This window comes from Geobacter sp. (genome assembly GCF_027327745.1).
In the GTDB taxonomy this organism is placed as follows: domain Bacteria; phylum Desulfobacterota; class Desulfuromonadia; order Geobacterales; family Geobacteraceae; genus Geobacter.
The window spans coordinates 1-57,671 of sequence record NZ_DAHVYG010000023.1 but is presented as its reverse complement, the minus strand read 5'-3'; the positions used below and the strand labels follow the sequence as shown (position 1 = coordinate 57,671).

Genomic DNA, 57,671 nt, shown 5'->3' with positions numbered 1-57,671 from the left:
CAGTTGGACCTGATGGCGTCGAGGCTGCCGCAGGCCGCGATCTCGCCGTTTCGCTCGGCGCGGAGGTGGAAGTCGGCTATGGTCCCGGCGATGGTGCGGACATCGTCCCGGCCGACCCTTCCTGCGGCCAGGAGTCGGTCGAGCATCCGCTCCGCCGGGAGTCGTTTCATCTTTACCGCGTAGTCGATGACCGGTCCTTCGCCGAAGAACGCAGCGCCGCCGGCTGCGGTTTCCCGCACCTCCATCACCCCCAGGTAGATCGAGGGACAGAGACGCCGGTTGAGGCGCACTTCCTCGTCGCAGTAAAAGCGGCGGCGGTCGAGGGTGGCGAAGTTGAGAAAGCCGAAGTCAACCGGCTTCTTCACCTTGTAGGCATGGTCGTCGGTGAGGAAAATGTAGGAAACGTGGGTCTGGATGAGCTCCACTGTGCTGGTGGACTCGGCATAGGCGGAAGGCTTCAGGAGTGAGCGTACGAATCGCTGTTCCATGACATGTCCACAGGTAAAAAGTCTTGTCAAACAGTATCACAAACGCCGCTTCCCGCAAGGGTTGCGGCGGAGATAATTGTTTGACGGCATATATGAGTTGTGCTAGCTTTCTTACATAGTTGAGGCACGTTTGCCCCCACTCCGAGCCTTTTGATCCTCATCGAACAATTCAGGTTTCGCCCGACCCGGACGGCGTACTTCCGAATGCCCGCTGCAGAGCATTCCGTTCCCTGCCGGCGTCCCAGACAGGAATACCAATGAAAACACGCATGGTCGCCGCGCTCCTCCTGACCCTCTCCGTCCTTCCGGGCTGCACCGCCAATGGTGCCGGGAGACAGAACCTTGCTCCCGAGCTTTCATCGAGGCCGGCGGTTACCATTGCGGAGTCACGGGCGCTCTACATTTATTCGCTCTCGCGGCTTCGGGTCCTGGAAGGGGACATGGATGGGGCGCTCACGCTCCTGAACGGCGCCATCGAGGCCGATCCCAATTCGGCGTTCCTTCATGTGGCGGTGGCAGAGATCTATCTGAAAACGAACCGGCTCGACGATGCGCTGAAGGCATGCGAGAACGCCATCCGCCTCGATCCGAACCAGCGCCAGGCCCATCTCATGGCCGGCATGATCCTGGCGAGCCTCAAACGCGACAAGGAGGCGGTCCCCCACCTCAAGAAAGCGGTCGAGCTCGATCCCGCCAAGGAGGATGCGTACCTGCACCTCGCCGTCTCCTACGTGAAGACCTTCGACTACGAGGAGGCGGTCAGCACCCTCAAGGCCCTCGTGAAGGTCAATCCCGAGTCGTATCTCGGCTACTACTACCTCGGCAAGACCTACGATCAGATGAAACTCGGCCGGGAGGCAATCGGCTATTACTCCAAGGCGGTGGAGCTCAAGCCCGATTTCGAGCAGGCGCTCATCGACCGGGGGATCGCCCAGGAGGGACTAGGTCTCTTCGACGATGCCGTCGCCACCTACAAGCAACTGCTGGAGTCCAACCCCTCGAACGTCACCGTGGTCCATCACCTCGTCCAGCTCTTCCTCCAGCAGCAGCGGTTCGAGGAGGCGCTTCCCTACCTGGAAAGTCTCAAGGCAAAGGGGGTCGGGGGGGTGGAGACCCTTCGCAAGATCGGTCTCATTCATCTGGAGCTTGAGCATTACGACGAGGCGATCGCCGAGTTCCAGGAGATTCTCGCCAAGGAGCCGGCGGCGCACCAGGTGCGTTTTTACCTGGCGAGCGCCTACGAGGACAAGGAAGAGTTCGACAAGGCGATCGAGGAATTCTCCAAGATCCCCCCGGGGACCGTCAACTACTTCGAATCGGTGGGGCACATCGCATTCCTGTACAAGGACAAGGGAATGCCCGACAAGGGGATCGCGGTCCTGCGCGATGCCATTGCCGCAAATCCGAAACAGCTCGATCTCTACCTCTACCTTGCGGGGCTGTACGAATCGATCGGGAAGTTCCCCGAGGGGGTCGAGCTGCTCAAAGGGGTCGAAGATCAGTTTGGTGCCGATCCGCATCTCCATTTTCGCCTCGGCACCATCTACGACAAGATGGGGGAGAAGGATCGCTCCATCGCCGAGATGAAGAAGGTGATCGCCCTTTCTCCCGATGATGCCCAGGCCCTCAACTACCTCGGTTACACCTATGCCGAACTCGGAACCAATCTCGACGAGGCGTTGCAGTACCTCAAGAAGGCGGTGCAGCTGCGCCCCAACGACGGCTTCATCCTCGACAGCCTCGGCTGGGTCTACTTCAAGATGAAGCGTTTCGACGAGGCGGTTCCGCTGCTGGAACGGGCGCTGAAGCTGGCCGATGGCGATATGACGGTCATGGAGCATCTGGCTGACGCCTATGCCGCGAGCCACGAGCACCGCAAGGCCCTGGAGCTCTACAAGAAGATCCTGGCGGCCGAACCGGGGCGCAAGGATATCCTCGAGAAGAAGAGAAAGGTGAAGGCGGAGAGCCTGGAAAAATGAGCTGGCGGCGGTTACTCTGCCTGGTTTCGCTCATGTTTCTCGTCTCCTGCAGCGACGGGAGCGCCCCCACCGCCCCCACCCGCCGCGCGGCGGGGCCACCCGCCTACGGTGACGCCCTGGTGGTCGGCTCCATCGGCGAGCCGTCCACCCTGATCCCGATTCTCGCCTCCGACTCCCCCTCCCACGAAGTGGCGGGCTGGGTCTACAACGGCCTGGTCGAGTACGACAAGGACCTGAAGCTGGTGGGGGACCTGGCCCGGTCGTGGGATGTCTCCCCCGACGGGCTCACGATCACCTTCCACCTCCGCAGGGGGGTGAAGTGGCACGACGGAGCCGACTTCACCTCCCGCGACGTCCTCTACACCTACCGGGTCACCATCGACCCCAGGACCCCCACCGCCTATGCCGAGGATTTCAAGCAGGTGAGGAAGGCCGAGGCACCCGATCCCTACACGTTCCGGGTCACTTACGGCAAGCCCTTTGCCCCGGCCCTCGCCTCGTGGGGGATGAACATCCTCCCGGCCCACCTCTTGGAGGGGAAGGACATCACCAGGAGCGAGCTTGCCCGGCGACCCGTCGGCACCGGCCCCTACCGCTTCAAGGAGTGGATTGCCGGCCAGAAGATCGTGCTGGAGTCGTTCCATGACTACTTCGAGGGTCGTCCGTACGTCGACCGGTACATCTACCGGATCATTCCCGACAGCGCCACCATGTACCTGGAGCTCAAGGCGGGGGGGATCGACATGATGGGGCTTTCGCCGGTCCAGTTCGCCCGGCAGACTGATACGCCGGATTTTCGCGCCCGCTTCGTCAAGTACCGCTACCCTTCCTTCTCGTACACCTATCTCGGGTATAATCTGAAAAACCCCCTCTTTACCGACCGGCGGGTGCGCCAGGCGATCACCTGCGCCATCAGCAAGGACGAAATCGTCCACGGCGTGCTCCTCGGACTGGGGCAGGCGGCCCACGGTCCCTACAAGCCGGGGACCTGGGCCTACAACCCGAACGTGAACGATTTCGGTTACGACCCGGCCCGCGCCCGGACGCTCCTGGCCGAGGCGGGGTGGCGCGAAACCGGATCCGACGGCATCCTGGAAAAGGACGGCCGGCGGTTCAGCTTCACCATTCTTACCAACCAGGGGAACGACCAGCGCATCAAGACCGCCCAGATCATCCAGCGCCGACTCCGCGCGGTGGGGATCGAGGTGAAGATCCGGGTGCTGGAGTGGGCGTCGTTTCTGACCAATTTCATCGACAAGAGGAATTTCGAAGCGGTGATCCTGGCCTGGACGATCCCGCAGGACCCGGACATCTTCGATATCTGGGATTCCGGCAAGACCGGGCCCAAGGAGCTAAACTTCATCGGCTACAGCAACCCCGAAGTCGACCGCCTTCTCGAAGAGGGGCGGCGGACCTTCGACCAGGAGAAGCGCCGGCGCTGCTACTGGCGGATCCAGGAGATCCTGGCCCGGGACCAGCCGTACACCTTCCTCTATGTTCCGGACTCCCTGCCGGCGGTGAGCTCCCGGTTCCGGGGGATCGAGCCGGCGCCGGCCGGGATCATGTACGATTTCATCCACTGGTACGTGCCGAAGGAGGAGCAGCTCCACCAATGACCGCCTATCTTCTGAAGCGTCTCCTTGCCATGATCCCGCTCATGCTCGGGATCACGCTCATAACCTTCGTGGTGATCCGCCTCGCCCCCGGCGAGCCGGTGGAGGCGATGACCGCCCTGAGCCCCAAGATCACCGCCGAGACCCGCCAGCGGCTCCGGGAGTTCTACGGCCTCGACAAGCCGCTCCACGTGCAGTACGTGACCTGGCTGAAGAAGGTCGCCACCTTCGACTTCGGCCGCTCCTTCGCCCCGGACCACCGGCCGGTGACCGACAAGATCCGGGAGAGGATCCCGGTCACCCTGTCGCTCAACATCATCGCCCTGATCCTCGAATTCGGGCTGGCGATCCCCATCGGCGTCTTTGCCGCCACCCACCGCGACACCCTCTACGACAAGGGGATCACGGTCTTCGTCTTCCTCGGCTTCGCGGTACCGACCTTCTGGCTGGCGCTCCTTCTCATGTACTTCTTCGGGGTGAAGCTCGGCTGGCTCCCCATCTCGGGGCTCCACTCCCTGGGAAGCGAGGGGCTTTCGCCGCTTTCGTGGTTCGGCGACCTGCTGAAGCACCTGATCCTCCCTGTTTCGGTGGCCACCTTCGGGAGCCTGGCGGGGCTCTCCCGCTACATGCGCTCCACCATGCTGGAGGTGATCCGGCAGGACTACATCACCAACGCCCGGGCCAAGGGGCTCGCGGAGCGGACGGTGATCTACCGCCATGCGCTGCGCAATGCCCTGCTGCCGGTGATCACGCTCCTCGGCTTCTCGCTCCCCGGGCTCATCGGGGGGAGTGTCATCTTCGAGACGATCTTTGCCATCCCCGGCATGGGGCAGCTCTTCTACCAGGGGGTCATGGCCCGGGACTACCCGCTCGTCATGGGGATCCTCGTCATCGGCGCGTTCCTGACCCTGGTCGGAAACCTCCTGGCCGACATCTGCTACGCCGTGGCCGATCCCCGGATCAGGCAGGGGAGGGGGTAGCACATGGCGCTGTGCGAGAGCTGGCTATACACCGTTTTCTGGCGACGTTTCCGGCATAACCGCCTTGCCATCGCGGGGGGGGGCGTGGTGCTGCTCCTCTTCCTCCTGTCGGTTCTCGCCCCGTATATCACCCCATGGGAGCCCGGCGCCATCGACGCCTACCACGTCCTGCTGCCGCCGTCGCCCGACCACTGGTTCGGCACCGACGAGCTGGGGCGCGACGTCTTCACCCGCGTGGTCTACGGGGCGCGGATCTCTCTCAAGGTCGGGTTCGTGTCGGTGGGGATCGCCGTGGCGATCGGGACGGTGCTCGGCCTGGTCTCCGGCTTTTACGGCGGGGTGGTCGACACAGTCATCATGCGGTTCGTCGACATTATGCTCTGCTTTCCGACCTTTTTCCTGATCCTGGCGGTGATCGCCTTCCTGGAGCCCGACATCTGGTATATCATGGCGATCATTGGCCTTACCGGCTGGATGGGGGTGGCGCGGCTCGTCCGGGCGGAGGTGCTGTCGCTGCGGGAGCGGGATTTCGTCCTGGCGGCCCGGGCGCTGGGGGCGTCCGATCTGCGGATCATCTTCCGGCATATCCTGCCGAACGCGGCGTCGCCGGTCCTCGTCTCGGCCACCCTCGGCGTGGCGGGGGCGATCCTGACCGAATCGGCCCTCTCGTTTCTCGGCATCGGCGTGCAGCCGCCGACACCGAGCTGGGGGAACATCCTCACCGCCGGCAAGGATTACGTCGAGTTCGCCTGGTGGCTCTCGCTCTTTCCCGGCCTCGCCATCCTGGTGACGGTCCTCGCCTACAATCTGCTGGGAGAAGGGATCCGCGACGCCCTCGACCCGCGGCTGAACCGATAAAACACCAACGAGGTACCCATGTCCGAAACCTATTCGCCCGCCATGGAGCTCGAAGGGGAACTCCGCATCAACAAGGACGATTTCGCCATCGCCAGCGTCGAGGACGAGATCAGGGCCGACGGGCTCTGCCGCAAGCTCCTCTCCCGCTTCTACTTTTCGCTCCTCGAAGCCGGGATGTCCCCCGAAGAGGCGACCGCCCTCGCCAATGGCGCCGACTATTACGTCCGCGACTTCGTGGTCGGCTACAAGCACCGCAACCTCTTCGACGAGCGGCCGGAGATCGTCCGGCAGTTCGCCGGCAACTGGTACATCGTGAACACCATCGAGCCGTCCATCGAGGAGCTGGCCGGCCATCTCGCCGGCGTGCGGGCGTTCTACCGTTTTCTCGCCGCCCGGGGGGATATTTCCGCCCCGTTTGGCGCCGCCGTGGAGCGGGAGTGCGACGAGCTCGCCTACTACGACGACCGCATCCGGAGCTTCTGGGAGATAGAGGGGGGAGGGTACGTCGAATGGGAACGGGAATGCACGCTGAAGGACCGCTGAACAAAGGGAGGCGCGCCATGGGTTTCGCAAAACTGCTGCTCCTGCCACTCATTGCCGTGGGGCTCCTTGCGGGGTGCGCCACCGGGATGACCGACATCCGCGGCTTCAACCTGATCTCCCTCGACCAGGAGCGGGAACTGGGGAACAGGTTCGCCGCCGAGATCGAGAAACAGCAGCAGGTGCTCAATGATCCGGAGGTCCAGCGCTACGTGGATCGGGTCGGACGCCGGCTCCTGACCGGGGCCCGGGAGGTACCGTTCGATTTCGTCTTCAAGGTGGTGAAGGACGACAGCGTCAACGCCTTCGCCATCCCCGGCGGGCGGGTCTACGTCCAGACCGGTCTGCTCAAGGCAGCGGAGAACGAAACGGAGTTGGCGGCGGTCATGGCCCACGAGATCAACCACGCAGTGGCCCGCCACGGCACCCGCCAGATGACCCAGCAGTACGGCTATTCGCTGGTACTCTCGCTGGTCCTGGGGGACAACCCGAACCTCCTCGCCCAGCTGGCGGCCCAACTCTTCGGCAAGGCGGGGATGATGTCGTACAGCCGGGAGTTCGAGAACCAGGCCGACTTTCTCGGGGTGGAGACCATGGCCAGGGCCGGCTACAACCCCCAGGGGATGGTGACCTTCTTCCGCAAGCTTGACAGCATGGGCCAGAGCAGCCCGGGCACCCTTGCCAGGTTCTTCTCCTCCCACCCCCTCACCTCGGAGCGGATTCAGCGGGTCCAGGCGGAGATCGCCGCCCTCCCCCAACAGGGTTATCCCCCCGTCGACAATGCCGAATTCCGGCGGATCAGGGGGCGGCTGTGATGGGTGACGAGCGCGGAGTGACGGCGGTTCGGTGGGACAGTATCGCCGAACGACTGGAACAGATTCTCGAACGGGTGGACCGGGTGCTCGACCGGACGGTTCCCCCTCCCGCGCCCGGCTGGGAGCTGTTCGACCGCCACATCGCCTTCCGCTGGCGCCGGATCGGCATGGGCGGCACATTTGAACCGGTGGAGCACCCCCATCTCCCCGATCTGGGGGACCTGGTCGGCATCGATTTCGCCCTGGAGGACCTGATACGTAACACCGAGCAGTTCGTCGCCGGCTTTTCGGCCAACAACGTGCTTCTCTGGGGAGAGCGGGGGACCGGCAAGTCGACCTGCATCAAGGGGGTCCTGCGCCGCTTTGCCGGGCGGGGGCTTCGCCTCGTGGAGGTGCAGCGGGACGAGCTCCTCACCCTGCCGGCGATCATCGGCACCCTGCGGACGGTTCCCCGGCGCTTCATCCTCTTCTGCGACGACCTCTCCTTCGGGGAAGGGGAGGGAGCCTACCGGGAGCTGAAGGTCCTCCTGGAGGGGGGGATCGAGGCTCGTCCCGAGAACATCCTCTTCTACGCCACCTCCAACCGCCGCCACCTGATGCCGGAGCGGATGGAGGAGAACCTGGGAGGGGAGATCCATCCGGAGGAGGCGGTCTCGGAAAAGCTCTCCCTTGCCGACCGCTTCGGCCTGAATCTGAGCTTCTATCCGTTCGATCAGGAGACCTATCTGGCGATCGTGGAGCGCTACGCCGAAAAATTCTCGTTGCCGGTGGAGCAGGAGCAACTGCGGAGGGAGGCCCTCCAGTGGGCACTCTACAAAGGGAACCGCTCGGGGCGCGCCGCACGGCAGTTCATCGACGATCTGGCAGGCCGGCTCCGGGTGGCGGTGACACGGGAGGCGTGAGCAAAGAGGCGTGCGGCGGTTGACTTGACGTGCGATTGGTGATAGTTAAGAAAAACTTTATTATTCAGGAGGAATGCGCATGAAAGTTACGGGAAGCAGAATCGCACGGCTCATTATCGGTGCGGCGGTTGCCGTTTCGGCGGCGGTTGCGTTCGCGTCGGGCGGCGGGGTGGGTGTCACCGCCGACGAGGCGCTCCAGCGGCTGATGGAGGGGAACAGGCACTATGTCGCGGGACAGCTCGGCACCTGCGGCGAGAGCACCGCGGCAAAGCGGGCGTCTCTCGCCAACGGGCAGAAGCCCTACGCGATCATCCTCTCCTGTTCCGATTCCCGGGTCCCCCCCGAGATCATCTTCGACAAGAGCATGGGGGAGATCTTCGTGATCCGCGTGGCCGGGAACATTCCCGATCCGATCGTGCTCGGGAGCATCGAGTACGCGGCAGAGCACATCGGCTCCCCCCTCATCATGGTCCTCGGCCACGAGCGGTGCGGCGCGGTGACTGCCGCCGTGGACGCCAAGGGAAAGCCCGAGGGTAACCTCGGCGCCATCGTCAGGACCATCGCGCCGGCGGTGAAGAAGGCGAAGGTAGCGGCGAAGGGAAAGAGCCACGACGAACTGGTGGAGACCGCGGTCGACATCAACGCGAAGCTTGTTGCCGCCAACCTGACGAAGAAATCCCCGGTCATCGCCTAGCTTGAGAAAGAGGGGAAGGTCAAGATCGTGACCGCCAAGTACGACCTGGATGACGGCACGGTTTCCCTTCTCGGCGGGCAGAAGTAAAGCGTCGACTTCATCTGCACGAAAGCCCGCCTCGGCGGGCTTTTTTTCTTTGTACCCGTGTGGTGACCGTATTCTTCAAGTTATTCCAAACACCGAGGTTTCCCCATGTCCGATGCCGAGCGCCGCTCGATCCTTTGTCCCAACTGCCGCAGGCTCATCAGCCGCGACGAGGCCGCCTGCCCTTACTGCGGGACGGCCCGTCCCGGCTCCTGGCTGAAAAACAATCCCTTCACCCGCAGCGTCGGGAGCGCCGAACAACTTGTGAAGATCATCATCACGGTCAACGTGGTGATGTTCGTGGTCTCGCTTCTCGTCAGCCGGCGTCCATCCGGCATGGGGGGGATCTTCACGGCGCTTTCTCCCGACTGGCGAAGCCTCCTCGCCCTGGGGGCCACCGGTGTCATTCCCATCGACCGTTACGGCCGCTTCTGGTCGCTGCTCTCCGCCAATTATCTCCACGGGGGGCTGCTCCACATCCTGTTCAACATGATGGCGCTGCGGCAGATAGCCCCGCTGGTGGTGCAGGAGTACGGGGCCTGGCGGATGATCTCGATCTACACCATCGGCGGCGTCTGCGGCTACCTCGTTTCCTACGTCGCGGGGGTCGGATACACCATCGGTGCCTCGGCAGCCGTCTGCGGGCTCATCGGCTCCCTCCTCTATTACGGGAAGAGCAGGGGGGGCGTTTACGGTCAGGCGGTCTTTCGCGAGGTGGGAGGATGGGTGGTGGGGCTCTTCCTGTTCGGCCTCTTGGTGCCGGGGATCAACAACTGGGGCCACGGCGGCGGCATCGTCGGGGGGATCATCCTGGGGTTCGTGCTGGGGTATCGGGAGCGGCGCGGGGAGAACCTGCTCGACAAGTTCCTCGCCGGCGTCTGCGTCCTCGCCACCGTCGTGGCGCTCTGCCTCGGGCTCGTCTCGGCCTGGGTCACCTTTGCCTGAGGGATTCGTCCGGAATGAGCGCGCACATCAGTGCCAGAGGCCGCTGAAGTGGCGCCGGGGTTTCCGCGTCACCTCTTTCAGGTGGGGTGTGAGCTCCTTTCCCTTCGTGTTTGAACCGATCAGGGTCTCGCGGCCTGGATACATCTCCCGTTCGATGGAGGCGAGCCGGCGGAGCCGCTCGTCGGTCACCGGGTGGGTCCGCAGGATCGACGGCTCGATGGTCGTGCGGCCGGGGATGATGGCGCGTTTCAGGAGCTGTTGCTGCTGTGCCTCCAGCTTGGCCAGCGCCGAGGCGAGGCCTGCGGGGTCGCCGCTCAGGCGGGCGCCGGAGAGGTCGGCCTCGTACTCGCGGGTGCGGGAGAGGGAGAGCTGGAGCAGGGCGCTGATGGTCGGCGCGAAGGTCATGAGGATGATCGGCACCCACGGCATTGCGTAATCGCCGAGGATGAAGAGGGGGAGGTTGATCAGGACCAGGATCTGGCCGAGGAGCGAGATTGCCCGCGTGAGGCGGCTCACCACGTCGGCGAAGCTCATGACCCAGGTGTCGCCGCAGCCGATGTGGCTCATCTCGTGCCCCAGGACCCCAACGAGCTCCCGGAGGGTGAGGAGTCGCAGAATCCCGTCGCTCACGGCGATCGCCGCGTTTTCTCCCCTGCCGATGGAGAAGACGAGGGGGGCGGTGCTCGGGATGTAGTGAAGCCGGGGGGCGGTGTCGAGGTCGGCGCGCCGGGCGAGCTCCCGGATGATGGCGTGGAGCTGGGGCGCCTCGGCGGCGGCGAGGGGGCGCGCCCGGTACATCTTCAGGACGAGGTCCGGGAAGACGCGGATGCTGACAACGAGGGGAATGATCCCGATGCAGACGGCCCAGACGATGCCGTAGATCCCGGCGAAGAACCAGCCGAGGGCGAGGAGCAGCCCCACCATCCCGAGTACGAGAACCGCCGACTGCACCAGGTTGCGCAGGCTCTGTCCCGCCATCTCAGCTCATCCCGGCGTTCCGGCAGCCGCCCGTAGCGAGGAACCGTTCCAGCTCCCGCTGCGCCGCGTCGAAATCCTCCAGCGCGATCGTCGCGTCCTCGGTCCATTCCCGGGTCTTGTAGTAGAGCTTGTCGTAGTACCCCCTGATCAACCCTTCCATGAACGGCCCCATCTCCCAGCGTTCGAGATGCCCGGCCAGCTCTTCGTAGCTGTCGCCGCCGAGCTTCTTTCTGATGCGCAGAAGCGCCGCCGTCATCCCGTCCCGGTACTCGGGGAGCCCGTACTCCTCGATGAGCCTCCCTACCCGCGTCTCCACCGAAGCGGTGCACCAGATCTTCACGCTCTCCCGCATCACCTCGTACAGGTTCCCCGGCAGGGTCATCCTGCCGATCCGTCTGCTTTCTCCCTCCACGATGATCGGCCGCTCCGGGGGAAGGCGGTGGAAGGTGTCCCAGAGGAGGGTCTCGAACCGCTTCTGGCTGAGGGTCTGGGAGAGCCCCAGCTCGCCGAAGGCCGAGCCGCGGTGGCTGGCGAGCCCCTCCAGGTCGACGGTCGAATGCCCCGCAGCCGCCAGCCTGAGAAGGAAGGTGGTCTTCCCGATGCCGGTCATGCCGTGGAGGACCACCAAGGGGGCGGGGGGGCGAAACGGCTCGAAATACTCTGTCACTACCTGACGGAAAGCCTTGTACCCCCCCGTGAGCTGGACGGCGTCGTGGCCGGTCAGGTCGAGGATCGACGCGACCGTTTTGCTCCGGAGCCCTCCGCGCCAGCAGTAGACGAGGATTGGCCGGCCGGCGGCGTGGGCGGCGATCTCCGCCACCATCGCCGGGAAGCGGTGGGCGGTGAGTTCAAGCCCGCGGCGCCGCGCTTCGCGGGGACCGACCTGTTTGTAGATGGTGCCGATCTCCACCCGTTCTTCGTTGGTGAGAAGCGGTACGTTGAGGGCGGCGGGGAGGCGGTCTTCCTCAAACTCCAGGGGGGTACGGACGTCGACCACCAGATGGGTGTCGAGGAGCGATTCGTGGAAAAGTGTTGTTCGGGGCACGGCGGTTCTCCTTGTAAACCGGGCCATTATACGGGGGGGCGTCGTCGATTGCAAGGGATGGCGGCGGCGGCGCCGCCCGGGCCGATTGTTACTTGATTTCCATGGGGTTACATGTTATGAAAGACGGAATTTTGTCCGGCTGAAATTATTCACTACTAATAAAGGAGGTTGCAATGACTGCACAGTACTCCGCTGATTTCGAGAAGGCCCTTCAGGTCGGCCGCCCCCCCAACATCAGGAAGCTCTTCCCCAACTCCAAGGCGCTCATCGTGAGCGGCAAGGTGGTCGACCGGGCCATGATCGCCAAGGGTAAGGCGATCACCATGGCTGCCAACGGCCGCAACTACTTCGTCATCCGTGGCGTCCTCATGGCCGCCCAGCGGGCCAACTGTCCGATCATCATCGAGATCGCCAAGTCCGAGGGGGGGCAGAAGGCCTACTGCGCCGTCAACTACTGGAACATGGCCCGCATCGTCGACGCCCTCTGCAACGAGCTCGGGATCACCGTGCCGGTGGCGATCCACGCCGATCACTACGGGATCAAGAGCGACAAGGACCTGAAGGCGGCCATGGTGGAGATCCCGACCATGTTCGAGGCGGGGATCACCTCCATCGCCATCGACGCTTCCCACCTCCCCGATGACCAGAACCTGCTGGCCAACCTCGCCATCAATCCGTCCATTCCCGCCTGGGCCGGCCTCGAAACCGAGGTGGGGGAGATCAAGGGGAACCAGGGACTCTCGACGGTGGAGGAGGCGCTCTTCCTGATCCGGGGGCTCAACGCCCGCGGCATCTTCCCCGACTGGATCGCCCTCAACAACGGCACCACCCACGGCATCGAGGCCTCCGACGCCGGCATCCAGGTGGGGCTCACCGCCGAGATCCACCAGGCCCTGGCCCCCTACAGGGTGAACGGCGCCCAGCACGGCACCTCCGGGAACAGCTCCGAGCGCCTGCGGGAGATCGCCAACCGGACCGTCACCACCAAGGCCAACGTCGCCACGGCACTCCAGATGATCTCCTGGGGGCTCGAAGTGAACGATTACGGCAACGCCCAACTGGACGCCAGCGGCAACTTCATCAAGGTGGCGGGTGAGGGGATGACCGAGGAGCTGTGGGCCGAGATGGTGGCCTACGCCGAGTCGAAGGGGTGGAAGAAGGGGGACTACAAGAACCTGAACCTGCCGTTCGAGAACAAGCTCCTGGCTCAGCCGGCCGACGTCCGCGAGCGGATGGCCAGGCGGGTGGAGGAGTTCGCCTGCAAGATGCTGACCGAGGTCTTCGACGCAAAGGACACCGCGCCCCTTGCGATCGAGGCGATCCTCAAGGCCGGCTCCCACGACCTGGGGCCCAAGGGGAGCCCCATCGAGAAGGCGGCCGACTGGACCGACGAGAAGATCGTCGAGCGGGCCAAGACCATCGTGAGCGACAAGGGGCCCGAAGGGAACTTCGAGGACTAGAGGACTAGCCCTGACGGGAGACAGGCGGGGGAGGGGGCGCAAGCCCCCTTTTCCATGTCGGCGCCTGCAGCTGCCTTGCAGGAGAAACCATGACCAACCTGACCGTATTCCTCGTTTCCGTAGTCCTGGTGACCGTTGCGCCGGGGCCGGACATCATCTATGTCCTTACCCGTGGCGTGAGCCAGGGGAAAAGGGCGGGGCTCGCCGCGGCGGCCGGATTCAGCACCGGCTGCATCTTCCACACGGCCCTGGCCGCTGTCGGCATCTCGGCCCTTATCCGCTCCTCCGAAACTGCCTTCACCGTCATCAGGCTGGCGGGGGGCGCCTATCTGATCTACCTCGGGATCGGGGCGCTGCGCAGCCGAGGCGTGAGCCTGGTTGGTGAATCCACCGAAGTGCCACCCCTCTGGTCGATCTACCGCCAGAGCATCGTCGCCAACATCCTCAACCCGAAAGTGACCCTCTTTTTCCTCGCCTTCCTCCCACAGTTCGTTGTCCCGTCTGCCGGGAGCATCGGGCTCCAGCTCATGGGGCTCGGCCTGATCTTCATGACGGTCACAATCCTGATCTTCGGCACTGTGGCCCTCTTCGCCGGCTTCATCGGCGACCGGCTGCTGCGCACCCCCGCCGTGGCCGGCAGAATCCGGGCCCTTGCCGGCCTGACCTTCATCGCCCTCGGCATCCGTGTCGCCCTGCCGGACCTCAGGTGACGAATCGCCATGGATGACGCCCGTCTGGCAAACCTACGGCAGTGGTTCTTCGACTACTGCCGAACCTTCTACACCGAAAACGAGGAGGAGAGCCGGAACATCCGCCTCAAGGAGGAGCATACCGCCCGGGTCTGCGCCGCCATGGAAATCCTTGCCGATTCGGTCGCCCTCTCTCCGGCAGACCGCCGCCTCGCCGCCGTGATTGCGCTGTTCCACGATGTGGGCCGGTTCGAACAGTACCGGCGTTACCGGACGTTCAAGGACAGCACCTCGGTCAATCACGCCGCCCTCGGGGCCCGGGTGCTGGCGGAGGAAGGGGTGCTGGCCGGACTTCCGGAGGAGGAGCGGCGACTTATCACAAGTTCCGTCGGGCTTCACAACGTCTTCCGGGTTCCGGCGGGGCTTGGCGAGCGGCACCGGCTGTTCCTGCGGCTGATCCGCGATGCCGACAAGCTCGACATCTGGCGGGTCTTCATCGAGTTCTACGGCCAGCCGGCAGGGGAGCGGGCGTCGGCGGTAAGCCTCGGCTTTCCCGACATCCCCGAGTGTACCCCGGCGGTGGTCGCCACGCTCCTGCGGGGGGAGATGGTCGATCTGGCCACGCTCAGGACCCTCAATGACTTCAAGCTCCTCCAGCTCTCCTGGGTCTTCGACCTCAATTTCCCCCGTTCCCGCCAGATGGTGCGGGAGCTGGGGTACGTGGAGCGTCTTGCCGACACGATTCCCCGCAGCCCGGATGTCGATCGGGCCATCGGGGTGGTCCGGGACGCTCTCTTCCGCGTCGACCCTGCCACCTTCTGACGCGGGGTCAGTGTCGGACCATGAGTCGTCCCATACCCGCCACCGCGCCGCTGGCGAAGGCGACGCACCAGAGGGTGTAGATGGTGAGGCTCACCCGGTGGAAGGTGCGGTTGACCCGTTCGGCCCGGCGGGCAACGGAGGCGGCCAGGGCGAGGAGAAAGTGGAACCCCATCCCCGCCAGGGAGAGGATGCCGGTCAGGTTGTGCCACTCGGGGGCCTTGCCGTAGAGCCTGGCGTAGACGCTCATCTCGCTGGTGCCGAGGTAGTCGAAGAGAAGCCCGACTCCGAAGACGATCAGGTGCTTCAGGTGGAGTCCCTCCCGCCGGCCGCTGAAGACGGCGTAGGTGTAGAAGAGAAGCGCCAGGTTCATGTAGATGATGCCGATCTTCAGCATCCTTCGAGCCTCCCGGTCTGGCGCAGCGCCTCGTAAAGGACGATCCCCGCCGAGGTGGAGAGGTTGAGGCTGCGGACCTTGCCGAAGATCGGGATCCTCACGGTGCTTTTCCGATTGGCCTCGATAAGCTCCTCCGGCAGTCCAACGGTCTCCTTCCCGAAGACAATGAAGTCCCCCTCCCGGAACCCCGCCTCCACGTGCGTCTTTTCTCCCTTTTTGCTGGTATAGATGAATCGGCCCTCCGGATAGGCGTGCTTGAGGTCGTCGAGGCTTGCCCAGTAATGGATCTCGACCTCGCTCCAGTAGTCGAGGCCGGCCCGCTTCAGTTGCCGGTCGTCGGTGGAAAAGCCGAGCTTCCCCACCAGGTGGAGGACGGTGCCGGTGGCGCCGCAGAGGCGGGCGATGTTGCCGGTGTTGGGGGGGATCTCCGGCTCGATGAGAACGATGTGGAATGGAGTGCTGCTCTGCATGGTCGGTCCGATTGATTGGGGTGGTCAGCGTATACCGCGCCGACTGTTTGCCGGTCTTGCTTTTTTCGGTCGGCGGGTCTATTATTAGCGCTTCTTCGCGTCCTCGCAAAGGACTTTCTTGCCCCAGGGCTTTCCAGCGTACATCGACAATCCACTTCACATAAGGGAGCTGCAATGAAGATCATCGTTACCGACGAGGTTTCCAAGGAAGGTTTGGCGCTTCTGACCCAGGATCCGCGGATCGAAATCGACGTGAAACTCGGCCTCAAGAAAGAAGAGCTGCACGCCATCATCGGCGAGTACGACGCGATCATCACCCGAAGTGGGACCACGGTGGACAAGGAACTCCTCGACGCCGGCAGGAAGCTCAAGATGGTGGCCCGGGCCGGGGTCGGCATCGACAACGTGGACGTCGACTACGCCTCCTCCCGCGGCGTGATCGTGGTGAACGCCCCCTTCGGCAACACCAACAGCGCGGCCGAGCACGCCATGGCGCTGCTCCTCTCTTTCTGCCGCAACGTGACCAAGGCGAACGCGAGCCTCAAGGGGGGCGAGTGGAAGCGCGCCCCCTTCACCGGCTACGAGCTCAAGGGGAAGACCGCCGGGGTCATCGGCCTCGGGAAGGTCGGCGGACGGGTCGCCACCCGGCTCAAGGCGTTCGAGTGCGAGGTCCTCGCCTGCGATCCGTACATCGCCGTCAAGCGCGCCCACGACCTCGGCGTGAAGCTCGTCTCCCACGATGAGATCTACAAGAACTGCGACATCATCACCGTTCATACCCCCCTCACCGACGAGACCCGCAACATGATCGGCGAGCGGGAGCTGGCCATGATGAAGGACGGCGTCATCATCATCAATGCCGCCCGCGGCGGAATCATCGAGGAGAAGGCACTCCTCAAATACCTCGACTCGGGGAAGATCACCGGCGCCGCCATCGACGTCTTCAGCGTGGAGCCTCCGAAGACCGACGAGCTGAAGGCCCTCATCGCCCACGAGCGGGTGATCGTGACGCCGCACCTGGGGGCCAATACCTTCGAGGCCCAGGTCAACGTGGCGGTGGATGTCTCCAAGGAGATCCTCAACTATCTCGACGACCAGCCGCTGGAAAACGCCGTGAACATCCCCCGCTTCGACGTCTCCCTCATGGATCAGATGCGCCCTTTCCTCAATCTGACGAATATCATGAGCGACTTCATCATCCAGCTTGTCGATACGAATATCGACAAGGTGACCTTTTCTTACGCCGGCAACATCGCCCACTACGACTGCACGCCGCTCACCGTCTGCGGTCTCGCCTCTCTCCTCAACCGGATGGTCGAGCAGGATGTGAACATGGTGAACGCGGCCCTCATCGCCGAGAACATGGGGATCACCGTCGAGGAGAGCAAGACGACCCAGTCCCCCTCCTTCTCCAACATGATCACCCTTACCATCGAATGTCCCGGCGAGAAACGGCTCATTTCGGGCACTCTCTTCGAGGGGACGCCACGGATAGTGAAAATGCGCGACTACCAGGTCGATTTCGCTCCCGAGGAGCATATGCTGCTTCTCACTTACGGCGACCGGCCGGGAATGATCGGCAAGATCGGCACCATCCTCGGCACCCACGACATCAACATCGCGTCCATGCACCTGGGACGCCGTGAGAAACAGGGGGAGGCGATGGTCATCCTCTCCCTCGATTCGGCGGTTCCGCCGTCCGTTGTCGAGGAGCTGCGCACGGCGACCGAAGCTGCCTTCATCAAACCGATCCACATGCCCGGCGCCCGCTGCAGCCGCGCTTGCGGCTGCGGCATCTGACGAAGGTATCATACGAATCATGACTCACAGGAAAGCCCCGGCCCGTGCCGGGGCTTTTTCGTTGCGCGGGACGAGAGAGATGCTAGGCTTATGGGAGTCGGCACATGCGGGGGAGGGGGGAGGCAGAGGTGAGAGACCGATCGCTGCTTACGGGTGAGAGCCGGATCGAGCGGGACAGCATGGGAGAAATCGGCGTGCCGGCCCGTGCATACTGGGGAGCGCAGACGCAGCGCTCGCTCATTCATTTTGCCATCGGTGCCGACCGGATGCCAATGGAGGTGATACGCGCCCTGGCAATGGTGAAGAAGGCGGCGGCTCTCGTTAACGGTGAGCAGGGGAGGCTCCCCCCGGAGAAGGTAGGTCTCATCGTGTCGGCTGCCGAAGAGGTGATCGACGGAAAGCTCGACGACCATTTCCCCTTGAGCGTCTGGCAGACCGGCAGCGGTACCCAGTCGAACATGAACGTGAACGAGGTGATCGCCAACCGCGCCATCGAGCTCGCCGGCGGGGTCCTGGGTTCCCGGAGCCCGATCCACCCCAACGACGACGTCAACATGTGCCAGTCATCCAACGACGTCTTCCCGACCGCCATGCACATTGCCGCCGCGCTCCGGATCCACGGGGATCTCATCCCCGCCGTGGCGAGGCAGCGGGATGCCCTGGACGCGAAGAGCAGGGATTTCGCCGACGTGGTGAAGATCGGCCGTACCCACCTGCAGGATGCCACCCCCCTTACGGTGGGGCAGGAGATCTCGGGATGGGCGAGCCTGCTGGAACGCGACATTACCCGGCTCGTGCAGTGCCTCGACGGCCTCTACGACCTGGCCGTCGGCGGCACGGCGGTCGGCACCGGTCTTACCGCCCACCCCGATTTCGGGCAACGTGCCGCGGAGCGGATCGCCGCCCTGACCGGGCTGCCGTTTCGCTCCCACCCAAACAAGTTTGCGGCCCTCTCGGCCCACGACGAACTCGTCTTCGTTCATGGGGCGCTCACCACTCTGGCCGGTTCCCTCATGAAGAGCGCTAACGACATCCGCCTCCTCGCTTCGGGACCCCGCTGTGGCATCGGAGAGCTCCGGATCCCCGAGAACGAACCGGGTTCTTCCATCATGCCGGGGAAAGTGAACCCGACCCAGTGCGAGGCGATGACCATGGTGGCGGCGGAGGTGATGGGAAACGGCACGGCGGTGGCTGTCGCCGGCTCCCAGGGGAACCTGGAGCTGAACGTCTTCAAACCTGTCATCATCCATAACGTTCTCCGTTCGGCGGCGCTCCTCGCCGACGCCTGCCGCTCCTTCACCGACCATCTCGTGGTGGGGATGACCCTCGACCGGGAGCGGATCGACCACCATCTCCGCAACTCCCTCATGCTCGTCACGGCCCTCTCGCCGCGGATAGGTTACGACCGGGCCGCCCGCATCGCCCATACCGCCTATGCGGAGGGGACGACGCTCAGGGAGGCGTGCCTGAAGCTCGGCTATCTCACGGCCGAGGAGTTCGATGCCCTGGTCCGGCCCGAGGAGATGACCCGGCCGGAAACGGCCTGACCGAGCTCGAAACGCGACAGCCCCGGCAGGTGATCCCGCCGGGGCTGTCGCGCTTCGGGAGAGGCGTGGGAGGAGTCAGCCGTGGAGAGGGCGGCCGCCGCAACTCTTCAGCCGGTCGTGGGCCCTGCGCAGCACCGCCTCCGTCGTCTTCCAGTCGATGCACTTGTCGGTGATGGAGACCCCGTACCGGAGCTGGGAGAGGTCCTTCGGGATCGACTGGTTCCCCTCCTCCAGGAAGCTCTCGATCATGACTCCGGAGATGGAGCGGTTGCCGGCGGCGATCTGGTCGATGACCGACTCCAGCACTTCCGGCTGCTTTTCGTGCCGCTTCTCCGAATTGCCATGGCTGCAGTCCACCATCAGGGTAGGGAAGAGTCCCGCCTTTTCGAGCATCTCCTCGGACTTCCTGATATCTTCGGGGGAATAGTTGGGCTTTTTCCCACCCCGCAGCACGATGTGGACATCGGGGTTGCCGGTGGTCTGGATGATGGAGGTTTTCCCCTCGCGGTTGATGCCGAGGAAGCTGTGGGAGTGGAGTGCGGCGATCATGGCGTCGATCGCCACCTGGAGGCTGCCGTCGGTGCCGTTCTTGAACCCCATCGGGAACGAGAGGCCGCTCGCCAGCTCGCGGTGGGTCTGGGATTCGGTGGTCCGGGCGCCGATGGCCCCCCAGGAGATGAAGTCGGCCAGATAGTCGGGGGTGATGGGGTCGAGCATCTCGCTGGCGATCGGCAGGAGCCGGTCGGTGATCTCGCAGAGGAGCCGCCGGGCGATGCCGAGCCCCTTGGATATCTGGTGGGTGCCGTTCATGTCCGGGTCGTTGATGATCCCCTTCCAGCCGACGGTGGTGCGGGGTTTTTCGAAGTAGACGCGCATCACGATGAAGAGCTGGTCCGAGAGCTCGGCGGCCAGTCTCGCGAGCCTTCCCGCGTAATCGAGGGCCGCCTTCGGGTCGTGGATGGAGCAGGGGCCGACCACCACCATGAGGCGACGATCCTTTCCCTTGAGGATGTTCTTGATGTGGGCCCTGCTGGCATTGACGAACTCGGCCGCCTCATCGGACTGCGGAAAGACCTGGCGCAGTTCCGCCGGTGCGATGATGGGGGTGATGCTCTTGATCTTGAGGTTGCTGGTTTTTATCATGGTTGGTGGTGCCCTTTCGAATGAAATGCAGACAAATCAGGTTGGCAACAGTTCCGCTATCGTGGCGAGGGTTGCATGCCGGGCGCCGGCCGACGTCATTTCCGCCACCGCCCTTGACGAGTCGTCCGGATTCAGATCCACCCCCCGGACCGCGTCTTCCAGCAGCGTCACCGACAGGCCGTGCCGCAGCCCCTCCAGCACCGACTCCTTGACGCAGTAGTCAGTGGCGAGCCCCCCCACGTAGAGCCTCGAAATTCCCATCTCCTTCAGGACGACGGAGAACGGGACCCCCCCTTCGGTCACCCCCTGGAAGGCCGAGTAGTCGTCCCGCGTCGGGTCCATCCCCTTGGATATGATGATGGCATCGTAGGGGAGCTTCAGAAGCGGGTGAAACCGCGCTCCGTCGGTTCCGCGGACACAGTGTACCGGCCAGATCCCGCCGTAGTCGCGAAAGTGGGTGGATGTGGGGGGGTGCCAGTCGCGGGAGGCAAAGACCGGCAGCCCCCTCCCCCTGAACAGGGTGAGATACTGGTTCAGCGCCGGGACGACCGCGTCTCCATCGGCAACCGGAAGCAGTCCCCCCGGGCAGAAGTCGTTCTGGACATCGACGATCAGCAGGGCAGAATCCTTGTTCATGGTTTCCTCCCGATCAACAGGAAATTGGACTGCCACGGTACGATGCTAGCTTCCGTACCCTCGCTGCACCTCTTCCATGAGTTCGAGGCGCAGTTGGTTCAGCCTTTGGCTGATAGATACCTTGTACCGGTGGGGATTGATAAAGCGAAGGCACCCCTGGGGGAGCCGTTCCAGCTGGTCCGCGGTGCGGTCGGCCAGTTCGTCGAGCGGTGCGCTCTGCATGGTTCGGACACCGTCGGCCATGACGGTGGAGCGGAGCTCCACCAGCCTGGCTTCCCGCGGGAGCGTGACGTGCTGAAGCGGGTTGGCCGGATCGTAGACCGTGTCCCCGGGCCGGACCTCCTCCCCGTCGAGGCAGATCAAATCCTGGATGAACGATCCGTCGGTCGCTACGGCGCGCAGCAGACGCTTGCGGTCGGGGAGGGTCGCCTTGGCGATGTCGCTTGTTACCTTGAGTCGCGGTCGGTCCCCGATCCGCACGAGCTTGTAGACCCCTCCCAGGGCGCCTCCCCCCTCGCCGGCGCAGGTGGCGAGCCTCGTGCCGACACCGTAGATGTCGACCTTCCCTCCTTCGCTTCGCATCGACTCGATCACGTATTCGTCGAGCTCGTTGGAAGCGACGATCTTGACGGCGGGAAAGCCGGCCTCGTCGAACAAGCGCCGCGTCTCGCGCGAGAGGTAGGCGAGGTCGCCCGAATCGATCCTGACCCCCACGAGCTCGTACCCCTGCTCGCGGAGCTCCCTCGCCACGATCAGGGCGTTGGGGATGCCGCTCTTGAGGGTGTCGTAGGTATCGACCAGGAGGATGCAGGTGTCGGGGAAGACTTCGGCGTACTTCCGGAAGGCGGTCAGTTCGTCGGGGAACGCCATGATCCAGCTGTGGGCATGGGTCCCTTTCACCGGGATGCCGAAGAGCTTCCCCGCCAGGACGTTGCTCGTGCTTCGCACCCCGCCCACATAGGCGGCACGGGCCTCGCTCACTCCGCCGTCGGGTCCCTGGGCCCGGCGCAGGCCGAACTCCAGCACCGTGCCACCGGCCGCGGCGTGGACGATCCGCGCCCCCTTGGTGGCCACGAGGGTCTGGAAGTTGATGATGTTCAGCAGCGCCGTTTCCACCAGTTGGGCCTGGGCGAGGGGGGCCTCCACCGTCAGGAGCGGCTCCTTGGCGAACACCACCGTCCCTTCCGGCATCGCCGTGACCTTCCCCCTGAAGCGGAAGGAGCGGAGGAAGTCGATGAACTCGGGACGAAACAGCCCGAGCCCCTGGAGGTATTCGAGCTCGTCCTCGGCGAAGCGGAGCCCTTCCAGGTACGATAGCGCCGTGTCGAGTCCGGCGAAGACTGCGTATCCGCCATGGAACGGGTTGTGGCGGAAAAAGAGGTCGAATACCGCGGGGGTGTCGACGATCCCTTCTTCAAGGTAGCCGGCAAGCATGGTGAGCTGGTAGAGGTCGGTTAGCAGCGGCGAGTAGCGCATGAATCCTCTCCGAGGACGAAATGTGCAAAAGTATAGCACACTCTCCGCCGAGTTAGAGCCTCCAAATCACGCCAGTTTGCCATGCCGTTTGTTTTGTTGCTGCAGTCAAACATTCGTACAGTGAAAACGGATAACAGCCGGTGGCCTGAAACGACGCGAGGCGGGATCGCTCCCGCCTCGCGTTCCGAAGATCATCAAGCGATGCGTTATTACTTGCGCAGGTTGTAGAAGACCTCTTTGCCGCGGAACACCGCGATGACATGGAGCTCGTCCTGGATGCGGAGCAGCTGGTTGTACTTGGCGACCCGGTCGGTGCGGCAGAGGGAGCCGGTCTTGATCTGGCCGGCGTTGACCGCCACGGAAAGATCGGCCAGGGTCGTGTCCTCGGTCTCCCCCGAACGGTGGGAGATGACGCAGGTGTAGCCGGCGCGCTTGGCCATCTCGATGGCGTCGAGGGTCTCGGTCAGGGTGCCGATCTGGTTCAGCTTGATCAGGATGGAGTTGGCGATCCCCTTCTGAATCCCCTCTTTCAGGATTTTCGGGTTGGTGACGAAGAGGTCGTCGCCTACGATCTGGACCTGTTTGCCGAGGCGCTCGGTGATCTTCTTCCAGCCGTCCCAGTCGTTTTCGGCCATGCCGTCCTCGATGGAGATGATCGGGTACTTGTTGACGAGTTTCTCGTAGAAGTCGATGAGCTCGTCGGCGGTCTTCTCGGGCTTTGCCTCGTTTTCCAGGATGTACTTGCCGTCCTTGTAGAGTTCCGAGGATGCGACGTCGAGGGCGAGGAGGACGTCGTCGCCCGGCTTGTAGCCGGCCTTGCCGATCGCCTCCATGATCACTTCCAGTGCTTCCTCGTTGGACTTGAGGTTCGGCGCGAAGCCCCCCTCGTCGCCTACGGCGGTGTTGTATCCCCTGGCCTTGAGGACTGCTTTCAGGGCGTGGAAGATCTCGGCCCCCATCCGGAGCGCCTCTGAGAAGCTGCGGGCACCGGCCGGCATGATCATGAACTCCTGGATGTCGACGTTGTTGTCGGCGTGGGCGCCGCCGTTCAGGATGTTCATCATCGGCAGCGGCAGTTCCTTGGCGTTGGAGCCGCCGATGTACTGGTAGAGGGGAAGCCCCACCTCCTCGGCTGCGGCCTTAGCCACCGCCAGCGAGACGCCGAGGATGGCGTTGGCGCCGAGGGTGCTCTTGAATTCCGTGCCGTCCAGCTCCAGCATCTTCTGGTCGATGCCGACCTGATCGGTGGCTTCCATGCCGATGATCTGCTCGGCGATGACGTTGTTCACGTTGTCGACCGCCTTGAGGACCCCTTTGCCGAGGTAGCGGGACTTATCTCCGTCACGGAGCTCCAGGGCCTCGCGCTCGCCGGTGGATGCCCCGGAGGGGACCGCGGCCCGCCCCATGACGCCGGACTCCAGGAAAACTTCCACTTCCAGGGTCGGGTTGCCGCGTGAATCAAGAATCTCCCTTGCGTAAACATCGGTAATTTCGCTCATTCATTGCCCCCTTGCAGAAAATGTGGACAGGTTGTGCTACCCTGCGCAAAAACAGCAAACTATATAGCAAAGGGCGCGGAAAATGGAAACAGATTTAATCAATGTTCATGGTGGTTGACATACACGCCGGGACAACGCTATAGTTTGACTTTAAGCTGCATATCGCACTGAACGTAGTTGTTTATCATCACACAGACCCGAGCAGCACCAGATCATATCATGCCCTCACAAAGCGGCACCACCGAGCGGGATATACAGGGTTCGCTGACGCGTCCCCTGAGACGCATCCTGGACAACCTCTCCGAACGTTTCTCCTCTCCGCGCCACGAGCAGAGGAACCGGCGCATCCTCCTTCTTCTGACCGCCCTCGTCCTGACCCTTCTCATCATTCCACGGCAGGAGTTCATGTCCGTGCGGTACAAGGCCGGCGACATCGCCACCGCCGATATCCGTGCCACGCGCGACTATCTCCTCGAAGACCGCGGACTGACGGAGAAGAAGAGAAACGAGGCCGAGGCGGCGGTCCCCTATATCTACAACTTCAACCAGGCGGGGGATGCGGAGCTTGTGGGACGTTTCGAGCAGTCGCTGCAACTGTTGCGCAGCGCTGCCGCCGGCGCCGACACCTCTTCGCTGAAGGATTCGCTTCAGAACGTGTTCGGAAGTGATGTTTCGCCGCCCGAGATGGCCGCACTCATGCACGTCGGTGCCGACCCGGCGGTGTTCGACCAGGTGCGGCAGGTTGCCGCCAGGCTCCATTCCCACAAGATCGTCGCGGATCGGCGGACGTTCGCGGCCGATAACGCCCGCGGGGTCGTCCTGGTGGACCAGATGAGCGGCGAACCCCTCGGCAAGATGGAGTATGCGGCAGCGCCCCTCGACGTGGGCGATGCGGCAAAGTCGCTGGAAGGGATGAAGTTTTCCGTTCCGGGGCTCTCTCTCAGGGAGGCCGGGGTTATCAAGGGGCTCATTGCCAAGGCGGTCCGCCCCAATCTCGTCTTCAACCGGGAAATGACGGAGAGCGCCCGCAAGAGGGCCCGGGAGGCGGTGAGCCCCGTCCTGCTCCAGGTCAAGCGCGGCGAAATGATCGTCCGGGTGGGGGAGCGGATCACCCCGGAACAGGCCCAGAAGCTTGAGATGCTCTCCTCCGCCCGCCAGGAAATCAACCGCTTCTTTGTCGGGTTCGGCCTCTTCGGCCTTGTGCTGGTGGTCTTCTACTTTCCGTACCGGTTCGCCCGCAAGAACATCCGCAAGTTCAGTCCGACCAGCAAGGACCTCTTCCTCATTTCCCTGGTCACGGTCGGCATCTTCTTCCTCCACAGGATCGCCTTCACCATCTCGGCCGCCATGGGAACCCCTTTCCCTGCCATCGACACCGCCGATTACTACTACCTCTTCCCCTTTGCCGTGGGACCGATGCTGATCAGGATTCTCCTGAACTCGGAGGTGGCGATGGTCTTCGCGGCCATCACGGCTCCGCTTCTCGGGGTGATGTTCAACAACAGCCTGTTTGTCGTGCTGTATGCCCTCCTGGGTGGGATCGTCGGCGCCCACGGCGTACGCCACTGCAAGGACCGGTCGCGCATCTACACGGCAGGGCTGAAGGTGAGCGTGGTGAACCTCGCCATGGCGCTCGCCTTCCAGACGATGAACGACAGTCTCCTCTCGATCCAGACCCTCTGGAGTGCAGGATTTGCCGTGGCCGGCGGACTGGTCTGCTCGGCCATCGTGACCGGAACTATTCCCCTCATCGAGACGCTGTTCCACTACACCACCGACATCAAGCTCCTGGAGCTCTCGAACCTTAATTCTCCGATCCTGCGGGAGCTCATGGTCCGGGCGCCCGGCACCTATCACCACAGCGTGCTCGTGGGAAACCTCGTCGAGGCGGCGGCCGAGGCGATCAACGCCAACCCGCTCCTGGCCCGGGTGGCGGCGTACTACCATGATATCGGCAAGGTGAGCAAGCCCCAGTACTTCATCGAGAATACGGGGGGGGGTGAGAACCGCCACGACCGCCTTGCCGCGAGCATGAGTGCCCTCATTCTCATCTCCCATGTCAAGGAAGGGGTCGAACTGGCCAAGGAGCACCGGCTGGGACGTCCGATCATCGACATTATCCGCCAGTCCCACGGCACTGCCCTCATGAGCTTCTTTCACCAGAAGGCGAAAACCCAGGCGGGAGAGGGACAGACGGTGGACGAGCGCGATTTCCGCTATCCCGGCCCCAAGCCCCAGTCGCGGGAGGCGGGCCTCGTGATGCTGGCCGATTGCGTGGAGGCCGCTTCCCGTACTCTCACGAACCCTACCCCCGACCGTATCCAGGGAATGGTGCAGAAGATCATCAACAACATCTTCATCGACGGCCAGCTCGACGAGTGCGAGCTGACCCTCAAGAACCTCCATGAAATCGCCAAGAGCTTCAACCGGATCCTCGCCGGCATCTATCATCACCGCATCGACTATCCGGAGCCGGCGTACAAGGAGAAGGATAAAACCACCGGAGGGAAGAAACCGGGTGAAAGTAGCGATCACGAACCGCCAAAGACGCCATCCGATCGGGACGAGACGTCTAAGAAAGGTGGCGGAGAGGATATTAGACGCCTTGGGATATCCCGATAGCGAGCTGTCGGTGGTCATCACCGGCGATCTCGGCATCAGGCACGTTAACCGCGACTATCTCGGCAAGGACCGCCCGACGAACGTCATCTCGTTTGCCATGGGGGAGGGGGAGTTCGGCGGCATCAACCCCGAGGTCCTCGGCGACGTGATCATCTCCGCCGACACGGCTGCCCGCGAAGCGGAGGAGGGGGAGGTTCCGTTCTGGTCGAGGCTCTGCTTCCTGCTGCTCCACGGCATCCTCCACATCACCGGCTACGACCACGAGCGGAGCGGCGAGGCGGAGGCCCGCCGGATGGAGGCCAGGGAGCGGGAGATCTTCGCGCTTATCGAGAGGGAAGGGCTTGTCTAGGGTCGACCCCCCCGAGCCGCTGGACCCGAACGGTGAGCCGGTGAAGCCGACCCGTTTCATCGATTCGGTCAACTGCGCCATCGAGGGGATCTTCTGGGCGACCCGGACGCAGAAGCACATGCGCCGGCATTTCATCTCGGCGCTGGTGCTCCTCTTCGTGGTCCTGTTTCTGAAGGTTTCCCCCCTTGAGTTCACGCTACTGGCGGTTTCGGTCTCCTTCGTCCTCTTCGCCGAGCTCCTGAACACGGCGGTGGAGGCGGTGGTGGACCTCGTCTCCCCTGGCTACCACCCCCTCGCCAGGACCGCCAAGGATGTGGCTGCCGGAGGGGTCCTCGTGGCCGCCATCGGCGCTACCGTGATGGGGTATCTGATCCTTTCGAAGTATATTTTCCCCATTTACAAGGAGATGCTCGGCATGATAGGTACCCCGACGGAGATGGGGACGGCGGTCGCCCTCCTTTCGGTTGTTATCGTGGTGGTGATTCTCAAGTCGATCTCCGGCCGGGGGACGCCGTTGGAGGGGGGGCTGCCGAGCGGCCATGCGGCCATCGCCTTTTCCATCGCCACGGTTGTCTCCCTGACGACCCAGGACCCGATCGCCTCGATCCTGACCATCTGTCTGGCGGTGATGGTGAGTCACTCGCGCCTGCTGCTCCGCATCCACTCCCTGCGTGAGGTGGTCCTCGGTGCCGTCACCGGCACGGCAATCACGGTGGCCGTAATGCTGCTGTTCCGTTTCGTCAGGTAAATCAGCTGGCTATCAAAGAATACTTGAAGAAGGAGATGAGGCCTTGGAAGAAGGCTCCGGCAGGAAAAGTCCCGGTCTGATCGACATGGTCGGCAGGTTTCTCTCGGGGAGGAAACGGATCACCGAGGAGGAAATCCAGGAGATCATGGACGCCAGCGAGGAAGAGGGGATCATCAACCAGGAAGAGAACGAGATGATCCGCTCCATCTTCGAGCTGGGCGATACGGTGGTGCGCGAGATCATGGTGCCCCGCACCGACATGGCCAGCGTTCCGGCCGACGCATCGGTGGGGCAGGTCCTGAACACCATCATCAGCTGCGGTCACTCCCGCATTCCGGTCTATGACGGCACCGTAGACAACATCATCGGCCTGATCTACGCCAAGGACCTCCTGAAATACTGGGGGATGGGCGACGCCGCCATCAACCTGAAGCGGATCATGCGCGCCCCGTACTTCATCCCCGAGACCAAGAACCTGGAAGAACTCCTCCAGGAATTCAAGCGCAAGCGGGTCCATATCGCCATTGTCATCGACGAGTACGGCGGCACCTCGGGGCTGGTCACCATCGAGGATCTCCTTGAGCAGATCGTCGGCGACATCCAGGATGAGTACGACCTGGAGGAGGAGTGGCTCGTGGAGGAGCCGGGGGGGACGGTCGTGGTCGATGCCCGTCTGCCGATCGAAGACCTTGAGGAGCACTTCGGGATCGAGATCGCCCGCGAGAAGTTCGACACCGTGGCAGGGCTAATCTTCCACCTGACGGGACGGATCCCGATGGTCGGTGAGGAGATCGAGAGCGACCTCCTTCGGATGACGGTCCTCGAAGCGGGCGAGCGCAATATCAAGAAGGTCCGGATCGTCCGCAGAGGCGACGAGGCCGGGGAGGCCGAGGCGTAGTGGATTATAGCAGGTTCCGCATGTCCGGTTACAAAGCCATTCCCCGGCGCGATTACCTGATGGCCCTTCTTTCGGGAGTGCTCCTTGCCCTCTCGTTTCCGACCCCGGGTCTCTCGATCCTCGCCTGGGTTGCCTTCGTGCCGCTTCTGCTCGCCTGCGGCCGAAAGGACCCCCGAAAGGCCTTCCGTCTCGGTCTCGTCACCGGTCTCTCCGCCTATGCCGGGATCCTCTACTGGATCAACATCGTCGTCACCACCTACGGCAAGCTTCCATGGGGGGTGAGCCTCTGCCTATTCTCGCTGCTGGTGGCCTACCTCGCCCTCTATCCGGCGGTCGTCGCCTGCCTGATGCGCCGTGGTGAAGAGCGGGGGATCTCGCTCCTCGTCTCGTTTCCACTGCTCTGGGTCGGTCTTGAGTACGTCCGCGCCTTCGTCCTCACCGGTTTTCCGTGGGCAAGCCTCGGCTACTCCCAGTACAAGGTCCTTCCCCTCATCCAGATCGCGGACGTGACCGGGGTCTACGGCCTGAGCTTCCTCATCGCCTTTGCCAACGCGGTTTTCTACCGGATCATCCGCGGTTTTGTCGGGAAGGAGCGTGCTCCCTATCCGCTGAAGAGCGTGGTGCTGCTGTTTGTGCTGATGGCCGCGACCCTGGGGTATGGATTCAATCGCCTCCACCGGCCGGAGAACGGAACGCCGTTCACCGTCGCCCTGCTGCAGGGGAACATCGACCAGAACATCAAGTGGGACCCTGCCTTCCAGGAGGCGACGGTCTCCATCTATGAGCGGCTCTCCCGCAAGGCGTGCGTCACCGGCCCGGTGGATCTCGTCGTCTGGCCGGAAAGCGCCGCGCCGTTCTACTTCCAGGACGAAGAGAGGTACGCCTCCCGGATCAGGAATCTGGCGAAGGAGCTGAAAAGCTGCGAGGTGGTCGGCAGCCCCGCCTACGTGAAGGATGACGCGGGGGTGAAGTACCTGAACAGTGCCTTCCTCCTCTCCCCGTGGGGCGAGGTGGTGGGGCGCAGCGACAAGATCCACCTGGTCCCCTTCGGCGAATACGTGCCGATGGCAAATCTCCTTCCGTTCGTGAACAAGCTTGTGGCCGGCATCGGCGATTTCTCGCCGGGGGCGCGGATCGCGTCGCTCAGCACGGGAAAGGGAAGGATCGGCATCCTCGTCTGTTTCGAGGGGATTTTCCCGGAGCTTTCGCGGGCCTATGTCAGGGCCGGGAGCCGTCTCCTCGTGAACATTACCAACGATGCCTGGTTCGGCCGCTCCTCCGCCCCCTATCAACACCTCTCCATGACCGTCTTCCGGGCGGTGGAGAACCGGGTGCCGCTGGTGCGGGCCGCCAATACCGGCATTACCTCCATCATCGATAGCAAGGGACATATCCGGGGGATGACGCCGCTCTTCACGGAGGCGGTTCTGAACGGCGAGGTAAAACTCGGCGGAGAAGAAACTCTCTATACACGCTTCGGCGATTTTTTTGCTATCATCTGTCTGGCGGCAGGGGGGGCGGTAACCCTGCTGGCCTTCGGAAAACGGAAGAGCCGGTAGGTAGCTCCGCGCACCGTTTGTCACCCCTTCTCCCTTCGAGGAAGGGGATACTTTTTTCATAAAGGAGCAGTTCCATGTTCAGAGAAGAAATAGCACGGGTCGAAAACCTCGCCGAGAGGATTGCCAAGCTTCGGGGGTCTCTTTGACATAGATGCCAAGCGTGAGGACATCCAGGAGAAGGAGGCCGAGATCGCGGCTCCCGGCTTCTGGGACGACAACGACAAGGCACAGCAGGTCCTGAAGGAGCGGACCCGCCTGGAGAAGACCGTCGAGCTCTGGGACCGGATCAACCGTCAGGCGGAGGATATCAGGGTCCTGATCGAGCTTGGCGAAGAGGCGGGGGACGAGGCGACCCTGGATGAGGTGCGCGGCCTCAACGATCAGTTGGAGAAGGAGGTGGAAGGGGCCGAGTTCCAGCGGATGCTTTCCGGTCCCCACGACAAGAGCGCCTGCTTCTTTTCCATCAACGCCGGCGCCGGCGGCACCGAGGCCCAGGACTGGGCCGAGATGCTGCTGCGGATGTATCTGCGCTACTGCGAGCGCAAGGGGTGGAAGACCGAGATCACCGACTACCAGCCGGGGGACGAGGCGGGAGTTAAATCGGCCACCTTTACGGTTGACGGTGAGTACGCATACGGCTATCTTAAGGCCGAAGCCGGCATCCACCGCCTGGTGCGGATTTCCCCATTCGACTCCAACGCCCGCCGGCACACCTCGTTTGCCTCGGTCTTCGCCTTCCCAGAGATCGAGGACGACATCGACATCAAGATCGTCGAATCGGACCTGCGGATCGACACCTACCGCTCCAGCGGCGCCGGCGGCCAGCACGTGAACACCACCGATTCGGCCGTCCGGATTACCCACATCCCCACCGGCCTCGTGGCGGCCAGCCAGTGCGAGCGCAGCCAGCACATGAACAAGGCGACCGCCATGCGGATGCTCCGCGCCAAGCTCTACGAGAAGGAGCTCCAGGAGCGGGAGGCCCAGGCCGCCGAGCTGGGGGGGGAAAAGAAGGAGATCGGCTGGGGGAGCCAGATCCGTTCCTACGTCCTCCATCCGTACAAGATGGTGAAGGACCTGCGCACCGGCGTGGAGACCGGCAACCCCGACGCGGTCCTCGACGGGGAGCTGGAAGAATTCATCGTCGCCTTCCTGATGGGGGTGCGGCGCGATGTGAAGGATACCGTGGATTGATGGCACGAACGCTGTTCAACCTTATCTTTTTTGCCCTCATCTGTTTCTCGGCCGCAACCGGCTGCGCCACCCCCCATGCCGGCATCTCCCGTCTCGGCTTTGCCATCCAGGTCGGTGCCTTCTCCGAGGTGAAGAACGCCGAGCGGCTGACGGCCCGGCTGCAGGTACGCGGCATCGAAGCGTTCTACTTCAAGCGGGAGAACGGCCTCTATGCTGTGCGCTTCGGTGATTTCCCGACCAGGGCCGCAGCCCTCGCCAACGCCCGAAAGCTCGTGTCGGACGGGATGATTGGCGCCTATTTCATCGCCCCTCCCCGGGAACTCCCCTTCACAAAGAGCGAAACCGTTATCCGCAAGGCGCCGGAGTCTTCCCTTTCCCGCCTTCCGGACGACACCCGCAAGAAACCCGAAGAAGCAAAGGGTGGTGACCGGGAGATGGGAGCCATCGCCGCCCGCACCGCCGAGCGTTTCGTCGGCATCCCCTACCGCTGGGGGGGAAATACGGTGGTGGACGGCATGGACTGCAGCGGTTTTGCCCGTGCGGTCTATAACCTCTGTGGCGTCAGCATTCCCCGCACCTCCCGCGAACAGTTCCTGACCGGGGACGCGGTCGCTCGCGAGGACCTGCGGGACGGCGACCTCGTCTTCTTTGGGACTTCGGAGCAGAGCATCAACCACGTCGGAATCTACATCGGCGACGGCAAGTTCGTCCACGCCCCCCGCCGTGGCGACGACATCAAGATTTCGTCCCTCGACGAGAGCTACTTCGCGAAGAAGTTCATGGGGGGCCGGCGGTATTTCTGATCAACCCCCATGGACTTGGACCGGCTGTCGCCGCGTATGCCGAAAGCGGGCGATGGAGGTTTCGGGTCTGTTTGGGGGGGTAATTCGTTTCGTTCGAGGTTTACATGGCACTGATCAAACCTTTCCGGGCGCTCCGCCCGCCGAAGCATCTCGCCGAGAAGGTGGCGGCGCTCCCCTACGACGTCATGAGCGTCGAGGAGGCGAAGTGGATGGCCGAAGGGAATCCCTTCAGCTTTCTTCATATTTCCCGGCCGGAGATCGATCTCCCGGCGGAGACCGATCCCTACGCCGATGTGGTCTACGAAGCGGGGCGGAATAACCTGGAGCGCTTCATGGAGGAGGGGAGCCTCGCCCAGGATCCCGAGGAGCATTACTACGTCTATCGTCAGCGGATGGGCGAAATCGTGCAGACGGGGCTCGTGGTCTGTGCCGGGGTGGACGACTACGAGAGCGGCGTCATCAGGAAGCATGAGCTGACCCGCGCCGACAAGGAGGAAGACCGGGTGAAGCATATCGACCGACTGGACGCCAACGACGAGCCGGTCTTTTACACCTACCGCAACGAACCGGCGATCAGCGTCATGGTTGCCAGGGTCGCCGAGGGAGAGCCCGAGTACGACTTCGTCACCTCCGACGGCGTGGGGCATACGCTCTGGGTGGTGCGCGACCCCGCGGTCATTGCCGAGCTGACCGACCGGTTCGTCGCCATTCCGACCCTCTACGTGGCGGACGGCCATCACCGGAGCGCGGCGGCGGGGCGGGTGCGCGGCCTTCGCCGTGACGAAAACCCGGCCCATGACGGAACCGAGGAGTACAACTGGTTTCTCACCGTCATCTTTCCCGACTCCGAGATGAACATTATGCCTTACAACCGGGTCGTGAAAGACCTGAACGGCCTGACCGTGGCCGAGTTCATGGTGCGGGTCGGCGACTGCTTCGACATCACGCCGGTGGAAAAAGGGTTTGCCCCTGCGCAACGTCACGAGTTCGGCATGTATCTGGAGGGACGCTGGTACCGGCTGGCTGCAAGGCCCGGGAGCTACGACGAGGGAGACACGGTTTCCCGTCTCGATGTCTCCATCCTGCAGAACAACCTCCTGAGCCCCGTTCTGGCGATCCGCAACCCCCGAACCGACCAGCGGATCGCCTTCGTCGGCGGCATCCGGGGGATCGACGAGCTTGAGCGGCTGGTGGCGGGAGGGGGGTACCGTGTGGCGTTCTCCCTCCACCCGACCTCCATGGCGGAGTTGATGCAGCTGGCGGACGCCGGGAAGATCATGCCTCCGAAGTCGACTTGGTTCGAGCCGAAGCTGCGGAGCGGGCTCTTCGTCCATCTCCTCTCGTAGGCGGCCCGTAGGACAGATCATTGGGGGAGGTAATCGTGAGATCAGTTGAAAAGCTGCTCGTCCTGCTGCTTCTGGTGGCGGCTGTCGCCATTGCGGCCTGTTCGGACAAGGAGACGAGGTCGCCAGGGGGGGGCAAGCCGGAAGTTGCCACCACTGCCTTGACCAAAACTCCCTCGGGGCTCGCTTACCAGGATCTGGTGGTCGGGACGGGGGCCGGGCCGACCAAGGGAAAAGCGGTTAAGGTCCACTACACCGGATGGCTGGAAAACGGCACCAAGTTCGACAGCTCCGTCGACCGCGGCGAGCCGTTTGTCTTCACCATCGGCGCCGGCGAGGTCATCCCCGGTTGGGACGAGGGGATCATGACGATGAAGGTGGGGGGGAGGCGGAAGCTCATCATCCCGCCGCAGCTGGGCTACGGCGCCGCCGGGGCGGGAGGAGTCATCCCCCCCAACGCGACCCTCATCTTCGAGGTGGAGCTTCTCGACGTGGCGAAGTGATCGGATTGCCGGCCAACGGCCGGTCGCGGTCGTGATGGCCGGCTGTGCTGTTATTGAATCTTAGCTTGTGATGCCAGGGAGGGCGTATGCGGTTATTCATGGTCGTTCTTGCGTTTTTTGCGTCTGCGTCTGCGGCGGCAGGGGGCGAGGTCTGCTATTTTCTGGACGGCGCGCGGTTCGAGCGCGACGCGGTTGCAGCGAAGGGGTATCTCGAGGTGCCGCTTCCCGCCACCTTCATCCCCGGCTCGTTTCGGGCAAAGGGGGATGCGGGGAGTCTCATCGATCGGATCGAGATAGTGGCGTCCCCCACGGATGCCAGGACGTCCCGGGAGCTGAAGGCGCTAATCGAACGGCGCAAGGGGGTCGAAGACCGGCTCCGGGCGCTGGAGGTACGGGAGGAGATTTTCAGGGCGGCTGCCAGGTCCCAGAGCAGCAAGGCCCCCCGCAAGACCAAGAACAATCCGGAACCGCTCGAAACGATCCGCAAGGGTACCGAGTACGCCGTTGCGCAGCTCGAAGAGGTTTTTCGGGGACGTCGGCGCGCCGAGGATGGACTGAAGGAGATCGACCAGCGGCTCGCGGCCCTTCGCCTGAAGAGCGGTGCCGGAGGCAGCACCGCCCGGATCTGGACGAAGGGAAAAGGGCGTGTCAGCTACAGCTTTCTGGTATCCGGCGGGGGATGGACCCCGTTTTACGATTTCAGGCTCTCCGGCAAGGGTGACATCGCCGTGGCGGTACGGGCCGTTCTGCCCCGAAGCGAAAGGGGGAGGGTGACGGTCGTCGCGTCGCGCCTTGCCGAGGCCGGTGCCGTGCCCCGCGTCATCCCGGTTTCGGGCAACTTCGCCACGGTGGCGAGCTACTCGCTTCCCGTCGAACGGCGCGAGCTTCTCCCGTTCCTTCAGCGCGGCTTAGCCGTTTCGTTCCGGAACACGACCGCCGATCGGCTCGTTGCCGGGGAAGGGGGCTGCTATCTGGACGGAGAGTACCTCGGGGGGGTCCGTTTCGACGGTGCCGCGCCGGGGGAGCCGGGGATGATTGCCGCTGGGGCGTGGAGTGAAGCTGCCCCCGCGGGGCGTCGCGACTGATGGACTTGAATTGCCTATTTCAGTTCGGGAGAACGTTATGAAAAATGGTTTGTGCAAGCTGGCTCCACTTCTGGGGCTCGCAATCCTGGCCGGCTGCGCCAGCGGGGAGCCGCCGGCCAGGGATTCGACGGAACTCTCCGCCCCCTTTAACGCCCAGTCGGTCATTTTCAAGAACAACAGTTCGGCCTGGATCATGGGGAACGACGGTTCGGGACAGCTCGGCAACGGCTCCACCACAAATCTCGCCACCCCCGCGGTGCTCAAGCTCCCGTTCTCCCTCGATGGAAACCGCAGCGCCGTCTCCGTCGGCGGGAGCCACACCCTCGCCTTCCAGCGGCAGGCAATGGCCAACTACAGCACCGTCTGGGCCTGGGGAAGCAACGGCGCCGGACAGCTCGGCCGGAGTCCCGCCTCCCTTGGCATGAGCTCGACGCCGGTGAAGGTCGGCGGGTTTTCCGCCCCGATCACGGCCGTGGCAGCCGGCGGGACCCACAGCCTCGCCCTCGACGCCAATGGAGCTGTCTGGGCGTGGGGGGGGAACACCTACGGTCAGGCGGCGTTCAACAATCTCTCGACGGTCCGCTCCGTTCCCGCCATGGTGCCAAACCTCGGCATCGCGGCCAGCGGCATCGCGGCCGGCGGAAGTCACAGCATCTCTTTCAACGCTACCCAGGTGATGGCCTGGGGGCGAAACGCCAACGGCCAGCTCGGCAACGGCTCGACGACCGATTCCATCACCCCGGTGCTGGTGCAGGGGCTTTCCGGTGTGACGAAGATTGCGGCCGGGGGAAGCCACAACCTGGCCCTTGTTGGGAGTGGGCAGCTCTGGGCCTGGGGGTACAACGGCTTCGGCCAGCTCGGCGACGCGACAACCGTTGACCACACCGCTCCGGAGCTGATAGTGATTCCCGGAAATCTCACGGTGATCGACATCGGCGCCGGCTCGGATCATTCGGTGGTGGTGACAAGCGACGGCCGGGTCTGGACCTGGGGGTACAACCTGGCCGGCCAGCTCGGCTATGCGACACTGCCCAATCAGTATCTCCCGTCGCCAACCCGGATCGAGTCCGACGAGAATGGCAGCCCGTTCGATAATGTGGCGAGGATCGTCCTGGTGGGGGGGCATCACACCATCGTGCAAAAGGGAGACGGCACCTACTGGGCCTGGGGGTACAACGGCTTCGGCCAGCTCGGCGACGGTACGACCACCAATCGGTTCGCCCCCCGGCAGATCACGCTTCCGTGACAAGTGCCGTCCCGACGTCGGGCGCAACCACGGAATAACCCCGTGAAGTCAGGCAGGGAGCCCTATTGGGGCTCCCTGATTTTGTCTTGACTTGGCAGGTCGAGTGGGCTAATTTGGCGGTTTGTGAAATCGGCTGAATGAGGCCACAGGAAAGGGATTGCACGGTACCTACCATGGAAGAACTGAGCGAGCTGTTGCTCCAGAGGAGGCGCAAGGTCGACGCCCTCTGGGAAGCGGGAATCAACCCCTACCCGAACGATTACCGGCCCGAACATACCTCCGCGGATCTTCTGGCCGCCTATGGCCAGGCGGAGACCATCGAGGAGGATCCCCGGGTTTTCACTGTCGCCGGCCGGATCATTGCCCGACGCTCCTTCGGCAAGGCCGCCTTCATCCAGCTGCAGGACCGCAAGGGGCGGATGCAGCTCTACGTTCGCAAGGACACCATCGGCGACGAGGCTTTTGAAAATTTCGAGTCGTTCGATATCGGCGATATCGTCGGCGCCTCCGGTACCCCGTTCCGCACCAGGACCGGCGAGCTGACCCTCAGCGCCACCTCCATCCGGCTCCTCACCAAGTCTCTGTTGCCGCTCCCCGAGAAGTTCCACGGCCTTACCGACGTGGAGACCCGCTACCGCCAGCGTTACGTCGATCTCATTGTCAACCCCGAGGTGCGTGACGTCTTCGTCAAGCGCTCCCGGATCGTCAACCTGATCCGCGACTTCATGGTGCAGCACGACTTCCTCGAAGTCGAGACGCCGATGATGCAGCAGATCCCCGGCGGCGCCACGGCAAAGCCGTTCGTGACCCACCACAACGCCCTCGACATGGAGCTCTACCTCAGGATTGCGCCGGAGCTCTACCTCAAGCGTCTCGTGGTCGGCGGGTTCGAGCGGGTCTTCGAGATCAACCGCAACTTCCGCAACGAGGGGATCTCGGTCCGCCACAACCCCGAGTTCACCATGATGGAGTTTTACCAGGCCTATGCCACCTTCGAGGACCTGATGGACTTCACTGAGGAGCTTCTCTGCCACGTGGCCCGGGAGGTCCTCGGGACCCTCGACTTCACCTATCAGGGAATGGAGATCAGCTTCCAGCGTCCGTGGAAGCGGCTCACCGTCAAGGAGGCGATCCTCGAGTACGGCGACATCGACGCAAAGTCGCTGGAGGACCGCGATCTCGCCTTTGCCTATGCCCAGCGCCTCGGGCTCGATCTACCCTCTGACGTGGGGTATGGCAAGCTCGTCACCGAGATTTTCGAAGAGGTGGCCGAGCCGAAACTGATCCAGCCGACCTTCATCACCGCCTACCCGACGGAGGTGTCGCCACTCTCCCGCAAGAACGACCACGACCCCGAGATCGTCGACCGTTTCGAGTTCTTCTGTGCCGGACGGGAGATGGCCAACGCCTTCTCCGAGCTCAACGACCCGGTGGACCAGAAGGAACGGTTCCTCGCCCAGGTGGCCCAGAAAGCCAAGGGAGACGAGGAGGCCCACTACATGGACGAAGATTACATCCGCGCCCTGGAAATCGGTCTTCCGCCGACAGCGGGGGAGGGGATCGGCATCGACCGTCTGGTCATGCTTCTGACCGATTCACCGTCAATTCGGGACGTTATCCTCTTCCCCCAACTTCGGAAGGAAAAATAGCGGGACTCGGGACTGGGGACTCGGGACTGGCAAAACCTCTGATTCAGTTTGCCAGTCCCCAGCCCCCAGCCCCCCAGTCCCTAGGCTCACCCATGCCCTACGAACTGTTCATCGGCCTCCGCTACCTCAAGGCGAAACGGAAGTCGACCTTCATCTCCATCATCACCTTCATCTCCACCGCCGGGGTGACCCTCGGCGTGATGGCTCTCATCATCGTCCTAGCGGTCATGACCGGCTTCGAGGAGGATCTCAAGGACAAGATCCTCGGGACCAACGCCCACATCGTCGTCCTGAAGAGCGGTGGCGTGATCGAACGGTACGACCGGCTTCTGGCGCAGCTCGGCAGGGTGCAGGGTGTTGTAGCCGAGACGCCGTTCATCTATAGCCAGGTGATGCTCTCGTCGGGGAACAACGTTTCCGGCGTTGTCCTCCGCGGCATCGACACCAGGACCGATCCCCTCGTCACCAATCTCAGCCGTTCCCTCGTCGAAGGAAAGCTCTCCGATCTGGATGTTGCTCCACCGCCGCTGGCCGCCCAGGCCCCGGCGAAGCCCGGCATCATCATCGGCAAGGAACTCGCCCGCAACCTCAATCTCTTCACCGGCGACACCATCAATGTCATCTCCCCCATGGGAAACATCACCCCCCTGGGGATGGTGCCGAAGATGCGGCAGTTCAAGGTGGTCGGCATCTTCAATACCGGCATGTTCGAGTACGACTCGACCCTTGCGTACGTAAGTCTGGGCGAGGCCCAGGATTTTCTCTCCATGGGAAACACGGTGACCGGCATTCAGCTGAAGGTCTCCGATGTCTATCACACAGGCACCCTGGTCCGCGAGATCAACCGGGAGCTCGGCTTTCCCTACTATGCCCGCGACTGGATGCAGATGAACAAGAACATTCTTTTTGCGTTGAAGACCGAAAAGATGGTAATGTTCATCATTCTGACCCTCATCGTACTGGTGGCGGCCTTCGGCATCGCCTCGACGCTTTTCATGGTGGTCCTTGAGAAGACCAAGGATATTGCCATCCTCAAGTCCATGGGGGCAACGGGACGCAGCATCATGAAGATTTTTGTCCTCGAAGGGCTCATCATCGGCATCGCCGGTACGGCGATCGGCGTGGCCGGAGGGCTTGCGGTGGCGTTGAACCTGGAGCCGATTGTCGGTTTCATCCAGCGGATGACCGGATTCGAACTCTTCAGCAAGGACGTCTACTACCTCGACCATTTCCCCTCCAAGGTGGTCCCTTCGGATGTGCTGCTCATCTCCGTGACGGCGATCCTCATTTCCCTTGTGGCGACCCTCTATCCGTCGTGGCAGGCGTCGCGGCTTCCGCCGGCGGAGGCGCTCCGGTATGAGTAAGCTGCTGGAGGTGATCGATCTCCACAAGAGTTACGGCACCGGCGACGCCCGCGTCGAGGTGCTCAAGGGGGTGAACCTCTCGGTCGGGGAGGGGGAAACCATCGCCCTGGTCGGTGCTTCGGGCGCCGGGAAGAGTACCCTCCTGCACATCATGGGGACCCTCGATCGTCCCACCTCGGGGACAGTCCTGTTCGGGGGTGAGGAGATATTCCGCAAGGGCGACGTCCCCTTGGCGACGTTTCGCAACCGCTCCATCGGCTTCGTGTTTCAGTTTCACCACCTTCTTCCCGAGTTCACCGCCCTGGAGAACGTGATGATGCCCGCCCTGATCGGAGGTGCCCGTCACAGCGAAGCGGTCGGCCCGGCGAAGGAGCTCCTGGCAGAAGTGGGGCTCGCCCATCGGCTGACCCACAAGCCGGGAGAGCTTTCGGGAGGGGAGCAGCAGCGGGTGGCCATTGCCCGTGCCCTCGTCCTTTCGCCGCGTCTGCTCCTTGCCGATGAGCCGACCGGCAACCTTGACATGAAGACGAGTGACGAAGTCCACGAGACCCTGGCGGGGATTCACCGCAGGCGGGGAATTACCCTGGTCATCGTCACCCACAACGAGATTCTGGCCTCCCGCATGGGGAGGACGGTCCGCCTCGTAGACGGCCGGATCGAGGCCGATGAGCCGCGGATGTCTCCGACGCATCCCAAATCCAACGTTCTCCCGGGGGAGAAGTGAGACGGTTATACGCGACAACATTTGGAATCGTGACGGCCTGCGTTATCAGCGCACCGAGTGCCCATGCGGAGGGAGAGAAGATCGTCGACATCAAGGTCAGGGGGAACCGGCGGGTCGAATCCGCCGCCATCCTGAACGCGATCAAGCTCAAGGCGGGGGACATCCTCTACGGCGAGAAGGTCGATGCCGACCTGCGCTCCATTTACAAGCTCGGGCAGTTCCAGGATGTCAAGGCCGAGACCGAGAAGGCTGACGGCGGTGTGGTGCTCGTCTATGCGGTGGTGGAGAAGCCGATCATCCGCGAGATAAAGATCGAGGGGAACAAGGAGCTCTCCACCGAGAAGGTCCGTGACGCCTTCGGGCTCAAGGCCAACACCATCTTTTCCCAGAAGGAACTATCCCTGGCGGCGAAGAAGGTCAAAAAACTCTACAACGACGAGGGGTACTATCTCGCCGAAGTCAACACCCGGAGCGAGACCCGCGGCAATGACATCCGGGTGGTGGTTTCCATAACCGAGGGGGAGAAGATCCTCATAAAGAACATCAGGTTCGAGGGGAACAGGGCCTTCACAGCCCGCAAGCTGCGTGGCGTCATGGAGACCCGGGAGAAGTGGTTCCTCTCCTGGCTGACCGGTGCCGGGACCTACAAGGACGATGTGCTCAAGAACGACGTGGCGCTGATCGCCGACCTCTACTTCAATAACGGGTACATTAACGTGAAGGTGGGCGAGCCGGAGGTCAGGCTCCTCCCCGACAAGAGCGGCCTGGAGGTGACCATCGGGATCACCGAGGGAGAACAGTTCCGGACCGGCTCCATCTCGTTCAAGGGGGACCTGCTGGAGAGGGAGGATGTCCTCGCCGCTGCCCTCAAGCTGAAATCGGGCGAGATATTCAGCAGGGGAAGCCTGCGCGCCGACGTCCTCACCCTTACGGATCTCTATGCCGACAAAGGGTACGCCTTCACGAACGTCAATCCTCTCTCCAAGGTAAATCCCGAGCAGAAGACAATCGATATTACCTTCGACTTCGAGAAGGGGGAGAAGGTCTACATCGACCATATCAACATCTCCGGCAACGCCAAGACGCGCGACAAGGTTCTGCGCCGCGAGATGAAGGTGGCCGAGGGTGAAACCTACAGCAGCACCGGCCTCAAGAAGAGCAAGCAGAACCTCATGAACCTCGGCTTCTTCGAGGAGGCGAACATCTCCACCACCAAGGGGAGCGCCGACAACAAGCTGGACGTGAACGTCGATGTGAAGGAGAAGCCGACCGGGACCTTCAGCATCGGTGCCGGTTACAGCTCCCTCGACGGCCTGATCGGTCAGGGGTCGGTCTCCCAGGGGAACTTCCTCGGGCTGGGGCTCAAGGGAAATCTCGCCGCATCCCTGGGCGGCAAGTCTTCCACCTATAACGCCGGCCTCACCGACCCCTATTTCTTTGACACCCGTTGGACGCTCGGCGGCGACATCTACCGGACCGAGCGCGACTACCTCGACTTCACGCGCCGGTCGACCGGCGGCGACATCAAGGCGGGTCATCCCCTCGGCGATACCATGAGCACTCTCTGGATGTACAAGTACGAGGACAAGAAAATCTTCAACGTTTCCCAGGCGCTTCGCGTGGTTCCCGAGACCACGTCGACCACGAGCTCCATCTACGCCAGCATAACCCGAAACACCACCGATTACCGTCTCGATCCGACCACGGGGATGGTGAACAACCTTTCGGTCGAGTTAGCCGGGCTTGGAGGTACGAACCGGTTTGCGCGCTATTTTGCCGACACCTCGGTCTTTTTCCCCATGAAGTGGAATACGGTCCTGAGCCTGAGGGGTGCCATCGGCTACATCCAGGGCATCGGCAAGGACATCCCCATCGACGAGAAGTTCTTTGCCGGCGGCATCTCTACCCTCCGGGGATACGAGGGACGAAGCGTCAGCCCGTCGATCATCACCAACATCGAGAATGTCGACCAAAACGGACAGAAGACCACCACCCCCGAGCGTGCGTTCATCGGCGGCGACAAGGAAGCGATCTTCAACGCCGAGTACACCTTCCCGCTCATCAAGGCGGCGGGACTCAAGGGGGTCCTCTTCTTCGATGCCGGTAACGTCTACGGCGAAAACCAGGATATGATGTCGAGCTTCCGGATGAGCTACGGAGCGGGGATCCGGTGGACCTCTCCGCTGGGTCCGCTGCGGCTCGAATACGGCATCCCGCTCAATCCGCGGGACGGGATCGACAAGAAGAGCGGACGTTTCGAGTTTTCCATCGGAAGCTTTTTCTAGTCACATTTACCACGCACGAACACCCGGCCACGGGAATGCAACGCGCCAAAAGGAGAAACAATGAAAAGGATCGTCGCAGCAGCTCTTGTCTCGTTATCGCTCATGGCCGCTCCCGCCGCATTCGGAGCCGATGGCGCCAAGCTCGGCTATATCGACATGCAGAAGGCCCTCAACCTTTCCGATGCGGGGAAGGAAGCAAAGGAGCAGCTCGCCGCCAAGGTCAAGAAGTACCAGGACGAGATCAACTCCAGGCAGGAGGAGCTGAAGAAGCTGAAGGACGATCTCGAGAAGCAGAGCGTTCTTCTCTCCGAATCGGCCCGAAGCGCCAAGGAGAAGGATTACCAGCAGAAGCTCAAGGAGTTCCAGCGCTTCACCAAGGACGCCCAGGACGAGCTCCAGGCCAAGGACGAGGAGTTCACCAAGAAGATCATCGAGGAACTGGAACGGGTTATTCAGGATTTCGGCCGCAAGAACGGATACACGTTCATTTTCGTCCGCAACGAGGGGATGATCTTCGCGGACGACAAGGCTGACGTGACCGACGAAGTCCTCAAGAATTTCAACGCGTCCCGGAAGAAGTAACCGATGGCAACGGAAAAAACGCTCAAGGAACTGGCCGAGTACCTCGGCGGTACCGTGGCCGGTGACGAGGGGAAGACCGTCACCGGTGTGGCAAGCCTCGACGACGCCGGCGGCGAACAGATTACGTTTCTCGCCAATCCCAGGTATGCCTCCAAGGTGGCGTCGACAAGGGCCGGGGCCGTTGTCCTTCCACCCGGGGCCGAACGCCACGGACGCAATGCAATCGTGGTGGCAAACCCCTATCTCGCCTTCGCCAAGCTGCTGACCCTGTTTCACGTCGCTCCCCGCCCGCCGAAAGGCATCATGGACGGGGCGCGGATCGGTCAAGCGGTAAAGGTCGGAGGGGATGTGACAGTCTATCCGGGCGCCACCCTCGGCGACGGGGTGACCCTCGGCGACCGGGTGACCATCTACCCCGGGGCGGTCGTGTACGAAGGGGTCACCATCGGCGACGACGTGACGATCCATGCCAACGCCGTCGTGTATCAGGGGTGCCGGATCGGCAACCGGGTCACGATTCACGGGGGTACGGTCATCGGTTCCGACGGCTTCGGCTATGCCCCCGACGGGGAGGGGTACTACAAGATCCCCCAGCTGGGGATCGTGGTGATCGAGGACGATGTGGAGATCGGCGCCAATACGGTCATCGACCGTGCGGCACTGACCGCCACCGTCATCGGCAGGGGGACCAAGATCGACAACCTGGTCCAGATCGCCCACAACTGCGTCATCGGCCAGAACTGCACCATCGTCTCCCAGGTTGGCATCTCCGGCAGCACCAGGCTCGGCAATCGCGTCACACTCGCCGGGCAGGTGGGGGTTGCCGGGCATCTCACCATCGGAGACAACGTGATGGTGGGTGCCAAATCCGGCATCCCCGGGAACATCCCTTCCGGTTCCCTCGTGAGTGGCATCCCGGCCTTCACCCACCGGGAGTGGCTCCGCTCCATGGCGGTGGTGCCGAAGCTCCCCGACATGAAGAAGACGGTCGCCGCCCTGGAAAAGCGGGTGAAGGAGCTGGAGGAGAAGCTCGCCGCCGGCTGAATGGCCGTTATGGCCTGTCCCGGTGCAATTCGACGTTTTCTATTTTCATATGCTCCGCAGGAGGGGGAAATGCTTGACATCAACGATATCATGAAGATTCTGCCGCACCGCTATCCGTTTCTTCTGGTCGACCGGATCGTGGAAATCGAGGAAGGAAAGCGGTGTGTCGGGATCAAGAACGTCACGATCAACGAGCCGTTCTTCCAGGGGCACTTCCCCGGCCATCCGGTCATGCCGGGGGTTCTGATCATCGAAGCGATGGCCCAGGTGGCCGGGATCATGGCCTATCTCGCCTCGGACGACGAGACCCGGAGCAAGGTGAGCTACTTCATGGCGATCGACAGCGCCAAGTTCCGCCGCCCCGTGTTCCCGGGCGACCAGCTCCGGATCGAGGTGGAGACGACCCTCAACCGGCGCGGGATCTGGGGAGTGAGCGCCAAGGCGTACGTGGATGGCAAGCTCGTCACCGAGGCGGAACTCAAGGCGACCTTTGCGGACAAGGAGAAGTAGCGCACCGGCGCTCGGCACCATGATTCATCCGACAGCAATCATCCACCCTGATGCGGAACTGGCAGAGGGGGTAGAGATCGGGCCCTACGCCATCATCGGCGAGCACGTAAGGATCGGCAGGGGAACGAAGGTCGGTCCCCACACGGTCATCGATGGCTGGACCGAGATCGGCGAGGATAACCAGATCTTCTCCATGGCCTCCGTGGGTGGGATTCCCCAGGACCTGAAATACCGGGGCGAGGAGACCTGGCTGCGGATCGGCAACCGTAACATCATCCGCGAGTTCACGACCCTCCAGCCCGGGACGGTGACCGGCATCGGCGAGACGGTCATCGGCGACAGCAACATGTTCATGGCGTACTGCCATGTCGCCCACGACTGCATCGTCGGCAATCGGGTCATCATGGCCAACGGCTCCACCCTGGCGGGGCACGTGGAGGTGGAGGACTTCGCCATCCTCGGCGGTCTGTCGGCGGTTCACCAGTTTACCCGTATTGGTGAGAGCGCCATGCTCTCGGGGGGGGCCATGGTCGGGCAGGATGTGCTCCCTTATACCGTCGCGAGCGGCAACAGGGCCACCTCCTCCGGCTTGAATACCGTGGGGCTCAAGCGCCGCGGGTTTTCGGCCGAGACCATTGCCGCCATCAAGAAGGCGTACCGGCTCATTATTCGTTCCGGCCTCCGGCTGGAGGAGGCTTTGCGCCGGATCAGGGCCGAGGTTCCCCATTCGCCGGAGATTGCCCATTTTGTGGCATTTGCCGTGAAATCCGAGAGAGGACTCTGTCGATGAGTGACAAGATTCGAACCGCGGTTATCGGTGTTGGATACCTGGGGCAGTTCCATGCCGAGAAGTATGCCCTGCTGCCGGAATCCGAGCTGGTCGGGGTGGTGGATACGGACCGTGGCCGTGCTGACGAGGTGGCGGCCAAGGTCGGTACGGTGGGCTACACCGACTACCGGGAGCTGCTCGACAAGGTCGACGCGGTCAGCATCGTCGTGCCGACCCATTACCACTTCGAGGTGGCCCGGGCATTCCTGGAGCGCGGCGTCCATGTCCTGCTGGAAAAGCCGATCACCACCACCGTCGAAGAGGCTGACGAGCTGATCCGGCTTGCCGATGAAAAGAAGGCGATCTTTCAGGTGGGGCACCTGGAGCGGTTCAACCCGGTGGTGATCGGCCTCCAGGGGCTTCTCACCGAACCGCGCTTCGTGGAGTCGATTCGGATTGCCCCCTTCAAGCCGCGCGGCACCGATGTGAACGTCGTCCTCGACCTGATGATCCACGACATTGACATCATCCAGACCATCGTCGGCTCCCCGGTGAGCCAGATCAACTCCATCGGGGCCCCGGTCTTCACCGACGAAGAGGATATCGCCAACGCCCGGATCCAGTTCGAGAACGGCTGCGTGGCCAACGTGACCGCCAGCCGGATCAGTCTCAAGAGCGAGCGGAAGATGCGGATCTTCCAGCCTGACTCCTACATCTCCGTCGATTTCCAGAACAAGAAGCTGGCGGTTTTCCGCAAGGGGAGCGGCGAGATGTTCCCGGGTGTCCCCAACGTGAACATGGAGGAGAAGAGTTTCGAGCAGGGGGATGCTCTCAGGAGCGAGATCGCCTCGTTCCTTGACTGCGTTTCAACCGGGAAGGCGCCGGTGGTTTCGGGGCGCGACGGCAAAAGGGCGCTGGAGACGGCGCTCAGGATCAATAATACACTGTGAAGTTGTGAGGGGTTAGGAGGAGAGACGATGATTCCGATGGTAGACCTGAAGGTCCAGTATCTGAAGATAAAAGAGGAGATCGACCGTGGTATCCTGGACGCCCTTGAGAAGACCCAGTTCATCCTGGGGCCCAACGTGACCGCCTTCGAGGAAGAGGCCGCCGCCTGTCTCGGTGTGAAATATGCCGTCGGTGTCGCATCGGGGACCGATGCCCTCCACCTCGCCCTCGCCGCTGCCGGGGTGAAGGAGGGTGACGAGGTGATCACCTCTCCCTTCACCTTCATCGCCACCGCCGAGGCGATCCGTTATGTGGGGGCAACGCCGGTCTTCGTCGATATCGACCCCAAGACCTACAACATCGATCCGGCCAGGATCGAGGCCGCCATCACCCCGAAGACCCGGGCGGTACTTCCGGTCCACCTCTTCGGCCAGCCGGCCGACCTGGCCGCCATCGAGGCGCTCTGCACGAAGCACGGCCTCCTTCTGATCGAAGACTGCGCCCAGTCCTTCGGCGCCGATTTCGGCGGCAGGATGACCGGCACCATCGGGGCGCTCGGGGCATTCAGCTTCTTCCCAAGCAAAAACCTCGGCTGCTATGGCGATGGTGGCCTCGTCATCACCCCCTGCCCCGAGATGGCCGAGCGGGTCAAGGTGCTTCGCAACCACGGCAGCAAGGTCCGCTACCATCACTCGGTGATCGGCTACAACAGCCGTCTCGACGAGATCCAGGCGGCCATCCTGCGGGTGAAGCTCAAGCATATCAGGGAGTACAACGAGGGGCGCCGGCGCGTCGCCCACCTCTACAGCGAGCTGCTGGCCGGCACCGGCGCCGTGACCCCCTTCGAAGATGGCAAGGGGACCCACGTATACCACCAGTACACGATCCTCACCGAACGCCGCGACGCGGTCATGAAGGCCCTGTCCGAGGCCGGCATCGCCTCGGCGGTCTACTATCCGATTCCCCTCCACAAGCAGGAGGTCTTTGCCGCCGACTGTGCGGGAGTGTCGCTGCCGGTCGCCGAGGAGGTGGCGTCCCGCTGCATGTCGCTGCCGATCTTCCCCGAGATGACGGAGGCGCAGGTGCGGGAAGTGGCCGCCGTTGTGTCGTCGGTTCTCAAAGGCTGATAAAGAGCGCTGATTCCAGGATGTTCTGATGGAGACGCCCCCCGTGGGCGTCTCTCTGAGTTTAAAAGGATGATTTTTTGAGCAAGCGCGTCATGATTGTGGCCGGCGAGGCGTCCGGCGATCTCCACGGCTCCAACCTGGTGAAGGAGGCCCTGCGCCTCGACCCGTCGCTCACCTTCTTTGGCATCGGCGGCTCCCGGATGCGGGAGGCGGGGGTGGAGACCCTCGTCGATGCGTCCGAGATGGCGGTGGTGGGCCTCGTGGAGGTCCTTGCCCATTTCGATGTCATCGCCCGCGCCTTCACAACAATGCGGAGAATCATCAGGAGCGCACCCCCGGACCTGCTGATCCTCATCGATTATCCCGATTTCAACCTGATGCTGGCCAAGGTCGCCCGCCGGGCGGGGGTGAAGGTACTTTACTACATAAGCCCGCAGGTCTGGGCCTGGCGGGTGGGGCGAGTCAGGAAGATCGCCCGCCTCGTCGACCGGATGGCGGTGGTGTTTCCGTTCGAGGTGCCGTTCTACGAGAAGGAAGAGGTTCCCGTCACCTTCGTGGGGCATCCCCTCGCCGACATCGTCCGGCCGACCATGACCCGCGGGGAGGCCGTCGCCACCTTCGGGCTCGACCCCGGCCGGCGCACCGTCGGGCTCTTCCCGGGGAGCCGCCGGGGAGAGATTGCCCGGCTCTTTCCGGTCATCCTCGAAAGCGCGGCACTGCTCAAAGAGCGCTATCCGGACCTTCAGTTCATCCTTCCCCTGGCACCCAGCCTCACCATGGCAGATATCGCGCCCCAACTCACGGCAACGGGGCTGGATGTGACCGTGATCCGGGAGACGGTCTACGACGTGATGCAGGTCTGCGATGCCATCGTCACGGTTTCCGGCACAGTGACGCTGGAGATCGCCCTCATGGGGGTGCCGATGACGATCATCTACAAGGTGTCGCCGCTGACCTATCACGTGGGGAAGCGGCTGATCCGGGTCGACCATATCGGTATCTGCAACATCGTGGCGGGAGAGCGGGTGGTGCCGGAACTGATCCAGCACGAGGCGTCGGCGGAGCGGATCGCGGCAGAGATCGGACGCTACCTGGACGACGGCGAGTACGCAGCGGCGGTGCGCGGGAGGCTCTCGCTGGTGAAGGAGAAGCTTGGGGCCGGCGGTTGTTCGGCGCGCGTGGCTGCCTTGGTGTGTGAAATGATTGGGGCAGTCGGGAAGGAATCATGACAGGTTTCAGGCGAATCGTACAATACAGCAAACGCTACTGGGGGCGCATCCTGGCATCGACGCTGGCTTCCGTTGCGGTCGGGAGCATGGACGGCGCCTTTGCGTTCTATGTGGAACCGCTGCTCAGAAAAATCTTTGCCAGCAAGGATTTGACGATTCTCGCCATGCTTCCCTTCGGCGTGGTGGCCTTGTTCATATTCCGAGCGGTATGCCGCTTCGTCAACGACTATTTCATCCGTACCGCCGGAGAGCTTGCCATCAGGCAGATACGGCAGGATGTCTACGAGAATGCCATGGCGATGGACATCAAGTTTTTTCATGCCCAGCCGACCGGCGAGCTCATGTCGCGGATCATCAATGACGTGACGGTAATGCAGAACGGCATCGCCAACATCGTCACAAGTCTCTGTCGCGACGGTTTTTCTGCGATTTCGCTGTTGGCGGTCATCTTTTACCGCAACTGGCGCCTGGCGCTCGTAACCCTCGTGATCATCCCCCTTACGGTCTATGTGGCCCAGCTCATAGGGAAAAAGATCAAGAGGTTTTCCACCCAGAGCCAGTCCAGGATGGGGGACATTTCATCCATACTCCAGGAGACGTTTTCCGGGATAAAGGTCGTGAAGGCCTTTAATCTCGCCCGGTGGGAAATCGAGAGGTTTCGCAGGGTTAACGCAGACTATTATCAGGCCATCCGGAAAGGGGTGAAGTACACGAGCCTGTCGTCGCCGATCACCGAACTCATAACATCGATCGGGATCGCCGTCGTCATCTGGGTGGGCGGAAGCATGGTCATCCGCGGAAGCATGACGGCCGCCGAGTTTTTCTCCTTTCTCACCGCCATGGCCCTGGTGTACAAGCCTATCAGAAGCCTCAACAACAACTACAATTCCGTCCAGTATTCCCTGGGAGCCGCTGTCAGGGTCTTCGAGGTCATAGACAAGAGACCCGAGATCTTCGATCACCCCGCTGCCGTCGACATGGAGCGTTCCCGGGGCGAGGTAGAGCTCCGCAACGTCACGTTTGCATATGATGACGAGCCGGTTCTCGGGGGGATAAACCTTTCGGCCGGAAAAGGCGAGGTCGTCGCCCTCGTGGGACCTTCCGGCGGCGGCAAGACGACCCTTGTCTCTCTTATCAGCCGGTTTTACGACGTAACCGACGGGGAGATCCTGATCGACGGCATCGACATCAGGATGATCGGTCAGCAGAGCCTCATCCGACAGATAGCGCTTGTGGACCAGGAGACGATCCTCTTCAACGACACCATCGCCAACAATATCCGCTACGGGAAGCAGAATGCGGGGATGGAGGAAGTGGAAGCGGCGGCCCGTGCCGCCTTTGCCCACGAATTCATCATGAAGCTTCCCGAGGGATACGATACCAACATCGGCGACCGGGGAGTCAGGCTCTCGGGCGGACAACGGCAGCGGATCTGCATCGCCCGGGCGATCCTGAAGAATGCGCCGATACTCATCCTGGATGAGGCAACCAGCGCCCTTGACACGGAAAGCGAACAGATGGTCCAGAAAGCCCTTACGAACCTGATGGCCAACAGGACCACCTTCGTCATCGCCCACCGCCTCTCCACCATCCTTCATGCCGATAAGATCGTGGTGATCGAAAAGGGGAAGGTGGTGGAGACGGGGAGGCACCAGGAACTCCTCGCCCGCGGCGGACTCTACAAGAAACTCTACGAAATGCAGTTCAGCGGTTGACGGAACAGGCGTTGTTCTACCTTGTCTACGACATACTCCTCGCACTCCTCGCGCCGTTCATCTTCTTGTACCAGTTCTATCGCTCCCTGAAGCGCGGTCGTGGAGTTTCGGGATTTGCCGAGCGGTTCGGCCTCATCGATGCGGAACGGCTCGCCCCCCTGGGCGGCAGGGAAGTTATCTGGATACATGCGGTTTCCGTGGGGGAAACCCAGGCCGCGAAACCCCTGCTGAAGGCCCTGAAGGATCGTTTCCCCGGGATGAGACTCGTATTGTCCACCGTTACCGAGACCGGCCGCGAAGTGGCCGAGAAGATCGCGGAGGTGGACCTCTGCATCTATTTCCCCTTCGACCACGGCTTTGCCGTAAGGGGGGCGCTCCGCAGGATCAAACCCTCCCTGGTGGTCATCGTCGAAACGGAGATCTGGCCCAATTTCATCCGGTATGCCCGAAAGGGCGGGGCGCCGGTGGTTCTTGCCAACGGTCGCATTTCCGACCGTTCCTTCCCCCGCTACCTCAAACTCAAGGGGCTCTTCGGCCCGGTCCTTGCCGGTGTCGATGCGTTCTGCATGCAGAGCGCGGAGGATGCACGGCGCATCTCGGCCATAGGTGCCCCGCAGGAGCGGGTCTTCGCGGCCGGAAACCTCAAGTACGACATTGCCGCGCGGATTCTTTCCGTTCAGGAGCGGAATGCGGCGCGGAACCGGTATCTGATCCCTCCCGGGATGCCGGTCGTCGTTGCCGCCAGCACCCATCCGGGGGAGGAGGAGGCGGTGATTGCCGCCTACCGGACCCTTCTCGCCGAGGGACGCAGCCTTTTTCTCATTCTCGTTCCACGCCATCCTGAGCGGGCGGGGGCCGTGTCGGAGCTCCTTTCAAGGGCCGGATTCCCCCACGGGCTCCGCTCGCGGCTCTCCGACCGTTCGGCCACGTTCGGGCCCGGCGAGGTGCTCATAGTGGACACGATCGGCGAGCTGATGGCGTTGTACGGTGCGGCAGACCTTGCCTTCGTCGGCGGCAGCCTTGTCCCGGTGGGGGGACACAACATCCTGGAGCCCGCTTCGCTAGGTCTGGCCATGGTGTTCGGGCCGCACATGCACAATTTCCGCGAAAGCGCCGCCCTCATCCTGGAGAGGGGAGGCGCTCTCCAGATCTCGGAAAAGGGAGAACTGGCGGCCGCCTTGCGAGCGCTCCTGGAAGACGCTGAGAAAAGAGGCGAAATTGGAAGACGGGGAGCGAGCATCCTGGAGGAGAACAGCGGCGCGACGGCTCGCCATATCGGGGTTATCTCCGATCTTCAAAGAGCCAGGTCGCAGGACGAAGAATAACGGATGCCGGGGCGTGGAGTGCGAATGGCCGGAATGGAGCGGTATTTCCGGGAGCTTGTGGAGGGGAGGCGTCGCCGCGCGTGCGACAGGCTTCTCCTTCTGTTGCTTACGGTTTTTTCTATCCCCTACACCCTGGTCGTCAAGGTGCGTGTCGCCCTGTACGCCGCCGGGATCCTGCCGTCCCGTTGCCTGCCCCGGAAGGTGGTTTCCGTCGGCAACCTTACCGTCGGCGGTACGGGAAAAACCCCGATGGTTGCCTGGATTGCGCGGTATTTTCTCGCCCGGGGGAAGAGGGTTGCTGTCATTTCCCGCGGCTATGGCGGTACTGCCGAGGGGAAGACCCGGATCGTCTCCGATGGTGAAACGCTTTTCCTCACTCCGGAGGAGGCCGGCGATGAGCCCTGTCTCCTCGCCCGTAGCGTGCCGGGACTGATGGTCGTTATCGGTGCGGACCGTCATGCCGCCGGGCTCCTGGCCATCGAGAGACTTTCGCCGGACCTGTTCATTCTGGACGATGGATTCCAGCACCTTCGCCTGCGGCGGGATCTCAATATTCTCCTGCTCGACTGCCGCTCCCCCTTCGGGAACGGCCGTACCCTTCCGGCCGGACTGCTCCGCGAGCCGACTTCGGCGGCATCACGGGCCGATGTTGCCGTATTGACCCGCTGCGGCGGCGTGCCGGGGGAGGGGAGTCCCGTTGCCGGGTTACCATGCTCCCGGGCCTCGCACCGGCTTACAGCCCTAGTCCCGCTTGCGGGGGGCACTCCCCTCCCGTTCCCAAGCCTCAAGGGGGTGCGGGTGCTGGCATTCTCGGGGATCGCGGACCCGATCTCCTTTTTCTCGGCGCTGGAAAGGGAGGGGGTGGAGCTTGCGGCTACGCTTGCCTTTCCCGACCATGCGCGCTACGGGAAGCGCGAGATCGACACCATCTGCCGGCGCAGGAATGATTCCGGCGCCGCCTTTCTCGTCACTACCGAAAAGGACGCCGTGAAGCTCGGGGCTTATGCCGATCTGCTCGGGCCGTGCTACGCCGCCCGGCTGGAGATGGAGTTTTTCGATTCCAGGGCACTGGAGAAGGCGCTGGAAAAATTAATGTAACTTTAGCGGCCAATTGTGGCACAATAGCAGAATTTCATGCTTCGCAACTTCGGGAGAACAGAGCGTGGCCATCACAAAGGAACTCCTCGATATTCTGGCCTGCCCCGTGTGCAAGGGGGAGGTTCGGCTCCACGAGAGCCGCGACGGTCTGGTTTGCCCGGCCTGCATGCTGCTCTATCCCGTATGGGAGGGAATTCCCGTCATGCTGGTCGATGAGGCGGAAAAAATCGAGGGTTTGTGACCGGAAAAACACAGAAGAGAATCCTGGTCCTTCGCTATCGCTTCATCGGCGATACCATCCTGACGATCCCTTTTCTCAGGAACCTGCGCCGGGCCGAGCCCGACGCCCACATTGCGTGGGTGGTGGCCCCGGGATCGTCGGAGGCAATCAAAGGGGTCCCCTATGTGGATGAGCTCATCTACTGGGACCCGGTCACCATCCATGCCGACAGCACCGGGACCCACGCGACCCTTTCGTCCAAGATCGCCTTCATCCGGCGCCTTCGGGGAAAGCGGTTCGACAAGGTCTACGTCCTCAAAAGGTCCTTTTCCAGCGGCATCATGGCGTGGCTGACCGGCGCACGGCAGCGGGTGGGGTTCGCTACCGAGGGGCGGGGATTTCTGCTGACCAGGGGGGTTCCCTATCAGCATGACCGGCACGAGGTGCAGAATTTTCTGGAAGTCCTTCGCGCAGACGGCGTGCCGGTGACTGACGATTATCTGGAAGCGTGGCTAACGCCGGAGGAACAGCAGTTTGCCGACGGATTCTTTCAGGCGGCCGGGGTAGCTCCGAATGAGCTGGTGATTGGTTTTCATCCGTTTACAGCCAATCCGCCGCGGGCCTGGCATTTGGATAACTTCGTCGATGTTGCCAATGCACTCCATGAGCGCTACAAGGCGAGAATCATCTTGTTCGGCGGCGCTCGGGACAGGGAGCAAGCCGAATATCTGCGAAAACGGATAACTCCCGCGCCGGTTATGGCGGTAGGAGTGACTTCGCTGCGGCAGTCCATGGCGCTTCTTTACCGATGTAAGCTTCTTGTCTGCAATGACAGCGGCATCATGCACCTGGCAGCGTCTCTTAGCGTGCCGCTTGTGGCTGTTTTTGGCCCTCAATCGCCGGTAAAATTCGGGCCGTGGGGGGGAAAGTGCATTGTAATGTATGAAGGATTTCCCTGCAGTCCCTGCAAACAGAGATTCTTTCAGGAGTGCACACCGTCGCCCCGCGGGAAGCCGGAATGCATCGAGGCAATTACCGTTCAGAAGGTGCTTGAAAGCATTCAAACTTTAATGCCTTTAGCGGCCTTTAGCTACAAGAGTGCATTAGTCAGTCAAGCCGGGGAGTCTCCTTGATGGATCAATTCATAGAAGAGCTTGCGTCTGCAGGGGTTCATGAGAAGGTGTTTTCCATCGTCCAGCGGTTGCCGGGAGAGAACATTTTTGATGCTCCAACCGGTTTTGGCGCATTGGCGGAGAGAATGCTCGCCTTGGGCAAAAAGGTCACGGCCGGCGATATCGACACCGACAAGTTCAAGCTGGATCCTGACAGGGAACGCCTGACCCTGTTGAGGCTCGATCTGACCGATCCGAACCTCCAGATCGGATCAAACGATTACGACATCGCCATTTGTGTGGAGGGTGTTGAGCATCTCGAGAACCAATGGATCCTGGCCCGCAATCTGTTCAGGCTTTTGAAACCGGGTGGTTTTCTCATTTTGACAACGCCAAATATCCTGAACTTCCGTTCGAGAGTCAGATTTTTTCTTGAAGGAAGGTACGAGTTTTTTAAACGCCCCCTTGTAAAGGGCAAATCACCGGCTCATGATCTTGACACCTACCACATAGCCCCTGTCTCTTATTTTGAGTTGCAGTTTATCCTCGAAAGCTCCGGATTTGCCATTAAGGAACTGCACACAAACAAATATAGCTCCCGCAATATCATCTCAATGTTACTCAGACCGTTGTACAAACTTATTTACTCGTATAAGGATTCGCGGGATAAACGGCGTGGCCGGGGAGAATACGCTGAACTTTACAAGCTGATACTGTCGGACGAAATCTATTACGGAGAAACGCTGATAATCGTCGCGCAAAAACAATAACGAGGAATTTCCGGACATATTGGGCCTTGAGACAGCAGATGAAAATACTTCTTATCAACAACGGCAAGGGGTGGAGCGGCGGCCAGGAGCACCTCAAGGATCTTGCCATAGAGCTGCGCAATAACGGGGTAGAGGTTCACTTCCTGGTCCGCCAGGACACGGTCAATGAAACCAGGTTCACCGAACTGGGCTTCACGGTGCATCTCATGCCCTACAAGCACGGCTGGAGCACCGTCGGGGCGGTCCGCAATCTCGTCTCGGTCATGCGGCGGGAGCGGTTCGACATCGTCTCCATCAACCGCGAGCACGACCTGCCGCTCACCATTGCGGCCTACAGGCTGGCCTTTCCGTTCGGCCGGCATGGCCGGCTGATGATGAGCTACCATCTGCCGACGGAGCGTCAGCAGCCGTTACTTGGTGCCGTCGACGCCGTTGTCTGCATCTCGGAGCATGTCAAGGCGAAGTTGCTGCAAGGCATGCCGGCTGCGGCTGCCAAGACGACGGTCCTCTACTATGGGATTGTAGTGCCGCCGCCACCCGATGGCGCGAAGTTCGCCGCCAACCGGCCTCGCCGGTACTTGCAGGGGCGACCCTTTCCTGTCATCGGAATGGTGGGGGAGTTCTGGAAGAACCAGATCGAGCTGGTGGAAATGCTCCCTCAGTTGAGGCAGGAGTTTCCGGACATCACGGTCGCCTTCGTCGGCAACAACAAGGACCGCGCCCTGGTGGAGCCGCTTGAAGCAAGGGCCAGAGAGCTCGGTGTCGAGCGGCATATGGTTTTTACCGGGCTGGTTCCGCGGGAGCGGATCGGCGACGTCTTCTACGATATGGACCTCTCGGTGACCACGCACCGCAACGAAGGGTTTGGCATCGTCCATCTGGAGAGTCTGGCTGTCGGTACGCCGGTGGTCGCTTACAACGAGGGAGGCTTCGTTGACATCTTCAAGGGGGAGGAGGTAGGTGTGCTCGTCGACGGCGGAACGGCTGATTTCGCGACAGCTACGATCGATCTCCTCAAGGACGATGCGCGTCGCTTCGCCATGGGGCGCGCTGGCTATGAACTGGTGGAACGGCGCTATTCCGTCCAGGCCATGGGGCGGACCTATCTGCAGTTCTATCGGCAACTGCTGGGCATTCAGCCTGCATGAGGATAGCTTTCGTCAATACCAGCCGCGGTTGGGGCGGTGCCGAAGAACAGATGCTGGCCATGACCCGCGAGTTGGAGCGACGCGGGCACGCGGTAATTACCGTCGCCCGTCGCGGAGGGCCGGCGCACGAGCGATTCGCTCGCGATAACCATCGGGTGCTTCCCGTTGCCCGCATGGGAATGGCGGCACTGGCTGCTCCATTCCGGGCTGCAACCCGGGCGAGAAGCGAGCGCTTCGACGTTATCCACTGTCACAGGGACCACGACCTGCCGCTGGGCAAGTTGCTGGCCATTGCTGCCCGGGCGCCGTTGCTGCTGACCCAGCACTGTCTGCCCAACCGGCCCAGTGCCTTAACCTATGGTTTGGCGGACCGGGTTGTTGCCGTTTCCGAATATATCGCCAACGGTATCCGCGCAAAACTCCCTGCCATCAGCAACCGGGTCAGTGTCATTGTCAACGGCATTGATCCTGTAATGTTTAGCGATCCCGATCGCCAGTTCTGGCAGCGGCACCCGCTGGTGGGGCAGCGCGGCCCCCTGCTGGGGGTGGTGGGAGCGTTCTACAAGGGGCAGGAGGAACTGATCGCTATGCTCCCCCGCTTGCGGGACGTTTTCCCTCAGCTGGTCCTTATCCTCATCGGCGAGGACAATGACAGAAAAGTACCGCTGGTGGAGCTTGCCACGAGACTGGGAGTGGCCGAGGCGGTGGTTTTTGCTGGGCGTATCCCCCGGGAGCAGATGAAGGACGCGCTGGCCAGCCTCGACCTCAATGTCAGTGCGTTCCGTAATGAAGGATTCGGACTCAGCGTAGTCGAGGGACTGGCGGTAGGAACGCCTTTTGTCGGCTATCGTGCCGGAGGCTATCCGGAGGTTGTCGTCGATGAACGAGCAGGCTGCCTTGTGGGTGGGGGGACCCATTTGGAGGAGGGGATCCTCAAGATGCTAAGCAATCACTCCATTTCCGACGATAAACGCAAGGAAATCTGCCAGTCAATTGCAGCCAGATTTACGCTGGAGCGCATGGTTGACACTTATGAAGTCACTTACCGTGCAATGGGGGGAAGGGCGTAGTGTTCTCGGTCTCAGTCGTCATCCCCACCTTCAACGGGCGGGATCTTCTGCTGAAAAACTTGCCGCCGTTGTTCGAGGCTCTCAAGCGCATTGACGCTGCCTGGGAAATCATTGTGGTGGATGACGCCAGCAGTGATGACTCGATGCAGATTCTGCGGGATCTCTTCCCAACGGTTGTTGTCATGCGCAACCACCGCAATCTGGGGTTTGCCGAGACGATCAATCGCGGCATCTTTGCGGCAAAGTATGACATCGTTTTTGCGCTTAACAATGACGTGATGGTTGAGCCGGACGTACTGGAGAAAATCCTCCCCCGATTCAAGGATAATTCGATTTTTGCCGTAACCCCAAACGTACTCGATCCGACAACCAGGCGCCAGCAGGCGATTTATAAACTACGGCCTGGCTTCTGCTGGTTTCGGGATACCTGCCTGCCTGCGCCGCCGGCCAGCGATGAAATTCCGCTTTTTTTTGCATCCGGCGGGTCAAGCTGTTATGACCGGAAAAAGCTGTGGGAACTCGGCGGGTTCTCGACACTGTATGCGCCGTTTTATGTTGAAGACCTGGATTTGTCCTATTACGCCTGGAAACGGGGATGGAAGTGCGTCATGGAACCGGCGGCAACGGTTTGGCATCCGGTAAATTCGACCATCCGCAAGTACCATCGGCAACGCAAGATCAAGTTTCTGATTGCTCGGAACAAACATATCTTTCTGTGGCTGAATATTTCGGATCCGGTCTTGATCTGCAGGTACTTCCTCTTCCTGTTGCCGTC

At 62.4% G+C, this 57,671-nt stretch carries 53 protein-coding genes and 1 pseudogene (1 of these 54 running past the window's edge); 45 read left to right on the top strand and 9 right to left on the bottom strand.

Features of this window, described 5'->3' with window-relative positions; genetic code table 11:
• A protein-coding gene (locus M6689_RS04345) for a bifunctional aminoglycoside phosphotransferase/ATP-binding protein (RefSeq protein WP_298268261.1) crosses the window boundary here: on the bottom strand, positions 1 to 488 show its start. The gene continues 1,093 nt to the left of window position 1, outside the view; the window shows 488 of its 1,581 coding nt (coding positions 1-488); it begins with the start codon at positions 486 to 488; its stop codon lies beyond the left edge, outside the window.
• A gap of 257 nt (positions 489 to 745) precedes the next feature.
• On the opposite strand from M6689_RS04345, the gene M6689_RS04340 reads away from it, so the two are divergent.
• The 9 genes and pseudogenes from M6689_RS04340 to M6689_RS04300 all read left to right on the top strand — a co-directional run bounded on the left by M6689_RS04340 (position 746) and on the right by M6689_RS04300 (position 9,898).
• Entirely contained in the window at positions 746 to 2,467 is a 1,722-nt protein-coding gene (locus M6689_RS04340; protein WP_298268259.1) for a tetratricopeptide repeat protein, read from the top strand.
• On the top strand, positions 2,464 to 4,083 hold the full coding sequence (locus tag M6689_RS04335; RefSeq protein ID WP_298268257.1) for a peptide-binding protein: 1,620 nt from the start codon (positions 2,464 to 2,466) through the stop codon (positions 4,081 to 4,083). Before M6689_RS04340 ends, M6689_RS04335 begins: the two co-directional genes overlap by 4 nt.
• A complete protein-coding gene (locus tag M6689_RS04330) occupies positions 4,080 to 5,060 on the top strand; it encodes an ABC transporter permease (RefSeq protein ID WP_298268255.1) in 981 nt (326 codons plus the stop codon). Before M6689_RS04335 ends, M6689_RS04330 begins: the two co-directional genes overlap by 4 nt.
• A 3-nt stretch (positions 5,061 to 5,063) precedes the next feature.
• On the top strand, positions 5,064 to 5,918 hold the full coding sequence (opp4C, locus tag M6689_RS04325; RefSeq protein ID WP_298268253.1) for an oligopeptide ABC transporter permease: 855 nt from the start codon (positions 5,064 to 5,066) through the stop codon (positions 5,916 to 5,918).
• Positions 5,919 to 5,936: 18 nt separating this feature from the next.
• Positions 5,937 to 6,461, top strand: a complete 525-nt coding sequence (locus M6689_RS04320) for a hypothetical protein (RefSeq protein ID WP_298268251.1) — start codon at positions 5,937 to 5,939, stop codon at positions 6,459 to 6,461.
• 17 nt (positions 6,462 to 6,478) lie between these two features.
• Complete coding sequence (locus M6689_RS04315; RefSeq protein WP_298268249.1) at positions 6,479 to 7,273, top strand: M48 family metallopeptidase; 795 nt, start codon at positions 6,479 to 6,481, stop codon at positions 7,271 to 7,273.
• Complete coding sequence (locus M6689_RS04310) at positions 7,273 to 8,175, top strand: ATP-binding protein (protein ID WP_298268247.1); 903 nt, start codon at positions 7,273 to 7,275, stop codon at positions 8,173 to 8,175. Before M6689_RS04315 ends, M6689_RS04310 begins: the two co-directional genes overlap by 1 nt.
• A 79-nt stretch (positions 8,176 to 8,254) precedes the next feature.
• Positions 8,255 to 8,956: pseudogene (locus M6689_RS04305) on the top strand (carbonic anhydrase).
• 105 nt (positions 8,957 to 9,061) lie between these two features.
• Positions 9,062 to 9,898 carry a rhomboid family intramembrane serine protease gene (locus tag M6689_RS04300; RefSeq protein WP_298268245.1) on the top strand — a complete coding sequence of 279 codons (837 nt, stop codon included), beginning with the start codon at positions 9,062 to 9,064 and terminating at the stop codon, positions 9,896 to 9,898.
• A 27-nt stretch (positions 9,899 to 9,925) separates the two neighbouring features.
• Here the strand turns inward: M6689_RS04300 and M6689_RS04295 are convergent, their stop codons facing one another.
• Both M6689_RS04295 and mnmH read right to left on the bottom strand, forming a co-directional pair.
• Positions 9,926 to 10,876, bottom strand: coding sequence for a zinc metalloprotease HtpX (locus tag M6689_RS04295; protein WP_298268243.1), 951 nt, complete (start codon positions 10,874 to 10,876; stop codon positions 9,926 to 9,928).
• Between the two features lies 1 nt (position 10,877).
• Positions 10,878 to 11,921, bottom strand: a complete 1,044-nt coding sequence (gene mnmH, locus M6689_RS04290) for a tRNA 2-selenouridine(34) synthase MnmH (RefSeq protein WP_298268242.1) — start codon at positions 11,919 to 11,921, stop codon at positions 10,878 to 10,880.
• A 173-nt stretch (positions 11,922 to 12,094) separates the two neighbouring features.
• Here mnmH and M6689_RS04285 point away from each other — a divergent pair, with 173 nt between their 5' ends.
• From M6689_RS04285 to M6689_RS04275, 3 genes are all read left to right on the top strand, one after another.
• Positions 12,095 to 13,381 carry a class II fructose-bisphosphate aldolase gene (locus M6689_RS04285; protein ID WP_298268240.1) on the top strand — a complete coding sequence of 429 codons (1,287 nt, stop codon included), beginning with the start codon at positions 12,095 to 12,097 and terminating at the stop codon, positions 13,379 to 13,381.
• 89 nt (positions 13,382 to 13,470) lie between these two features.
• Positions 13,471 to 14,091: a LysE family translocator gene (locus M6689_RS04280; RefSeq protein WP_298268238.1), complete on the top strand. Its 621-nt coding sequence runs from the start codon at positions 13,471 to 13,473 to the stop codon at positions 14,089 to 14,091.
• A 9-nt stretch (positions 14,092 to 14,100) separates the two neighbouring features.
• Positions 14,101 to 14,892 (top strand): HD domain-containing protein, encoded by a 792-nt coding sequence (locus M6689_RS04275; protein ID WP_298268236.1) that lies wholly within the window; start codon positions 14,101 to 14,103, stop codon positions 14,890 to 14,892.
• 7 nt (positions 14,893 to 14,899) lie between these two features.
• Here the strand turns inward: M6689_RS04275 and M6689_RS04270 are convergent, their stop codons facing one another.
• Both M6689_RS04270 and M6689_RS04265 read right to left on the bottom strand, forming a co-directional pair.
• A complete protein-coding gene (locus tag M6689_RS04270) occupies positions 14,900 to 15,286 on the bottom strand; it encodes an HsmA family protein (protein ID WP_298268234.1) in 387 nt (128 codons plus the stop codon).
• Entirely contained in the window at positions 15,280 to 15,756 is a 477-nt protein-coding gene (locus M6689_RS04265) for a tRNA (cytidine(34)-2'-O)-methyltransferase (protein ID WP_298268232.1), read from the bottom strand. Before M6689_RS04265 ends, M6689_RS04270 begins: the two co-directional genes overlap by 7 nt.
• A gap of 174 nt (positions 15,757 to 15,930) precedes the next feature.
• On the opposite strand from M6689_RS04265, the gene serA reads away from it, so the two are divergent.
• Entirely contained in the window at positions 15,931 to 17,556 is a 1,626-nt protein-coding gene (gene serA / locus M6689_RS04260; RefSeq protein ID WP_298268230.1) for a phosphoglycerate dehydrogenase, read from the top strand.
• Positions 17,557 to 17,684: 128 nt separating this feature from the next.
• A complete protein-coding gene (gene fumC, locus M6689_RS04255) occupies positions 17,685 to 19,103 on the top strand; it encodes a class II fumarate hydratase (protein ID WP_298268228.1) in 1,419 nt (472 codons plus the stop codon).
• Between the two features lie 75 nt (positions 19,104 to 19,178).
• Here fumC and M6689_RS04250 read toward each other — a convergent pair whose 3' ends face one another.
• The 4 genes from M6689_RS04250 to eno form a co-directional block, all read right to left on the bottom strand.
• Positions 19,179 to 20,246 carry a 3-deoxy-7-phosphoheptulonate synthase gene (locus M6689_RS04250; RefSeq protein WP_298268226.1) on the bottom strand — a complete coding sequence of 356 codons (1,068 nt, stop codon included), beginning with the start codon at positions 20,244 to 20,246 and terminating at the stop codon, positions 19,179 to 19,181.
• 36 nt (positions 20,247 to 20,282) lie between these two features.
• Positions 20,283 to 20,882, bottom strand: coding sequence for a nicotinamidase (locus M6689_RS04245; protein WP_298268224.1), 600 nt, complete (start codon positions 20,880 to 20,882; stop codon positions 20,283 to 20,285).
• Positions 20,883 to 20,927: 45 nt separating this feature from the next.
• Positions 20,928 to 22,358 carry a nicotinate phosphoribosyltransferase gene (locus M6689_RS04240; protein ID WP_298268222.1) on the bottom strand — a complete coding sequence of 477 codons (1,431 nt, stop codon included), beginning with the start codon at positions 22,356 to 22,358 and terminating at the stop codon, positions 20,928 to 20,930.
• A gap of 209 nt (positions 22,359 to 22,567) precedes the next feature.
• Positions 22,568 to 23,857, bottom strand: coding sequence for a phosphopyruvate hydratase (gene eno / locus M6689_RS04235; RefSeq protein ID WP_298268220.1), 1,290 nt, complete (start codon positions 23,855 to 23,857; stop codon positions 22,568 to 22,570).
• 219 nt (positions 23,858 to 24,076) lie between these two features.
• Between eno and M6689_RS04230 the strand changes: the two genes are divergently transcribed.
• The 31 genes from M6689_RS04230 to M6689_RS04080 all read left to right on the top strand — a co-directional run.
• Positions 24,077 to 26,479 (top strand): HDIG domain-containing metalloprotein, encoded by a 2,403-nt coding sequence (locus tag M6689_RS04230; RefSeq protein ID WP_298268218.1) that lies wholly within the window; start codon positions 24,077 to 24,079, stop codon positions 26,477 to 26,479.
• The gene (gene ybeY / locus M6689_RS04225; protein WP_298268216.1) at positions 26,376 to 26,828 is read left to right on the top strand and encodes an rRNA maturation RNase YbeY; all 453 of its coding nucleotides are present in this window, start codon (positions 26,376 to 26,378) and stop codon (positions 26,826 to 26,828) included. The genes M6689_RS04230 and ybeY overlap by 104 nt, the downstream gene beginning before the upstream one ends.
• Positions 26,821 to 27,576 carry a diacylglycerol kinase gene (locus M6689_RS04220; protein WP_298268214.1) on the top strand — a complete coding sequence of 252 codons (756 nt, stop codon included), beginning with the start codon at positions 26,821 to 26,823 and terminating at the stop codon, positions 27,574 to 27,576. The genes ybeY and M6689_RS04220 overlap by 8 nt, the downstream gene beginning before the upstream one ends.
• Before the next feature lie 43 nt (positions 27,577 to 27,619).
• Positions 27,620 to 28,474 (top strand): hemolysin family protein, encoded by an 855-nt coding sequence (locus M6689_RS04215; RefSeq protein ID WP_298268212.1) that lies wholly within the window; start codon positions 27,620 to 27,622, stop codon positions 28,472 to 28,474.
• On the top strand, positions 28,474 to 30,033 hold the full coding sequence (lnt, locus tag M6689_RS04210; protein ID WP_298268210.1) for an apolipoprotein N-acyltransferase: 1,560 nt from the start codon (positions 28,474 to 28,476) through the stop codon (positions 30,031 to 30,033). Before M6689_RS04215 ends, lnt begins: the two co-directional genes overlap by 1 nt.
• 74 nt (positions 30,034 to 30,107) lie before the next feature.
• A protein-coding gene (gene prfB / locus M6689_RS04205) for a peptide chain release factor 2 (protein ID WP_298268208.1) occupies positions 30,108 to 31,227 on the top strand; the annotation gives its coding sequence in 2 pieces (ribosomal slippage) (positions 30,108 to 30,176 and positions 30,178 to 31,227; 1,119 coding nt in all).
• Positions 31,227 to 32,030, top strand: coding sequence for an NlpC/P60 family protein (locus M6689_RS04200; protein ID WP_298268206.1), 804 nt, complete (start codon positions 31,227 to 31,229; stop codon positions 32,028 to 32,030). Before prfB ends, M6689_RS04200 begins: the two co-directional genes overlap by 1 nt.
• 104 nt (positions 32,031 to 32,134) lie before the next feature.
• A complete protein-coding gene (locus M6689_RS04195) occupies positions 32,135 to 33,376 on the top strand; it encodes a DUF1015 family protein (protein WP_298268204.1) in 1,242 nt (413 codons plus the stop codon).
• Positions 33,377 to 33,411: 35 nt separating this feature from the next.
• Positions 33,412 to 33,876 (top strand): FKBP-type peptidyl-prolyl cis-trans isomerase, encoded by a 465-nt coding sequence (locus M6689_RS04190; protein ID WP_298268202.1) that lies wholly within the window; start codon positions 33,412 to 33,414, stop codon positions 33,874 to 33,876.
• A gap of 86 nt (positions 33,877 to 33,962) precedes the next feature.
• Entirely contained in the window at positions 33,963 to 34,961 is a 999-nt protein-coding gene (locus tag M6689_RS04185) for a hypothetical protein (protein ID WP_298268200.1), read from the top strand.
• Positions 34,962 to 34,998: 37 nt separating this feature from the next.
• Positions 34,999 to 36,207 (top strand): hypothetical protein, encoded by a 1,209-nt coding sequence (locus M6689_RS04180; protein WP_298268198.1) that lies wholly within the window; start codon positions 34,999 to 35,001, stop codon positions 36,205 to 36,207.
• A 173-nt stretch (positions 36,208 to 36,380) separates the two neighbouring features.
• Complete coding sequence (gene lysS, locus M6689_RS04175) at positions 36,381 to 37,856, top strand: lysine--tRNA ligase (protein WP_298268196.1); 1,476 nt, start codon at positions 36,381 to 36,383, stop codon at positions 37,854 to 37,856.
• Between the two features lie 92 nt (positions 37,857 to 37,948).
• The gene (locus M6689_RS04170) at positions 37,949 to 39,220 is read left to right on the top strand and encodes a lipoprotein-releasing ABC transporter permease subunit (RefSeq protein WP_298268194.1); all 1,272 of its coding nucleotides are present in this window, start codon (positions 37,949 to 37,951) and stop codon (positions 39,218 to 39,220) included.
• Positions 39,213 to 39,944 carry an ABC transporter ATP-binding protein gene (locus M6689_RS04165; protein WP_298268191.1) on the top strand — a complete coding sequence of 244 codons (732 nt, stop codon included), beginning with the start codon at positions 39,213 to 39,215 and terminating at the stop codon, positions 39,942 to 39,944. Before M6689_RS04170 ends, M6689_RS04165 begins: the two co-directional genes overlap by 8 nt.
• Positions 39,941 to 42,229 (top strand): outer membrane protein assembly factor BamA, encoded by a 2,289-nt coding sequence (gene bamA / locus M6689_RS04160; protein WP_298268188.1) that lies wholly within the window; start codon positions 39,941 to 39,943, stop codon positions 42,227 to 42,229. Before M6689_RS04165 ends, bamA begins: the two co-directional genes overlap by 4 nt.
• Positions 42,230 to 42,289: 60 nt before the next feature.
• On the top strand, positions 42,290 to 42,811 hold the full coding sequence (locus M6689_RS04155) for an OmpH family outer membrane protein (RefSeq protein ID WP_298268184.1): 522 nt from the start codon (positions 42,290 to 42,292) through the stop codon (positions 42,809 to 42,811).
• 3 nt (positions 42,812 to 42,814) lie between these two features.
• On the top strand, positions 42,815 to 43,855 hold the full coding sequence (gene lpxD / locus M6689_RS04150; protein ID WP_298268182.1) for a UDP-3-O-(3-hydroxymyristoyl)glucosamine N-acyltransferase: 1,041 nt from the start codon (positions 42,815 to 42,817) through the stop codon (positions 43,853 to 43,855).
• A gap of 69 nt (positions 43,856 to 43,924) precedes the next feature.
• Entirely contained in the window at positions 43,925 to 44,365 is a 441-nt protein-coding gene (fabZ, locus tag M6689_RS04145) for a 3-hydroxyacyl-ACP dehydratase FabZ (RefSeq protein WP_298268179.1), read from the top strand.
• A 19-nt stretch (positions 44,366 to 44,384) separates the two neighbouring features.
• On the top strand, positions 44,385 to 45,155 hold the full coding sequence (lpxA, locus tag M6689_RS04140) for an acyl-ACP--UDP-N-acetylglucosamine O-acyltransferase (protein WP_298268177.1): 771 nt from the start codon (positions 44,385 to 44,387) through the stop codon (positions 45,153 to 45,155).
• Positions 45,152 to 46,084: a Gfo/Idh/MocA family oxidoreductase gene (locus M6689_RS04135; protein WP_298268174.1), complete on the top strand. Its 933-nt coding sequence runs from the start codon at positions 45,152 to 45,154 to the stop codon at positions 46,082 to 46,084. Before lpxA ends, M6689_RS04135 begins: the two co-directional genes overlap by 4 nt.
• 27 nt (positions 46,085 to 46,111) lie before the next feature.
• Positions 46,112 to 47,209, top strand: a complete 1,098-nt coding sequence (locus tag M6689_RS04130; protein ID WP_298268171.1) for a DegT/DnrJ/EryC1/StrS aminotransferase family protein — start codon at positions 46,112 to 46,114, stop codon at positions 47,207 to 47,209.
• A gap of 92 nt (positions 47,210 to 47,301) precedes the next feature.
• Entirely contained in the window at positions 47,302 to 48,438 is a 1,137-nt protein-coding gene (gene lpxB, locus M6689_RS04125; protein ID WP_298268313.1) for a lipid-A-disaccharide synthase, read from the top strand.
• Complete coding sequence (msbA, locus tag M6689_RS04120; protein WP_298268169.1) at positions 48,435 to 50,153, top strand: lipid A export permease/ATP-binding protein MsbA; 1,719 nt, start codon at positions 48,435 to 48,437, stop codon at positions 50,151 to 50,153. The genes lpxB and msbA overlap by 4 nt, the downstream gene beginning before the upstream one ends.
• 11 nt (positions 50,154 to 50,164) lie before the next feature.
• Entirely contained in the window at positions 50,165 to 51,478 is a 1,314-nt protein-coding gene (locus M6689_RS04115; RefSeq protein WP_298268167.1) for a 3-deoxy-D-manno-octulosonic acid transferase, read from the top strand.
• A 33-nt stretch (positions 51,479 to 51,511) separates the two neighbouring features.
• Positions 51,512 to 52,576, top strand: coding sequence for a tetraacyldisaccharide 4'-kinase (gene lpxK, locus M6689_RS04110; RefSeq protein ID WP_298268311.1), 1,065 nt, complete (start codon positions 51,512 to 51,514; stop codon positions 52,574 to 52,576).
• A gap of 64 nt (positions 52,577 to 52,640) precedes the next feature.
• Positions 52,641 to 52,817 (top strand): Trm112 family protein, encoded by a 177-nt coding sequence (locus M6689_RS04105; protein ID WP_298268166.1) that lies wholly within the window; start codon positions 52,641 to 52,643, stop codon positions 52,815 to 52,817.
• Positions 52,814 to 53,929 carry a lipopolysaccharide heptosyltransferase II gene (gene waaF, locus M6689_RS04100; protein WP_298268164.1) on the top strand — a complete coding sequence of 372 codons (1,116 nt, stop codon included), beginning with the start codon at positions 52,814 to 52,816 and terminating at the stop codon, positions 53,927 to 53,929. The genes M6689_RS04105 and waaF overlap by 4 nt, the downstream gene beginning before the upstream one ends.
• Positions 53,929 to 54,678, top strand: coding sequence for a methyltransferase domain-containing protein (locus tag M6689_RS04095; protein ID WP_298268162.1), 750 nt, complete (start codon positions 53,929 to 53,931; stop codon positions 54,676 to 54,678). Before waaF ends, M6689_RS04095 begins: the two co-directional genes overlap by 1 nt.
• A 38-nt stretch (positions 54,679 to 54,716) precedes the next feature.
• On the top strand, positions 54,717 to 55,826 hold the full coding sequence (locus M6689_RS04090) for a glycosyltransferase family 4 protein (protein ID WP_298268160.1): 1,110 nt from the start codon (positions 54,717 to 54,719) through the stop codon (positions 55,824 to 55,826).
• A complete protein-coding gene (locus M6689_RS04085; protein ID WP_298268158.1) occupies positions 55,823 to 56,896 on the top strand; it encodes a glycosyltransferase family 4 protein in 1,074 nt (357 codons plus the stop codon). Before M6689_RS04090 ends, M6689_RS04085 begins: the two co-directional genes overlap by 4 nt.
• Positions 56,896 to 57,671: glycosyltransferase family 2 protein (locus tag M6689_RS04080; RefSeq protein WP_298268156.1), on the top strand; the 776-nt coding region annotated here is incomplete at its 3' end. The genes M6689_RS04085 and M6689_RS04080, both read left to right, overlap by 1 nt.

What these genes read in the sequence shown, in the direction of transcription:
- eno (WP_298268220.1), bottom strand. Translation starts at nt 23,857, where the DNA reads ATGAGCGAAATTACCGATGTTTACGCAAGGGAGATTCTTGATTCACGC.
- M6689_RS04085 (WP_298268158.1), top strand. Translation starts at nt 55,823, where the DNA reads ATGAGGATAGCTTTCGTCAATACCAGCCGCGGTTGGGGCGGTGCCGAA.
- M6689_RS04155 (WP_298268184.1), top strand. Translation starts at nt 42,290, where the DNA reads ATGAAAAGGATCGTCGCAGCAGCTCTTGTCTCGTTATCGCTCATGGCC.
- M6689_RS04095 (WP_298268162.1), top strand. Translation starts at nt 53,929, where the DNA reads ATGGATCAATTCATAGAAGAGCTTGCGTCTGCAGGGGTTCATGAGAAG.
- M6689_RS04275 (WP_298268236.1), top strand. Translation starts at nt 14,101, where the DNA reads ATGGATGACGCCCGTCTGGCAAACCTACGGCAGTGGTTCTTCGACTAC.
- lpxD (WP_298268182.1), top strand. Translation starts at nt 42,815, where the DNA reads ATGGCAACGGAAAAAACGCTCAAGGAACTGGCCGAGTACCTCGGCGGT.
- M6689_RS04320 (WP_298268251.1), top strand. Translation starts at nt 5,937, where the DNA reads ATGTCCGAAACCTATTCGCCCGCCATGGAGCTCGAAGGGGAACTCCGC.
- M6689_RS04265 (WP_298268232.1), bottom strand. Translation starts at nt 15,756, where the DNA reads ATGCAGAGCAGCACTCCATTCCACATCGTTCTCATCGAGCCGGAGATC.
- M6689_RS04090 (WP_298268160.1), top strand. Translation starts at nt 54,717, where the DNA reads ATGAAAATACTTCTTATCAACAACGGCAAGGGGTGGAGCGGCGGCCAG.
- lpxB (WP_298268313.1), top strand. Translation starts at nt 47,302, where the DNA reads ATGATTGTGGCCGGCGAGGCGTCCGGCGATCTCCACGGCTCCAACCTG.
- M6689_RS04250 (WP_298268226.1), bottom strand. Translation starts at nt 20,246, where the DNA reads ATGATAAAAACCAGCAACCTCAAGATCAAGAGCATCACCCCCATCATC.
- opp4C (WP_298268253.1), top strand. Translation starts at nt 5,064, where the DNA reads ATGGCGCTGTGCGAGAGCTGGCTATACACCGTTTTCTGGCGACGTTTC.
- lpxK (WP_298268311.1), top strand. Translation starts at nt 51,512, where the DNA reads ATGGAGCGGTATTTCCGGGAGCTTGTGGAGGGGAGGCGTCGCCGCGCG.
- M6689_RS04280 (WP_298268238.1), top strand. Translation starts at nt 13,471, where the DNA reads ATGACCAACCTGACCGTATTCCTCGTTTCCGTAGTCCTGGTGACCGTT.
- M6689_RS04245 (WP_298268224.1), bottom strand. Translation starts at nt 20,882, where the DNA reads ATGAACAAGGATTCTGCCCTGCTGATCGTCGATGTCCAGAACGACTTC.
- M6689_RS04170 (WP_298268194.1), top strand. Translation starts at nt 37,949, where the DNA reads ATGCCCTACGAACTGTTCATCGGCCTCCGCTACCTCAAGGCGAAACGG.
- M6689_RS04270 (WP_298268234.1), bottom strand. Translation starts at nt 15,286, where the DNA reads ATGCTGAAGATCGGCATCATCTACATGAACCTGGCGCTTCTCTTCTAC.
- M6689_RS04230 (WP_298268218.1), top strand. Translation starts at nt 24,077, where the DNA reads ATGCCCTCACAAAGCGGCACCACCGAGCGGGATATACAGGGTTCGCTG.
- M6689_RS04330 (WP_298268255.1), top strand. Translation starts at nt 4,080, where the DNA reads ATGACCGCCTATCTTCTGAAGCGTCTCCTTGCCATGATCCCGCTCATG.
- M6689_RS04185 (WP_298268200.1), top strand. Translation starts at nt 33,963, where the DNA reads ATGCGGTTATTCATGGTCGTTCTTGCGTTTTTTGCGTCTGCGTCTGCG.
- M6689_RS04285 (WP_298268240.1), top strand. Translation starts at nt 12,095, where the DNA reads ATGACTGCACAGTACTCCGCTGATTTCGAGAAGGCCCTTCAGGTCGGC.
- M6689_RS04300 (WP_298268245.1), top strand. Translation starts at nt 9,062, where the DNA reads ATGTCCGATGCCGAGCGCCGCTCGATCCTTTGTCCCAACTGCCGCAGG.
- M6689_RS04195 (WP_298268204.1), top strand. Translation starts at nt 32,135, where the DNA reads ATGGCACTGATCAAACCTTTCCGGGCGCTCCGCCCGCCGAAGCATCTC.
- M6689_RS04135 (WP_298268174.1), top strand. Translation starts at nt 45,152, where the DNA reads ATGAGTGACAAGATTCGAACCGCGGTTATCGGTGTTGGATACCTGGGG.
- M6689_RS04340 (WP_298268259.1), top strand. Translation starts at nt 746, where the DNA reads ATGAAAACACGCATGGTCGCCGCGCTCCTCCTGACCCTCTCCGTCCTT.
- lpxA (WP_298268177.1), top strand. Translation starts at nt 44,385, where the DNA reads ATGATTCATCCGACAGCAATCATCCACCCTGATGCGGAACTGGCAGAG.
- M6689_RS04310 (WP_298268247.1), top strand. Translation starts at nt 7,273, where the DNA reads ATGGGTGACGAGCGCGGAGTGACGGCGGTTCGGTGGGACAGTATCGCC.
- M6689_RS04200 (WP_298268206.1), top strand. Translation starts at nt 31,227, where the DNA reads ATGGCACGAACGCTGTTCAACCTTATCTTTTTTGCCCTCATCTGTTTC.
- serA (WP_298268230.1), top strand. Translation starts at nt 15,931, where the DNA reads ATGAAGATCATCGTTACCGACGAGGTTTCCAAGGAAGGTTTGGCGCTT.
- M6689_RS04240 (WP_298268222.1), bottom strand. Translation starts at nt 22,358, where the DNA reads ATGCGCTACTCGCCGCTGCTAACCGACCTCTACCAGCTCACCATGCTT.
- M6689_RS04165 (WP_298268191.1), top strand. Translation starts at nt 39,213, where the DNA reads ATGAGTAAGCTGCTGGAGGTGATCGATCTCCACAAGAGTTACGGCACC.
- M6689_RS04130 (WP_298268171.1), top strand. Translation starts at nt 46,112, where the DNA reads ATGATTCCGATGGTAGACCTGAAGGTCCAGTATCTGAAGATAAAAGAG.
- fabZ (WP_298268179.1), top strand. Translation starts at nt 43,925, where the DNA reads ATGCTTGACATCAACGATATCATGAAGATTCTGCCGCACCGCTATCCG.
- M6689_RS04315 (WP_298268249.1), top strand. Translation starts at nt 6,479, where the DNA reads ATGGGTTTCGCAAAACTGCTGCTCCTGCCACTCATTGCCGTGGGGCTC.
- M6689_RS04335 (WP_298268257.1), top strand. Translation starts at nt 2,464, where the DNA reads ATGAGCTGGCGGCGGTTACTCTGCCTGGTTTCGCTCATGTTTCTCGTC.
- lysS (WP_298268196.1), top strand. Translation starts at nt 36,381, where the DNA reads ATGGAAGAACTGAGCGAGCTGTTGCTCCAGAGGAGGCGCAAGGTCGAC.
- msbA (WP_298268169.1), top strand. Translation starts at nt 48,435, where the DNA reads ATGACAGGTTTCAGGCGAATCGTACAATACAGCAAACGCTACTGGGGG.
- M6689_RS04180 (WP_298268198.1), top strand. Translation starts at nt 34,999, where the DNA reads ATGAAAAATGGTTTGTGCAAGCTGGCTCCACTTCTGGGGCTCGCAATC.
- M6689_RS04295 (WP_298268243.1), bottom strand. Translation starts at nt 10,876, where the DNA reads ATGGCGGGACAGAGCCTGCGCAACCTGGTGCAGTCGGCGGTTCTCGTA.